The sequence below is a fragment of the Streptomyces sp. NPDC023838 genome (assembly GCF_040639555.1).
Lineage (GTDB): Bacteria > Actinomycetota > Actinomycetes > Streptomycetales > Streptomycetaceae > Streptomyces.
In genome coordinates this window covers 1-57,671 of sequence record NZ_JBFAAD010000025.1, presented here as the reverse complement: position 1 = coordinate 57,671, position 57,671 = coordinate 1, and the positions used below count along the sequence as shown (strand labels likewise).

Below are 57,671 nucleotides of genomic sequence, written 5' to 3'. Positions count from 1 at the left end.
GCCGAGACGGCGGCGTCGGCGGCCGCGTCCAGGTCGGCGTCCGGCAGCACCAGCATGTGGTTCTTGGCGCCGCCGAGCGCCTGGACGCGCTTGCCGTTGGCGGAGGCCGTGGTGTGGATGTAGCGGGCGATCGGGGTGGAGCCGACGAAGGAGACGGCGGCCACGTCCGGGTGCTCCAGAAGGCGGTCGACGGCCACCTTGTCGCCGTGCACCACGTTGAAGACGCCGTCGGGCAGCCCGGCCTCGCTCAGCAGCTCCGCGATCTTCATCGACGCCGACGGGTCCTTCTCCGACGGCTTGAGGACGAAGGTGTTGCCGCAGGCGATGGCGAGCGGGAACATCCACATCGGCACCATCGCCGGGAAGTTGAACGGCGTGATGCCCGCGACGACGCCGAGCGGCTGGCGGATCGAGGACACGTCCACCCGGCTGGCGACCTGCGTGGACAGCTCGCCCTTGAGCTGCACGCTGATGCCGCAGGCCAGGTCGACGATCTCCAGGCCGCGCGCGACCTCGCCGAGCGCGTCCGAGTGCACCTTGCCGTGCTCGGCGGTGATCAGCTCCGCGATGGCGTCGCGGTTGGCGTCGAGCAGCGCGCGGAACTTGAAGAGCACCGTCGTACGTTGAGCCAGCGAAGACTGGCCCCAGGTGGCGTACGCCTCACGGGCCGCGGCGACCGCCGCGTCCACCTCCTCCACATTGGCGAAGGCGACCTGCGTGGTCACGGCACCGGTGGCGGGATCGGTGACCGGGCCGTACGTACCGGACGCGCCCTCGACGGTCTTGCCACCGATCCAGTGGTTGACGGTCTTCGTCATGATCGAATTTCTCCTTCAGAGATGGCGGCGTCGGGCTGCGACTTGCCGGTCGTACTCCTCACGCGCCTCGACCGCCGACGAGCGGGTCGCGGTCTCGGCCACAGGAACATCCCACCACGCCTGTGCCGGGGGCGGGCCCGACACAGTGTCTGCCGTTTCGGTCTCGATGTAGACACATGTGGGACGGTCGGACGCGCGCGCGGTCGCGAGGGCTTCTCGCAGGTCACGAACGGTCTTGGGGCGCAGCACGGCCATCCCCAGCGAGGCCGCGTTGGCTGCCAGGTCCACCGGCAGCGGCTCCCCCGTACAGCTCCCGTCGGCCGCCTTGAAGCGGTACGCGGTGCCGTAGCGCTCGCCGCCCACCGAGGCGGAGAGGCCGCCGATCGAGGCGTACCCGTGGTTCTGCAGGATCACCACCTTGATCGGGACGTTCTCCTGCACCGCCGTGACGATCTCGGTGGGATTCATCAGATACGTGCCGTCGCCCACCAGCGCCCACACCGGGCGGCCGGGCGCGGCCAGCGCCACCCCGATCGCCGCCGGGATCTCGTATCCCATGCAGGAGTAGCCGTACTCGACGTGGTACTGGTCGCGGGAGCGGGTCCGCCAGAGCTTGTGCAGGTCGCCGGGGAGCGAGCCGGCCGCGTTGATCAGGATGTCGTCCCCGGTGACCAACGTGTCGAGCGCGCCCAGGACTTGGGCCTGGGTGGGCCGGGCGTCTTCGTCGTCAGGCATGTAGGCGGCGGTGACCCGGTCCTCCCAGGCGGCCTTCGCCTCGCCGTAGCCGGTCGCGTACGACGGTGTGACGCGGTACTCCCCCAGCGCCCGCGCGAGCGCTTCGAGTCCCGCGCGCGCGTCCGCGACGAGCTGGAGGGCGCCCAGCTTGTGGGCGTCGGCGCCGTTCACATTGAGCCCGATGAAGCGGACGGCGGGGTTCTGGAAGAGCGTCGAGGAGGCGGTGGTGAAGTCGGTCCAGCGGGTGCCGACGCCGAGGACGACGTCGGCCTCGCGGGCCAGCGCGTCGGCCGTGGCGGTGCCGGTGTGGCCGATGCCGCCCACGTCGCACGGGTGGTCGTACGGCAGCGAGCCCTTGCCCGCCTGGGTGGCGGCCACCGGGATGCCGGTCCGCTCGGCGAAGCGGCGCAGGGCGTCCTCGGCGCGCGCGTGGTGCACCCCGCCGCCCGCGACGACCAGCGGGCGCCGGGCGCCGCGCAGCAGGGCCGCCGCCTCGTCGAGCTCGGCCCGGTCCGGCTCCTGGGCGCGCACCCGCCACACCCGCCGCCGGAAGAACTCCTCGGGCCAGTCGTACGCCTGCGCCTGTACGTCCTGTGGCAGCGCCAGCGTCACCGCGCCGGTCCTGGCGGGGTCCGCGAGCACGCTCATCGCGGCGAGCGCGGCCGGGATCAGGGCCTCGGGCCGGGTGATCCGGTCGAAGTAGCGCGAGACCGGACGCAGACAGTCGTTGACCGACACATCGCCCGCGTACGGGACTTCGAGCTGCTGGAGGACCGGGTCGGCCGGGCGGGAGGCGAAGACGTCGCCGGGCAACAGCAGGACCGGCAGATGGTTGACCGTGGCCAGGGCCGCGCCCGTGACGAGGTTGGTGGCGCCCGGGCCGATCGAGGTGGTCACCGCGTGCGCCGAGAGCCGGCCCGACTGACGGGCGTAGCCGACGGCCGCGTGCACCATGGCCTGTTCGTTGCGGCCCTGGTGGTACGGCATGTCGCTGCCCGGCTCCAGGAGCGCCTGGCCGATCCCGGCGACGTTGCCGTGGCCGAAGATGCCCCAGGTGGCGGTGATCAGGCGCTGCTCGGCGCCGTCGCGGGCCGTGTACTGGCGGGAGAGGAAGGCGAGCAGCGCCTGCGCGGTGGTGAGGCGCCTGGTCGTACCGCTCATCGGTAGCCCTCCGTGTGGTCGGGGTGGAAGCGGATGGCCCACACACGTTCCTCACCGGGCCCCGCCATCACGTTCAGGTAGTACATGGGGTGCCCGGGCGCGGCGATGGAGGGGCCGTGCCAGCCGTCGGGGACGAGGACGGCGTCACCGGTGCGCACCTCGGCGAGCACGTCGGCGCCGCCGGGCCGCGAGGGCGAGACGCGCTGGTAGCCGAAGCCCTGCGGCCCGGCGAACTCGAAGTAGTAGATCTCTTCGAGCTCCGACTCCTGCCCGGGGACGTGCTCGTCGTGCTTGTGGGGCGGATAGGAGGACCAGTTGCCCCCCGGGGTGATCACCTCGACGGCGATCAGCCGGTCGCAGTCGAAGACGTCGGCGGCGGCGAAGTTGCGGACCTCGCGGGCGCTGACGCCCGAGCCGCGCTGTTCGACGGGCACCTCCGGCGCGGGGCCGTGACGAGCGGGGAGTCGGCGCTCGCATCTCGCTCCTGCCAGTGCGAACCGGCCTCCCGCGCCGGAGGCGATCTGTGCGTGGGCGTCGCGCGGGAGGTACGCGAAGTCGGTGACTCCGGCGAACACGCTCTCCCTGCCCCGCAGTTCCATGGTCCGGGCTTCCGTCCGGCCTTGGGCGCGGTCTTCGGTCCGGTCTTCGTTCCGGTCTTTTACGTGTACCGTGCAGCCACCATTGAGGGGCAGCAGGATCCACTCGCTGTCCCCGGTGGCGAAGGCGTGTTCCGCGCCCGGCGCCAGCTCCAGCACGCGCAGCCCCGAGTAGTCCCAGCCGGCCCGCTCGGGGCCGATGTCGAGGGCGTACGCCTCGCGGGAGGCGGTTCCGGCCCGTACGAACAGCTTGTCGTCGTGCCCGCCGCCGTGCTCGTCCTTGTGCTCGTCCATGCCTCCTCCCTACCCCCTCAGCAGCCCGGCGGCCGTGTCGACCGCGCCCGCCACGTCGCCGTCGGCCGGATAGAGCAGGGTGCGCCCGGCCACCAGCCCCTGCACGGTGGGCAGTCGCAGCGCGCCGCGCCACTTCTCGTACGCCGCCTCCTGCTCTCCCGGCGTCCTGCCGATGTCCCCGCCGAGCAGCACGGCGGGCAGGGTGGTGGTCGCCATCACCCGGGCCATGTCGTCCGGGTTCTCGGTGACGGGCACCTTCAGCCAGGTGTACGCGGAGGTCCCGGCCAGGCCGGAGGCGATGGCGAGCGAGCGCGTGACGGCGTCCGCGCTCAGATCGTTCCGCAGCCGTCCGTCGCGCCGGTGACAGATGAACGGCTCCACGAAGACAGGAAGCTGACGCTCCGCCATCTCGTCGACGGCTCGGGCGGCCGAGTGCAGCGTGTTGAGCGAGCCGGGGTCCTCGTAGTCGATCCGCAGCAGCAGTTTGCCCGCGTCGAAGCCGAGCCGGGCGAGGTCCTGGGCGCGGTGGCCGGTGAAGCGGTCGTCGAGCTCGAAGGAGGCCCCGGCGAGCCCGCCCCGGTTCATCGACCCGATGACGACCTTGTCCTCCAGGGCCCCCAGCAGCAGCAGGTCCTCCAGGATGTCCGCGCTGGCCAGCACCCCGTCGACACCGGGCCGGGACAGCGCCAGGCAGAGCCGTTCGAGCAGGACCGAGCGGTCGGCCATGGCGAAGGCGTCGTCGCCGACGCCCAGCGCGCCCCGGGCGGGGTGGTCGGCCGCGATGATCAGGAGCCGCCCGGCGCCCCGCACGAGCGGGCGCCGACCGCGCCGGGCGGCGGCTTCGGCGACGGCCTCGGGGTTCCGGGTGCGCACCCGGGCGAGGTCGCCGGGGCTGATGCGGATGCTCACGCCTGACCCCCCGCCAGTACGCGCTCGACCTCGGCGGGGTACGGCATGGCGGAGGAGCAGGCGAGCCGCGACGCGACGATCGCGCCGGCCGCGTTGGCGTACCGCATCAGCCGCTCGGTGTCCCAGCCGCCGAGCAGCCCGTGGCAGAGCGCCCCGCCGAACGCGTCCCCGGCGCCGAGCCCGTTGACCACCTCCACGGGGACGGGCGGCACCTCGGCGGTGCTCCCGTCCCGGTGGACGGCGAGCACCCCCTTGGGCCCCTGTTTGACGACGGCGAGCTCGACCCCGGCCGCGAGCAGTGCCCGGGCGGCGGCGTGCGGCTCGCGCTCCCCGGTGGCCACTTCGCACTCGTCGAGGTTGCCGACGGCGACGGTCGCGTGGCGCAGGGCCTCGCGGTAGTACGGCCGCGCCTGGTCGGGGTCCCCCCAGAACATGGGCCGCCAGTCGAGGTCGAAGACCGTGGTGCCGGTACGGGAGCGGGCGGCCAGCGCCGCCAGCGTGGTGGACCGGCTCGGCTCGACGCTCAGGCCCGTGCCGGTGACCCAGAAGATCCGCGCCGCGCGGATCGCGTCGAGGTCGAGGTCCGCCTCGTACAGCTCCAGGTCGGGGGCCTTGGGGGCGCGGTAGAAGTACAGCGGGAAGTCGTCCGGCGGGAAGATCTCGCAGAAGGTGATCGGCGTCGCCAGGCCCGGCACGCTCTTCACCCAGCGCGCGTCGACCCCGAACTCGCCCAGCTCCGCGCGCAGATACTCCCCGAAGGGGTCCTCGCCCGTGCCGGTGATCACGGCCGTGCGGCGCCCGAGCCGGGCCGCCGCGACCGCCACGTTGGAGGGCGAGCCGCCGAGGAACTTGCCGAACGACGTCACCTCGGAGAGCGGCACGCCGGTCTGGAGCGGGTAGAGGTCCACCCCGATCCGCCCCATGGTGATCACGTCGTACGGAACCGCCTCCATGCACGCCCCCTTCATCGGCGGCCACAAGGGCCTGGCCGTCCCAGGTCTAGCGGCCCTCCCCCGGCCCTGTCAATCTTTTGTCCTGACATTCGGACGTAGCCTTGACACCGTTCCGGCGCCGCCGGAAGGCTGGCTCCCATGACGACGGCCAAGACTCGCATCCGGATCGGCTCGGCCCCCGACTCCTGGGGCGTCTGGTTTCCCGACGACCCCCGTCAGATCCCCTGGTCCCGCTTCCTCGACGAGGTCGCCGGGGCCGGATACGGGTGGATCGAACTCGGACCGTACGGCTATCTCCCCACCGACCCGGCGCGCCTCGCCGACGAGACCGCGCGCAGGAACCTGCGGGTGTCGGCCGGGACGGTGTTCACCGGGCTGCACCACGGCCCGGCGGTGTGGGACACGACCTGGGAGCACGTGGCGGACGTGGCCGAGCTGACCCGGGCGACCGGCGCCGGGCACCTCGTCGTCATCCCGGCCTTCTGGCGCGACGACAAGACCGGCGAGGTCCTGGAGAGCCCGACGCTCAGCGCCGCGCAGTGGCGCGATCTCGCCGCGCAGACCGAGCGGCTGGCCCGCGAGGTGGGCGAGCGGTACGGCCTGCGGATCGTCGTGCACCCGCACGCCGACACCCACATCGACAGCGAGGAGAACGTCGCCCGCTTCCTCGACGCCACCGACCCCGGCCTGGTGAGCCTGTGCCTGGACACCGGGCACTACGCCTACTGCGGCGGCGACAGCGTCAAGCTGATCGAGACGTACGGGGAGCGGATCGGCTACCTCCACCTCAAGCAGGTGGACCCGGCCATCCTGGCCCAGGTGCACGCCGAGGAGCTGCCGTTCGGGCCCGCCGTCGCCCGGGGCGTGATGTGCGAGCCCCCCGCCGGGGTGCCCGCCCTGGAGCCGGTGCTCGACGCCGCCCAGGCGCTCGACGTCGACCTCTTCGCGATCGTGGAGCAGGACATGTATCCGTGCGATCCGGACCGCCCGCTGCCCATCGCCACGCGCACGCGCGCGTTCCTGCGCTCCTGCGGGGCGTGAGGCGATGACCTCCCTGACCTCCGCGCCGCTCGGGATCGCCGTCATCGGCACCGGGAAGATGGGCGCCGACCACGTCCGCCGCCTCACCACCGTGACCGGCGGGGCCCGGGTCGCCGCCGTCGCCGACATCGACGCGGAGCGCGCCAAGGCCGTCGCGGGCCCCCTCGACGGCTGCACCGCCCACACCGACCCGGCGGCCGCGATGGCCGCGCCGGGCGTCGACGCGGTCCTGATCGCCTCCTCGGGCCCGGCCCACGAGGAGGCGCTCCTGGAGGCGTTCCGGCGCGGGCTGCCCGTCCTGTGCGAGAAGCCGCTCACCCCGGACCCGGCCGGGGCGCTGCGGGTCCTGGAGGCCGAGACCCGGCTCGGGCGCCGCCTGGTGCAGGTGGGCTTCATGCGCCGGTACGACGCGGAATACGTACGCCTCAAGGCGCTGCTCGACGACGGCGGGCTCGGGCGCCCGCTGTTCCTGCACTGCCGCCACCGCAACGCCTCCTCCCCCTCGTTCTTCACCACCGAGATGCTGATCCGCGACTCCGTGGTCCACGAGGCCGACGCGGCCCGCTGGCTGCTCGGCCAGGAGCTCACCGCCGTCCAGGTGCTCCGCCCGCGCCCGTCCTCGTACGCCCCCGAGGGCCTGGGCGACCCGCAGCTCGTGCTGTTCGAGACGGCCGGCGGCGCGGTCGTCGACGTCGAGATCTTCGTCAACTGCGGCTTCGGTTACGAGGTGCGCTGCGAGGCGGTCTGCGAGCGCGGGGCCGCCTCGATTGGTGCCGGGACCGGCCCGGTCGTCCGCTCCGGCGGGCGGTGGGGCGGCGAGATCCCGCAGGACTTCACGGTCCGCTTCGCCGACGCGTACGACCGCGAGGTGCAGGCGTGGGTCGACGCCACCCGGCAGGGCCGCGTCGAGGGCCCGAGCAGCTGGGACGGCTATATGGCGGCCGTGGTCTGCGAGGCGGGCGTGCTGGCCCAGCACTCGGGCGAGCGGGTGAGCGTGGAAGCGGCGGTGGAACGGCCGGGGTTGTACGCGTAACGGGGGCGGGGCCGGGCCGGGTGGGGCCGGGGCGCGAGCGTCATCGGGCGGGGGCGGGGCGTGCGCGCAACCGGAGCGGGGCCGGGGCGTGCGCGCAACCGGGCGAGCGCCTGCGGCTTCGCGCGTCCCGCCCCTCACCCCTGCCTGCCCCTCGCCCCATTCATCACCCCTGTCACAACCATCCCTTTCCCGTCACACATGTCTCCATTCCATGGGTCTTGCGTCACAAGGAGTCGACAGCCGCACTCCTGCCTTCACTCGCCGTCGTTCAACGGGAACAGGCTGACTGATCGTCAAGTGCCCGCGCCCAGCTCCCCCGACGGCCGTCAGACCGCCGCTGCGGCGCACTCAGGGAGGTGCCCACCATGACCGACCGACGGCTCTGGTCGTACAAGGAGATCGCCGCGCACATCCGGGTCCAGCCGGACACGGTCCGCTCCTACCGCAAACACGGACTGCTGCCCGCCCCCGACCTGGTCGAGAACGGCAAGCCGTTCTGGTACGCCGACACCATCCGCACCTGGGTCGCGCGGCGCCCCGGGAACCGGGGCCGCCGGGCGAACGACTGACTGAGGAGGCGACGAGGAGGTACGCGGAGGGGGTACTGGATTAATACCCCCTAGGGGTATAACGTGGAACCTGTCAGCGGGCCTCGGCCTTCCCGTGTCCCTCTGGTGCACCATGGATCCGTACCGCCCCGAAGAGGAGAACTCCATGACCGCCGAGACCGAAGCCGCCGCCACGACCGGCTCCTGCTGCTCGCCCGCCGGCTCCTGCCACAGCGAGGGCCCGGCCGACGTCCAGGTCGGTTCCGTCACCACCGTCTACCAGGTCTCCGGAATGACCTGCGGGCACTGCGAGGGCGCCGTGTCGGGCGAGATCAGTGAGATCGCCGGGGTCGGCTCGGTGAAGGCCGTCGCCGCGACCGGTGAGGTGACCGTCGTCTCGGCCGCGCCGCTGGACGACGAAGCCGTCCGCGCGGCGGTCGACGAGGCCGGCTTCGAGCTGGTCGGCCGGGCCTGAGCCGGAACATCCTCTTCCGGGCCGTACGACGAGCGCAGCCGCGCCGTACGGCCCGGTCTCTTTTTCAGGAGCCCACGTGGAAACCAACCTGATCGAGCTGACCATCGGCGGCATGACGTGCGCCTCGTGCGCCGCCCGCATCGAGAAGAAGCTGAACCGGATGGACGGGGTCGAGGCGACGGTCAACTACGCCACCGAGAAGGCGAAGGTCGCCTTCGGCGACGGGGTCGAGGTGGCGGGCCTGGTCGCGACGGTGGTCAAGATGGGGTACACGGCGCAGTCACTGGCACCGCGCACCCCGGCACCCGCGTCACCCCCGGCGGCCGGGCCCCGGGCACCTTCGGCCGCCGCCCCGGTCGGCGGGGACGGAAGCGGGACGGACGCACCCCGGCCGGACGGGGACGGGGGCGGGACGGACGCACCCCGGCCGGACGAGCGGGCGCCCGCGCCGCCAGGCCCCGGCGGCCCGGCGGCCCCCGGTCCGCTGGAGGCGGCCGCACCCGGCACGGCGCCCGGGCTCAGCGCGCCCGATCCCTCCGCCGACCGGGCGGCGACCGCGCTCGCCGCGCTGCGGCAGCGGCTCCAGGTCTCCGCCCTGCTCGCCGCGCCCGTCGTGCTGCTCGCCATGGTCCCCTCGCTCCAGTTCGACAACTGGCAGTGGCTGAGCCTCACGCTCGCCGCGCCGGTCGTCGTCTGGGGCGCGCTGCCCTTCCACCGGGCCGCCTGGACCAATCTGCGCCACGGCGCGGCCACCATGGACACCCTCGTCTCGGTGGGCACCCTCGCGGCCTTCCTCTGGTCGCTGTGGGCACTGTTCTTCGGTGACGCGGGGATGCCCGCGATGCGCCACGGCTTCGACGCCACCGTCAGCCGCACGGACGGCGCCTCCACCATCTACCTGGAAGTCGCCGCCGGGGTCGTCACCTTCATCCTGCTCGGCCGCTATCTGGAGGCCCGCTCCAAGCGGAAGGCCGGCGCGGCTCTGCGGGCGCTGCTCGAACTCGGCGCCAAGGACGTGTCCGTACTGCGCGGCGGCACCGAAGTACGCGTACCCATCGGCGAGTTGAGGACCGGTGACCGGTTCGTGGTGCGGCCCGGTGAGACGGTCGCGACCGACGGGACGGTCGTGGAGGGCGCCTCCGCCGTGGACACGTCCATGCTGACCGGCGAGTCCGTCCCCGTGGACGTGAGCGCGGGCGACGGCGTCACCGGCGCCACCGTCAACGTCGGCGGCCGACTGGTCGTCGAGGCGACCCGGGTCGGCGCCGACACCCAGCTGGCCCGGATGGCCCGCCTGGTGGAGGACGCGCAGAACGGCAAGGCCGAGGTCCAGCGCCTCGCCGACCGCATCTCCGGCGTCTTCGTCCCCGTCGTCCTGCTCATCTCGCTCGGCACGCTGGTCGGCTGGCTGCTCGCCACCGACGACATCACCGCGTCCTTCACGGCCGCCGTCGCGGTCCTGATCATCGCCTGCCCGTGCGCCCTGGGCCTGGCCACCCCGACCGCGCTGATGGTCGGCACCGGGCGCGGCGCCCAGCTCGGCATCCTCATCAAGGGCCCCGAGGTCCTGGAGAGCACCCGCCGCGTCGACACCGTCGTCCTCGACAAGACCGGCACGGTCACCACGGGCCGGATGACCCTGTACGACGTGTACGCGGCGGACGGCACCGACGACAAGGAAGTCCTTCGCTACGCGGGCGCCCTGGAGCACTCCTCCGAGCACCCCATCGCCCGCGCCATCGCGGAGGGCGCCGCCGAACGGGCCGGGGAGCTGCCCGTGCCCGAGTCGTTCCTGAACCTGCCCGGACGCGGGGTGCGGGGCGTGGTGGAGGGCTGCGAGGTCTTCGTGGGCCGGGGCGTCGAGCTGCCCGCCGCGCTCGCGGCCGCCAAGGAGGCCGCCGAGGCCGACGGGCGTACGGCCGTCGTGGTGGCCTGGGACGGGGCCGCGCGGGGCGTACTGACGGTCGCCGACGCGGTGAAGGAGACCAGCGCCGAGGCGGTCTCCCTGCTGCGCGGCCTCGGGCTGCGGCCGGTGCTGCTGACCGGGGACAACCGGGCGGTGGCCGAGTCGGTGGCAGCCCGGGTCGGGATCGCGGCGGAGGACGTCCACGCCGAGGTGCTGCCCGAGGACAAGGTGGACGTGGTCAAGCGGCTGCAGGCCGAGGGGCGTTCGGTGGCGATGGTGGGCGACGGCGTCAACGACGCGGCCGCGCTGGCCACCGCCGATCTGGGTCTGGCGATGGGCACCGGGACTGACGCCGCGATAGAGGCCTCCGACCTGACCCTCGTACGGGGGGACTTGCGGGTCGCCGCCGACGCCATCCGGCTCTCCCGGCGGACCCTGTCGACCATCAAGGGCAACCTGTTCTGGGCCTTCGGCTACAACGTGGCCGCGGTTCCGCTCGCCGCGGCGGGCCTGCTGAACCCTATGATCGCGGGCGCGGCTATGGCGTTCTCCTCGGTCTTCGTGGTAACCAACAGCCTACGGTTGCGCTCCTTCACCTGATCTCCACAAAGAGAGCTAGATCACAGAGATTATGAGGTAACCATCGGGCCGGTTCGGGAGTCTAAGTGGTCGATGCCGAGGACGTCTTGGGGGACGTCCATGGAATGTCTTGGGGGACGTTCCAGGCAGCGCGTTGGCCGGGGCACGTACAACGGGGAGCTTTGAGCGGCCCACCCGTGACGTACGTACCCCGGCAGACCGCCGGACTCCCGGCCGGATCCCGTGGGGGGAATCCGCACCGGGTATAGGGGAAGCGCCCCGCCCGCCAACCCGTGGGGGGATTGGTGGGCGGGGCGCTTCTGTGTTTCTTTGGGGCTCGGTTCGCCTCCGGGGCGCTGGAGCCGATGTCGAGTCGGCGATCGTGCTCGACCCTCCTTCGTCGGGCCTCCGCGCTCCCCCAAGCTCTCGGCTTCGCTCGAGCAGGGGGGACCCCCATGCTCTCTCGACACAGGCGCGCCCCTTCGGCTCACTCGCCGGGGGTTGGGGTCATCCCGAACCCAGGGGGCTGCAAGCGATCGGGTCAGCGGGCCTCGACGGGGACGAAGTCGCGGAGGACCTCGCCCGTGTAGATCTGGCGCGGGCGTCCGATGCGGGAACCCGGCTCCTTGATCATCTCGTGCCACTGGGCGATCCAGCCCGGCAGGCGGCCGAGCGCGAACAGGACCGTGAACATCTCGGTCGGGAAGCCCATCGCGCGGTAGATCAGACCCGTGTAGAAGTCCACGTTCGGGTACAGGTTGCGCGAGACGAAGTAGTCGTCGGAGAGCGCGTGCTCTTCCAGCTTCAGCGCGATGTCGAGCAGCTCGTCGGACTTGCCGAGGGCCGACAGGACGTCGTGCGCGGCGGCCTTGATGATCTTCGCGCGCGGGTCGAAGCTCTTGTAGACCCGGTGGCCGAAGCCCATCAGACGGACGCCGTCCTCCTTGTTCTTCACCTTGCGGATGAAGGAGTCGACGTCGCCGCCGTTGGCCTGGATGCCTTCCAGCATCTCCAGGACCGACTGGTTGGCGCCACCGTGCAGGGGGCCCCACAGGGCGCTGATGCCGGCGGAGATCGAGGCGAACATGTTCGCCTGCGAGGAGCCGACCAGACGCACGGTGGAGGTCGAACAGTTCTGCTCGTGGTCCGCGTGCAGGATCAGGAGCTTGTCGAGCGCCGAGACGACGACCGGGTCCAGCTCGTACTCCTGCGCCGGGACCGAGAACGTCATCCGCAGGAAGTTCTCGACGTAGCCGAGGTCGTTGCGCGGGTAGACGAACGGGTGGCCGATCGACTTCTTGTACGCGTACGCCGCGATCGTCGGAAGCTTGGCGAGCAGCCGGATCGTCGAGAGGTGACGCTGCTTCTCGTCGAACGGGTTGTGGCTGTCCTGGTAGAACGTGGACAGCGCGGAGACGACCGAGGACAGCATCGCCATCGGGTGCGCGTCGCGCGGGAAGCCGTCGAAGAAGCGCTTGACGTCCTCGTGCAGCAGCGTGTGCTGGGTGATCTCGCTCTTGAACGTCGACTGCTGGTCGACCGTCGGCAGCTCACCGTTGATGAGCAGGTACGCGACCTCCAGGAAGGTCGAGCGCTCGGCGAGCTGCTCGATCGGGTAGCCGCGGTAACGCAGGATGCCCTGCTCGCCGTCGAGGTAGGTGATGGCGGATTTATAGGCGGCGGTATTGCCGTATCCGCTGTCCAGGGTCACGAGACCGGTCTGGGCCCGGAGCTTCCCGATGTCGAAGCCCTTGTCGCCGACGGTGCTGTCGATCACCGGGTAGGTGTACTCGCCATCGCCGAACCGCAGTACTACAGAGTTGTCGCTCACGTCATCCCTCACCGACGTAGTGCCTCTTCTTCGAGGTGCCCTGACTGTCTCTACCATCCCCCATTTGGCTCAGCAGAGTGCACTCGGGGTCGCCCATTGGGCTCATCAGCGGCACTCAGTGCCGTCAACCTGCTCATCCTGCCCCCTTCGCCCCGGTTGCGGAAGCCCCAGGTGATGTTTCACACCAAGACGCCCCCTGACAGCCGATGAGCGAGTGCGGTAAAGCGTCTGCCTGCGGAAACCGTACGCACTGCCTGGCCGATCGCCTTGCGGGACCCCACCAGTACGACGAGTTTTCTGGCGCGGGTCACCGCCGTATAGAGCAGGTTCCGCTGGAGCATCATCCACGCGCCGGTGGTGACCGGGATCACCACCGCCGGGTACTCACTGCCCTGCGAGCGGTGGATGGTCACCGCGTACGCATGGGCCAGCTCGTCCAGTTCGTCGAAGTCGTACGGCACCTCCTCGTCCTCGTCCGTCAGCACCGTCAGACGCTGTTCGTCCAGGTCGAGCGCGGTCACCACGCCGACGGTGCCGTTGAAGACACCGTTCTTGCCCTTCTCGTAATTGTTCCGGATCTGCGTGACCTTGTCGCCCACCCGGAACACCCTTCCGCCGGACCGCTTCTCCGGCAGGTCGGGGCGGGCCGGGGTGATGGCCTGCTGGAGGAGGCCGTTGAGGTTGCCCGCGCCCGCCGGGCCGCGGTGCATCGGGGCGAGCACCTGGACGTCGCGCCGGGGGTCGAGGCCGAACTTGGCGGGGATGCGCCGCGCCGCCACGTCCACCGTGAGCCGCCCGGCGTCCTCGGTCTCCTCCTCCACGAAGTGGAAGAAGTCGCTGAGGCCCTGGGTGAGGGGCGGGACACCGGAGTTGATGCGGTGGGCGTTGGTGACCACGCCGGACTGCTGGGCCTGGCGGAAGATGCGGGTCAGCCGGACCCTGGGCACCGGGCCGCCCTCGGCGAGCAGGTCCCGCAGCACCTCGCCCGCGCCGACCGAGGGCAGCTGGTCCACGTCCCCGACCATCAGCAGGTGCGCGCCCGGGGCGACCGCCTTCACCAGCTTGTTGGCGAGCAGCAGGTCGAGCATCGAGGCTTCGTCGACCACCACCAGATCGGCGTCGAGCGGGCGGTCCTTGTCGTACGCCGCGTCGCCGCCCGGTTTCAGCTCCAGCAGGCGGTGCACCGTGGACGCTTCGGCGCCGGTGAGCTCGGCGAGCCGCTTGGCGGCCCGGCCGGTCGGCGCGGCGAGCACCACCTTCGCCTTCTTGGCCCGGGCGAGCTCGACGACCGAGCGGACGGTGAAGGACTTGCCGCAGCCGGGGCCACCGGTGAGCACCGCGACCTTGCTGGTCAGGGCGAGCCGGACGGCCTGCTGCTGCTCGGGGGCGAGCTCGGCGCCGGTGCGCTGGGCGAGCCAGGACAGGGCCCGGTCCCAGTCCACGTCCTGGAAGCCCGGCATCCGGTCCTCGCCGGTCCGCAGCAACCGGACGACCTGGGCGGCGAGGGAGAGCTCGGCGCGGTGGAAGGGCACCAGATAGACCGCGTTGACCCGGTCCGCCGCGCCGCCCCGCGGGCCCGGCACCGCCTCCCGGACCACCCCCTCCTCGGCGACCAGCTCCCCCAGGCAGTCGATCACCAGGCCCGTGTCGACCTGGAGGAGCTTCACCGAGTCCGCGATGAGTTGCTCCTCGGGCAGGAAGCAGTGGCCCTGGTCGGTGGACTGGGACAGTGCGTACTGCAAGCCGGCCTTGACGCGCTCCGGGCTGTCGTGGGGGATGCCGACGGCCTGGGCGATGCGGTCGGCGGTGAGGAAGCCGATGCCCCAGACGTCGGTGGCCAGCCGGTAGGGCTGGTTCTTCACCACGGAGATCGAGGCGTCCTCGTACTTCTTGTAGATGCGCACGGCGATGGAGGTGGAGACGCCGACCCCCTGGAGGAAGACCATCACTTCCTTGATGGCCTTCTGCTCCTCCCAGGCGGCTCCGATCAGCTTGGTGCGCTTGGGGCCGAGGCCCGGCACCTCGACCAGGCGCCCCGGCTGCTGCTCGATGATGTCGAGCGTGTCCGTGCCGAAGTGCTCCACGATGCGGTCGGCGATGCGCGGGCCGATGCCCTTGATCAGGCCCGAGCCGAGGTAGCGCCGGATGCCCTGGATGGTGGCGGGCAGGACCGTCGTGTAGTTCTCGACGGTGAACTGCTTGCCGTACTGCGGATGCGAGCCCCAGCGGCCCTCCATCCGCAGCGACTCGCCCGGCTGCGCGCCGAGCAGCGAGCCGACCACCGTGAGGAGATCGCTACCGCCGCGCCCGGTGTCCACCCGGGCGACCGTGTAGCCGTTCTCCTCGTTGGCGTACGTGATCCGCTCCAGGACCCCTTCGACCACCGCGAGATTGGACATGATCCGACGCTACCGGTGAGCTCGGACAACGGTGGGTGCCTGTGGATAACTTTCCCCGCGGGCGGGGCCCTTCGGGCCGGGCCTCCCGGTCCGGGCGGCCGCGCGTTCAAAGGGATCCCGGAGTTCAAGGGGATCCGGGAGTTCCCAGGGATCCGGAAGTTCAAGGGGGCCCGGTCCGTATGACCGGGCCCCTCGATTCCCTCCCCATTCCCTCCCCAACCGGCGTCCCCTCGGATCCCCCCAGACCCTCCCCTGGAACGCCGACACCCACTTAGACACCCGTCACCCCACAAGGGTTGCACGACTGCGGGCAGTAATTTTTCCGGAATCCCGACGTGCCGATCCGTACGGGTTCACGCCACCCCCAGACGCCCCCATACCGGGTCACACCGCCTTCAAGTACCCCCCGTCCACCACGAAGTCCGCCCCCGTCGTGCTGCCCGACCTCGGGGAGACCAGCAGGGCCACCGCGTCCGCTATCTCCTGCGGGGTCACCAACCGGCCCGTGGAGACGTTCATCATCCGGGGGGCCAGGGTGTCCATCACCGTGTCGCGGTCCGAGCCCGCCATCGCCGCGATGATGTCCGCCGCGCCGCCCTCCTCGGTCCACCACGCCGTCCGTACCGCCCCGGGCGAGACCGTGTTGAAGCGGACGCCCTGCGGGGCGTACTCCTCCGAGAGGACCTTCGTGAAGTTGTTCAGGGCCGCCTTCGCCGCGCCGTACTCCGCGTTGCCGACCGCGGGCTGACGCGCCAGGCCCGTGGAGACGTTGACGACGGCGCCGCCGCCGTCGGCGAGCAGGTGCGGCAGGGCGGCGCGGACCGCCCGTACCGCCGAGAACAGGTTGAACTCGAAGATCGCGGCCCAGTCCGCGTCCGCCGCGTCCAGGAACGAGGTGCGCGGCAGGCTCACGCCCGGCGGCGGGCCGCCCGCGTTGTTGACCAGGATGTCCAGACCGCCGAACTCCTCGACGGTCCGGGCCACCACGCGCGCGGGGGCCTCGGGGTCCATGAGGTCGGCCAGTACGTGGACGAGCTCGGGGCGGGCCAGCTTCTCCAGCTCCGGGCTGGTGCGGCGGGAGACCGCGACCACCCGCGCGCCCTCGTCGAGCAGCGTGCGCACCACCGCCAGGCCGATGCCCTTCGAGGCACCGGTGACGAGCGCGGAACGGCCGGAAAGGTGCAGGTCCATGGGGTTGTCTCCTCGGGGTGCGGCCCTCGCCCGGACGGGCGAACCGGAGGCCGTGCACCCGATCCTGTTCCGCCGCGCCCCCGCTCGCTGGCGGGAATCCGGCACCGCGTTCCGCCCCCGCCCCTCACGCCCCCTCGGCCGGCCCCTGCGCGCGCGTGGGCTCCGTGCCATGGCTCCCGCCCGCGCCCAAGCCCAAGCCGTAGCCCTACGCGCGCGCAGGCCCCGTCGAACCCCGGACCATCAACTCCCCGTGCACCGTGGCGATCCCGCCCGGCGGCACCGGCTCCTTGCCCATCGCGAGCCGGCCCGCCCGCGCCCCGGCCTCGTACAGCGGCAGCCGTACCGTCGTCAGGGCGGGGACCGCGTCCGTGCTGAACGGGAGGTCGTCGAAGCCCGCCACCGAGACGTCGCCGGGGACGGACAGGCCGCGGTCGCGCAGGGCCGCGCAGGCGCCGAGCGCGACCGTGTCGTTGGCGGTGACCACGGCGGTCAACGACGGGTCCAGGCGCAGGAGTTCGAGGGTCGCGTCATAGCCGGAGCGGCGGTCGTACGAGCCGTGGACGAGCGGGCCGGGCGCCACGCGCGCGTCCGCGAGCGCGGCCAGGTGGCCCTCGACGCGGTGCCGGGTCGTGGTGCGCTCCTCGGGGCCCGCCACATAGCCGATGCGGCGGTGGCCGAGCCCGAGCAGGTGCTCCGTCAGCCGGCGGCTGCCGCCCCGGTTGTCGAAGGTGAGCGTCGCGGCGACGGGTCCGGCCTCGGTGCCGGTCCCGGAGTGCGTCAGCGGCGGCCGCCCGCACAGCACGATCCGCGAACCCGCCTCCGCCAGCCGCCCCAGCTTCGCCGCGACCGCCGCCGCGTGGCCGGGGTCCTCCAGGGCGCCGCCGGTGAGGATGACGGCCGCCGCGCGCTGGCGCTGGAGCAGGGTGAGGTAGGTGAGTTCGCGCTCCGGCGAGCCGCCCGTGTTGCAGACCACGGCCAGCTTCTCGCGGGCCCCGGGGCCGCCGCCGATCTCCGACTGGGCCGCCCCCGCCATGATGCCGAAGAAGGGGTCGGCGATGTCGTTGACGAGTATCCCGACCAGGTCGGACGTGGCGGCGGCGAGCGAACTCGCGGGCCCGTTCAGGACGTAATCCAGCTCGTCGACGGCCCGCAGAACGCGCTCACGGGTGGCCGCGGCGACCGGGTAGTTGCCGTTGAGCACCCGCGAGACGGTCGCCGGGGACACCCGGGCGCGCGCCGCCACATCCGCCAGGGTCGCTGTCATCTCTGCCTCCGGGCAACTCTTGTGGGCACATGGGGTGGTCCGCCGCGCGCCTCTTGTCGGCAGCGCTGTGCGCAGGCTAGCGTCCCCCTCGATAGAAAGCGCTTGCTACCGCGTCCACCGGGTACGGAACCGGATACAGAAAACCGGTCGGGCATCCGGTACCGAAGGGACCTCGCATGACACCGACGCGCCGGACCGTGCGGATCGCCATGAACGGCGTCACCGGCCGCATGGGCTACCGCCAGCACCTCGTACGCTCCCTGCTCGCCCTGCGCGACCAGGGCGGTCTGGACCTCGGCGACGGCACGGTCCTGTGGCCCGAACCCGTCCTGGTGGGCCGCCGCGAGCCCGCGCTGCGGGCCATCGCCGAGCGGCACGGCCTCGCCCACTGGTCCACGGACCTGGACGCGGTGCTCGCCGACGACACCGTCGAGATCTACTTCGACGCCCAGGTCACCTCCGCCCGCGAGGAGTCCCTCGCCAAGGCGATCGCCGCGGGCAAGCACGTGTACACCGAGAAGCCCACGTCGACGGGGCTGGCCGGCGCCCTTGAGCTCGCCCGGCTCGCCCGGGCCGCCGGCATCAGGCACGGCGTCGTCCAGGACAAGCTCTTCCTGCCGGGCCTGCTGAAGCTGAAGCGGCTGATCGACGGCGGCTTCTTCGGGCGGATCCTGTCGGTGCGGGGCGAGTTCGGCTACTGGGTCTTCGAGGGCGACTGGCAGAGCGCCCAGCGCCCGTCGTGGAACTACCGCGCCCAGGACGGTGGCGGCATCGTCGTGGACATGTTCCCGCACTGGGAGTACGTGCTACACGAGCTCTTCGGCCGCGTCACCTCCGTACAGGCGCTGGCGACCACGCACGTGCCGCAGCGCTGGGACGAGGCGGGCAAGCCGTACGACGCGACCGCCGACGACGCCGCGTACGGGATCTTCCAGCTGGTGGGCGGCGCGGTCGCCCAGATCAACTCCTCCTGGGCCGTGCGCGTGCACCGGGACGAGCTGGTCGAGTTCCAGGTGGACGGCACCGAGGGCTCGGCGGTGGCGGGCTTGCGCACCTGCCGCGCCCAGCACCGCGCCGCGACCCCCAAGCCGGTGTGGAACCCAGACCTCCCGGCCACCGAACCGTTCCGCGAGCAGTGGCAGGAGGTGCCGGACAACACGGAGTTCGACAACGGCTTCAAGGCCCAGTGGGAGCTCTTCCTGCGCCATGTGGCCCTCGGCACCCCGTACCACTGGGATCTGCTGGCGGGCGCGCGCGGAGTGCAGCTGGCCGAGCTGGGGCTGCGGTCCTCGGCCGAGGGCCGCCGCGTCGAGGTGCCGGAGATCGCGCTGTGAGCCTGCTGCTGCCGCGCGCGGACGGGTCGCTCGTCCGGTACGAGCCGCGCCCGGACCCGGTCGTCGTCGCCCCGGGCGGCCCGCTCGTCTCCCGTACGGTCTTCTCGGCGGCGCACGTCGTCGCCGACCCGTATGCCGATGCCGCGCCCGACGGCCCGGCGGCCGTCGACTGGGAGACCACGCTCGCCTTCCGCCGCCATCTGTGGGCGCACGGGCTCGGCGTGGCGGAGGCGATGGACACCGCGCAGCGCGGCATGGGCCTGGACTGGGCCGGGGCCGCCGAGCTGATCCGCCGCTCGGCCGCCGAGGCGCGCGCGACCGGCGGGCGGATCGCGTGCGGGGCGGGCACCGACCAGCTCTCCCCGGGCGCCTCGCTTCCCGAGGTGACAGCCGCGTACGAGGAGCAGCTCGCGGTGGTCGAGGGCGCGGGCGCGCAGGCGGTCCTGATGGCGTCGCGGGCGCTGGCAGCGGTGGCGCGCGGCCCGGAGGACTATCTGGCGGTGTACGGGCGGCTGCTGGAGCAGACCGCCCGGCCGGTGATCCTGCACTGGCTCGGCCCGATGTTCGACCCGGCGCTGGCCGGGTACTGGGGCTCGCCCGACCTCGACGCGGCCACCGAGGCGTTCCTGGGGATCGTCGCCGCCCACGCGGAGAGGATCGACGGCGTCAAGGTGTCGCTGCTCGACGCGGGGCGGGAGGTGGAGCTGCGGCGGCGCCTTCCGGACGGCGTGAAGTGCTACACCGGCGACGACTTCCACTACCCCGAGCTGATCGAGGGCGACGAACAGGGCTTCAGCCACGCCCTGCTGGGGATCTTCGACCCGCTGGGGCCCGTGGCGGCGGACGCGGTACGGGCGCTGGACGCGGGCGATCCCGCGGGCTTCCGCAAGCGTCTGGACCCGACCGTCGAGCTGGCCCGCCACCTCTTCTGGGCGCCGACCCGCTTCTACAAGACGGGTGTGGTGCTGCTCGCCTGGCTGGCGGGCCACCAGGACCACTTCACGATGGTCGGCGGCCTCCAGTCGGCCCGCTCGCTGCCCCATCTGGTGCGGGCCTACGAACTGGCCGACGCTCTGGGTCTGTTCCCCGACCCGGAGGCGGCCGAGTCCCGTATGCGCGCCCTGCTGAAGGTGTACGGAGTCACCTCATGAGCCCTCGCGATCCCCTGGACCTCTCCCGTCTCAGCATCAACCAGATGACCGTGAAGCAGCTCTCGCTGCCCGAACTGGTCGACGCCTGCGTGGAGTCCGGCGTGCCGGGCGTCGGGCTGTGGCGCGAGCCGGTGCGCGCGTACGGCGTCGAGGCGGCCGCGCGGCTCGTGCGGGACGCCGGACTGAGCGTCACCACGCTGTGCCGGGGCGGCTTCTTCACCATGAGCGAGCCCCACGCGCGCGTGAGGGCGCTCGACGACAACCGGGCGGCCATCGACGAGGCGGCGGCGCTGGGCACCGACACCCTGGTGCTGGTCTCGGGCGGACTGCCCGAGGGCAGCCGGGACCTGGCCGGGGCGCGGGAGCGGGTCGCCGACGCCCTGGCCGAGCTCGGGCCGTACGCGCGCGCCCGGGGCGTACGCCTGGCGATCGAGCCGCTGCACCCGATGTACGCCTCGGACCGCTGTGTCGTGTCCACCCTCGGCCAGGCCGTGGACCTCGCCGAGCGGTTCCCGGCGGAGGAGGTGGGGGTCGTCGTCGACACGTACCACGTCTGGTGGGACGACCTGGCCCCGGCCGCCCTGGCCCGCGCGGGGGCGGGCGGCCGCATCCACTCCTTCCAACTGGCCGACTGGATCACGCCGTTGCCCGCCGGTGCCCTGACCGGGCGCGGCCAGCTCGGGGGCGGTGTGATCGACCTGTGGGGCTGGTACGAGCGGGTGGCCGCGGCGGGTTACCCGGGCCCCGTGGAGGTCGAGCTGTTCAACGAGGAGCTGTGGGGGCGGGAGGGGGCGCAGGTGGTGCGGGAGACGGTGGAGCGGTTCGGGGCGGTGATGCGGGCCGGGACGGCCGGGGGCGCCCTGGCCGGCCAGGACCCGGCGGGCCGGTGAGGGGCGGCGTGCGGTACGCGTTCTCCACCCTCGGGGTGCCGGGGCTGCCAGTCCCCGACGTCGTCCGCCTCGCCGTCGCGCACGGCTATGACGGCGTCGAGCTCCGCGCCCACCCCGAGGAGCCGGTGCACCCGGGCATCGGCGCCCGCCAACGGGCGTCCGTGGCGGCGGAGTTCGCGGAGCACGGCGTCCGCGTGCTCACCGTCGCCGGGTACGCGCGCGTGGCCGACCCCGACGACGCCGAGCCGCTCGACGCGCTCGTGGAGCTCGCGCACGACCTCGGCGCCTCGTACGTACGCGTCTTCCCCGGCGGCCGGGGCGGCCCGGACGACGACGGCATCGCCGTGCGGCGGCTGCGGTCGGTGGCCGCGCTCGCCGCCGACCGGGGGGTGCGGGTCCTGCTCGAAACGCATGACTCGCACCGCACGGGCGCGGCCGTCGCCCGCGTCCTGGACCGGGCCGGTGCGCCCGGTCTTGGCGCGCTGTGGGACGTGATGCACACCTGGCTCGGCGGCGAGAGCCCGGCCGAGTCGTACGCGGCGCTCGCCCCGCACCTGGGATACGTCCAGGTCAAGGACATCGCCTCGGCCCAGGACACCACCCCGCTGCCGCTCGGGGCCGGGGTGCTGCCACTCGCGGACTGCCTGGCGCCGCTCGGCCCCGACGGCTGGCTGTGCTGGGAGTACGAGAAGCGCTGGTACCCGGACGCGGCGGAGCTGCCGGGGCTGCTGAGCGCGGGGCGGGAGCGGCTGGCCACGCTGCTCGCCGGGGCGGCGCCGTCGGCGCATCCGCCTCCCCTCGACTCCTGAGCCACTCCCGCCCCGCCCGGAACGCTCGGGCCCCGGCGCCCCGTTCCGGGCGGGTGACGCGCGCCCCCTTGACCGGCAATAACTTTCCGGTTATCGGTTCGGTTTGGAAGTTTCTTCCAGACCTAGGGATGGAGTGCCCGTGTCGCACCGCACCTCCAGCACCTCCAGACGCACCCTCCTCGCCACCGCCGCCGCGACGGCCGCCGCGGCCGCCGTCGGGCCCGCGCTCCCCGCGCACGCCCAGGCCCGGCGCGCCCCCGACGACCGCCTGCGCCGGATCGTCTCCCGGATGTCCCTGGCGGAGAAGGTCGGCCAGCTCTTCGTGATGCGGGTGTACGGACACTCCGCGACCGCACCCGACCAGGCCGACATCGACGCCAACATGAGCGAGATGGGCGTGCGCACCGCCGCCGAGCTCATCGCCAAGTACCACGTCGGCGGCATCATCTACTTCACCTGGGCGCACAACACCCGCGACCCGCACCAGATCGCCGGTCTCTCCAACGGCATCCAGCGGGCCGGCCTCGCCCAGCCCACGCCCGTGCCGCTGCTCATCGCCACCGACCAGGAGCACGGCATCGTCTGCCGGGTCGGCTACCCGGCCACCCTCTTCCCGGGCGCGATGGCGCTCGGCGCCGGGGGGTCGGCGCGCGACGCCCGTACGGTCGGACGCGTCGCCGGGGCCGAGCTGCGTGCGCTGGGGATCCGGCAGAACTACTCCCCCGACGCCGATGTGAACGTCAACCCGGCCAACCCCGTCATCGGCGTCCGCTCCTTCGGCGCCGACCCGGCCGCGGTCGCCCGCATGGTGGCGGCCGAGGTGCGCGGCTACCAGGAGGCGGGGATCGCGGCGACCGCCAAGCACTTCCCCGGGCACGGCGACACCACGGTCGACAGCCACACCGGCATCCCGGTGATCACCCACACCCGCGAGGAGTGGGAGCGGCTGGACGCGCCGCCGTTCCGGGCCGCGGTCGCCGCCGGGATCGACTCGGTCATGACGGCGCACATCCAGTTCCCGGCGCTGGACGCGACCAACGACCCGGCGACGCTGTCGCACCCGATCCTCACCGGCATCCTGCGCGAGGAGCTCGGCTACCGCGGGGTGATCGTCACCGATTCGCTCGGCATGCAGGGCGTACGGGACAAGTACGGAGACGACCGGGTGCCGGTGCTCGCCCTGAAGGCCGGAGCCGACCAGCTGCTCAACCCGCCGGACCTGGCGGTGGCCTGGAACGGTGTGATGGCGGCGGTCACCAGCGGCGAGATCAGCGAGGCCCGGCTCGACGAATCGATCCTGCGGATCCTGGCACTCAAGGAGCGGCGGGGCCTGTTCAGCCACCCGTACGTCTCGCGGTCCGGCGTGGACCGGGTGGTGGGCACCCGGCCGCACCTGGCCGCCGCCGACGCGGTGGCCGAGCGGACGACGACGCTGCTCGCCAACGCGGGCGGGCTGTTGCCGCTGTCGCGGCGGCGCCACCGGAACGTGCTGGTCGTGGGCGCCGACCCGGCGTCGCCGTCCGGGACGACCGGCCCCCCGACGGCCGTTCTGGCGAAGGCCCTGAACGAACTGGGCTTCACCGCGACCGCGCTGCCGACCGGGACCCTGCCCTCGCAGGCGCAGATCGACGCGGCGGTGGCGGCGGCGCGCGGCAGGGACGCGGTGGTCGTCGGCACGTACAACGCGGGGGCGGGAGGGGCGCAGGCCCGGCTGGTGGCGGCGCTCGGCGCGACCGGCGTGCCGGTGGTGCACCTCGCGATCCGCAACCCGTACGACATCGCGCACCTCAGCGGGTACGCGGCCTCGCTCGCCACCTACTCCTGGACGGACGTCGAACTGCGGGCGGCGGTACGGGTCCTGGCGGGACGGGCCGAGCCCGCCGGGCGGCTGCCGGTGGCGGTGCCGCGCGGGGACCATCCGACCCGGGTTCTGTACCCGATCGGGTACGGGCTGTCGTACCAGAGATAACCCCCGGGCCCTCTGGCGTGTTCTCCGCGTGAGCGGTCACGCTGGTGCGGGGGGTCGGACATGTACGAGTACGGTGCCACAAGGCTGGTTCGGGCCGTTTTGGCCGCTGGGTGGGGCGGGGTGCTGCTCCTGACGGGCTGCCAGCGGGCCCCGGCCACCCCGGCTCCCCCGGCCTCGTCCGCCGCGCCGTCCTACGGCGCCACGTTCCTGGGGAGCGGGGACTGTGCGGCGCGGGGGCAGGCGTTCCGTGAGGTGCCGTGCACCAGTGAGCGGGCGGTGGCGCGGGTGCTGGTGCGGCGGGAGGGTGCGCGGGCGGGCGGGGCGGTGGAGTGCCCGCTGTCCACGGACTTCGTGCTGTACATCGGGGGCGAGGGGGCCTCCGGTTACGCCTGTATGCGCAACCTGGAGGCGCCGCATCCCGGTGACCCAGGGATGGGTGGCGGCCCCTTCACCGTGGTGGGTGATTGCGTGTACCGGGCGGGGGTGGGGCAGGTGAAGGAGACGCCGTGCGACGGCTCGGGCGCCAACGCCCCTGAGTTCAGGGTGACTTCGGCGGTGCCGCGCCGCCCGGACTGCCCGGCGTCGACGGCCCTGTATGTGGAGCTGCCGGGGGCTGGGGAGGGGGTGGGGTGCGCGCGGCGCCTGTGATCCCCACCCCACCCCTTCCTGGCCGGCCCGCGGACGAACCCCTGGCCCCTACGGGCGCAGGGTCGGCTCGCGCTCGATGGACTGGCGGTCCAGGGCCGCGTCGTAGCGCGCCAGGGGCCTGGCCTGGGTCGCGGTCGTCGCGGGCACGCCCGCCCAGCGCAGGATCGCCGACGTCGCCGCCGCCTTCTCCGCCGCCGCCAGACCCGCCACCTTCGAGCCGTGGTTGCCGCCCGCGACCGTGTACACGTACGAGTCACGCGCCCCGGAGCCGAGGCGGAAGCGCTCCGCGCCCCACGGGTCGTTCTGGCCGTACACGTACAGCATGTGGTCGGCGTGGTGCCGGACCCAGGCGTCGACCTGCGGCATCGCCGACGGGTGGAAGCGCATCGGGATGGAGCGCGGCACGAAGTGGCGCGGCGGCTGGTAGCCGTAGCGGCTCAGGCCGCCGAGCCAGGGCTGCTTGATGGTCGGCGAGCCGAGCTGCGTGCCCGCCTGGTAGTAGTACGGCGTGTACGGCTCCAGGCCCTGGTCCGTGTAGAAGGAGAAGCCGGAGATCGTGTCGACCGTGTCCCAGATCGCCTGGTCGGTGGCGTGCCGGGCGTCCGCCGGGATGGTGCCGCAGTCCGACAACAGGCTGTACTGCCAGAACGCCCACACGTAGTCGAGCACGACCGCCTCGTACGACTTGTCGAGGGAGCCGGTCGTGGTGAAGGTGTAGCCGTTGGCCTTCGCGTACTCCGCGTACTTGGCCTCCAGCGGCTTGCGGCGCACCAGCGCCTCGCGCTGCACCGCCTCCAGCTTGTCGCGGCACTCCTTGGTGCCGACGTTCCGGAAGAAGCGGTCGTACGCCGAGTCCTCGTTGTTGACGACGTCGTTGGGGGCGACGTAGGCCACCACGCCGTCCATGTCCTTGGGATAGAAGCGCTTGTAGTACGTCGCCGTCATCCCGCCCTTCGAGCCGCCGGTGGTCAGCCAGTTCTTGGCGTACACCGGCTTGAGGGCCTCGAAGATGCTGTGCTGGTCGCTGGCCGCCTGCCAGATGTCCAGCTTGCTCCAGTCCGCCGGGGCGGGCCGGGACGGGGTGAAGTAGCGGTACTCGACCGAGACCTGGTTGCCGTCCACGATCTGGGTGGGCTCGCTGCGGCTCGGGTTGGTCGACACGCTGTAGCCGCTGGTGTACATGACCGTCGGGCGGCTGGTGTCCTTGTGCAGCAGGGTGATCCGCTGCTGGAAGGTGCCGGCGGCCGGGTTGTGGTGGTCCACCCGCTGGGTGAAGTTGAGGACGAAGTACCGGTAGCCGGGGTACGGCTTCTCCTCGATGAGACTCACCCCGGGTATCGCCAGGATGCGGTCTTTGATGTCCGGTGCGGTGAGGTCCGGCTCGGCGGCGGTGGCCGCCCCTGCCGTGGCTCCCACCACGCTCACCGTGCCTATGAGCACGACGAGTGAAAGAAGCCATCTGAGCGTCTTGCGCATGCACTCTCCCCTGGGGTCACGACGTGACGCGATCATCGTGAACCTAGCGGGGTCAACACCCGCGCCACCAGACCCAATTGACCCGGCGCCGCGTTATGGCAGCGTTGTCATCCTCTGTTCAGGCCCGGCTCAGCACAGGATCCAGCCCGTCGAGCCGCCGCTGCCCGCCACCGAGCCGGACGCCCGTACACAGCGGTTGATCGCGTGCACCGAGACCGGGCCCGCCTGCCGGGTGAAGCGGCCGCTGTCGGAGACCGGGCCGCCGCCGCGCGCCTGGATGGTCACGGACATCTGCCGTCTGGCGCCGGGCGACTTGGCCATCGCGACCGCGCACGCGTACCCGTGCGTCTTGTAGACCCGCAGCACGCCGGTGGCGAACGAGACCGTCTTGACCTGTCGTCCACTGCATGGAGCCACCGCGTCGGCGCTCCCCGCGCCCGGACCGAGCACCGTCAGGGCAGCCGTCGCCACCAGCACCGTCAGACCCGGGCCGGCCCGTCCGCCCAGCCCTCGGTTTCCCCCACCGAACACACTTGCCCCCTTCCGTCACATGAGCGTATGTGAGTACGGACGCACGGGGGCTACCGGCGGTTGCGCCGACCCGGGGCCGGGTGGTCAGGCGGCGCTGAGGATCATCCCGAGGAACGTCAGCTCGGCGCCGAGCTGCACGGCCAGGCCGCTCATGCGCAGCTCCTTGGCGCGCCGGGCGCGGTCGGGCACGGCCAGGACCAACAAGAAGGCGAGACCGGCGACGGCGAGTGCCCAGCCCAGCTGGGTGTCGGTCACCCCGTGGGAGCGGCAGTCCGGGTAGAAGTCGCCGTAGGTCAGACACCGGGAGAACCGGTCCGAGCTGGCCACCGCGATCACCGCCAGGACCGTCGCCGGGATCAGTGCGAACGCCGAGAGCACGGCCGCCGTGCGCAGCCGGGGCAGCGAGAGGGTCTGGGTGAGGGCGGGCTCGGGCGCGGTCTTCGTGGTCATGCCCCGATCCAACCGGGGACGGCCCGCCGTGCGGACCGTCCCCGGTACTCATTCGCGTACGTACGCGTACTCAGCCGCTCACACCGCCGCGGGCTCGTCCTCGCCGATGAAGGTGCGCCACAGGCTCGCGTACCGGCCGTCCTGGGCGAGCAGTTCGTCGTGGGTGCCGTCCTCGACGACCCGGCCATGGTCCATCACCACCACCCGGTCCGCGCGGGCGGCCGTGGTGAGGCGATGGGCGACGACCAGCGTGGTGCGGCGGCCGGTGAGCCGCTCGGTGGCCTGGTTGACCTGCGCCTCGGTGGCCAGGTCCAGGGCCGCGGTGGCCTCGTCGAGGAGCAGCACGTCCGGGTCGACGAGCTCGGCGCGGGCCAGCGCGATCAGCTGGCGCTGACCGGCCGAGAGGTTGCGGCCGCGCTCGGCCACCTCGTGGAGGTAGCCGCCGTCCAGGGTGGCGATCATGTCGTGCGCGCCGACCGCGCGGGCCGCCGCCTCGACCTGGGCGTCCGTGGCGTCGGGCCGCCCGTAGGCGATGGCGTCCCGGACGGTCCCGGCGAAGAGGTACGCCTCCTGCGGGACGACGCCCAGGCGGTGGCGGTAGGCGGTGATGTCGAGCGAGCGCAGGTCGGTGCCGTCGACGGTGACCCGGCCGCCGGTCGGGTCGTAGAACCGGGCGACCAGCTTGACCAGCGTCGACTTGCCGGCTCCCGTCTCGCCGACGAAGGCGACGGTCTGCCCGGCCGGGATCCGCAGGGTGACGCCCGACAGGGCCTCCTCCTCGTCGCCGTACGAGAAGTCGACGTCCTCGAAGGCGATGTCGCCCTTGAGCGAGCGGACGTCCAGCGGCTCCTCGGCCGCCGCCGTGGAGGTCGGCTCGCGCAGCAGCTCCTGGATGCGCTTGAGGGAGACGGCCGCCTGCTGGTAGCCGTCGAAGACCTGCGAGAGCTGCTGTACGGGGGCGAAGAACAGGTCGATGTAGAGCAGGTACGCGACGAGCGCGCCGGTCGTCAGGGTGCCCGCGTCGACCCGGTGGGCACCCATGATCAGCACCGCGGCCGCCGCGACCGACGACAGGAGCTGGACGAACGGGAAGTACACCGAGATCAGCCACTGGCCGCGGATGCGGGCCTTGCGGTAGTCGGCGCTGCGGGCGGTGAACCGCTCGGCGCCGTCGCGCTCGCGGCCGAAGGCCTGCACGATCCGCAGTCCGCTCACCGACTCCTGGAGGTCGGCGTTGACCCCCGCGACCCGCTCGCGGGCCAGCTCGTACGCCTTCACGCTCTGCTTGCGGAAGAAGTACGTGCCGATGATCAGCGGCGGCAGGGTGGCGAACACGACGAGGGCGAGCTGGAGGTCGATGACCAGGAGCGCCAGCATGATGCCGAAGAAGGTGACGACGGAGACGAACGCGGTGACCAGGCCGGTCTGCAGGAAGGTGGCCAGCGCGTCGACGTCGGTGGTCATCCGGGTCATGATCCGGCCGGTGAGCTCGCGCTCGTAGTAGTCCAGGCCGAGCCGCTGGAGCTGGGCGAAGATCTTCAGCCGCAGGCTGTAGAGGACGCGCTCGCCGGTGCGCCCGGTCATCCGGGTCTCGCCGAACTGCGCGGCCCACTGGATCGCCACGGTCAGCAGGGCCAGGCCCGCGGCCGCCCACACGGCGCCGAGCGCCAGTTTGGAGACGCCCTGGTCGATGCCGTGCCGGATCAGGACCGGAAGGAGCAGGGACATGCCCGCGTCGACCGCGACCAGCGCGAGGCTGACGGCCAGCGGCCGGCCGAAGCCGCGCAGCAGCCTGCGCAGCCCGTAGGACTCCTCGGGCTGGACGGCCCGGGCCTCGTCGATGCGCGGGGTGTCGTCGGCCGGGGGCAGCGCCTCGACCTGGGCGAGCAGTTCCGGGGTGGCCGGCATGCCGCCGGGGGCGGAGGAGACGGGCTTGTCCTCGCGGATCCACAGCGGGGGCGTGATGCCCCGCTCGGCGTCGAACTCGGCGTCCAGCTCGTCCCGTACGGTGCGGTCCTCCACCGCCTCGACGGGCACGACGTGACCGGGCGAGACCGCGCCCAGCTCGTCGGGGTCGGTCAGCAGCCTGCGGTAGAGCGCCGAGTCGCGCTGGAGCTCCTCGTGGGTGCCGAGGGCGGCCAGGCGGCCCTCGTCGAGGACGGCGATGCGGTCGGCGAGGTTGAGGGTGGAGCGGCGGTGGGCGATGAGCAGCGTGGTGCGCCCGGCCATCACCGACTTGAGGGCCTCGTGGATCTCGTGCTCCACGCGCGCGTCCACGGCCGAGGTGGCGTCGTCCAGGACCAGCAGGCGCGGGTCGGTGAGGATGGCGCGGGCCAGGGCGACGCGCTGGCGCTGGCCGCCGGAGAGGGTGAGGCCGTGCTCGCCGACCGTGGTGTCGTAGCCCTCGGGCAGCTGGGAGATGAAACGGTCCGCCTGCGCGGCGCGCGCGGCGGCCTCGATCTCCTCCTGGGTGGCGTCCGGCTTCCCGTACGCGATGTTGGCGCGCACGGTGTCGGAGAAGAGGAAGCTGTCCTCCGGCACCAGGCCGATGGCGGCGCGCAGCGAGGCCAGGGTCAGCTCGCGCACGTCGTGGCCGCCGACCAGGACGGCTCCGTGGGTGACGTCGTAGAAGCGCGGCAGCAGCAGGGAGACGGTGGACTTGCCGGAGCCGGAGGCGCCGACGACGGCGACGGTCTCGCCGGGGCGGATCTCCAGCGAGAAGCCGTCCAGGACCGGACGCCCGTCCTCGTACCCGAAGCGCACGTCGTCGAACTCGACGGTGGCCGGGGCGTCGGCCGGCAGCTCCTTGGTGCCGTCGGCGATGGACGGCTCGGTGTCGATCAGCTCCAGGACGCGCTCGACGCCGGCCCGGGCCTGCTGGCCCACGGTGAGCACCATGGCCAGCATCCGCACCGGCCCGACGAGCTGCGCCAGATAGGTGGAGAACGCCACGAAGGTGCCCAGCGTGATCTCGCCCCGGGTGGCGAGCCAGCCGCCGAGCGCCAGCATGGCGACCTGGCCGAGCGCGGGGACGGCCTGGAGGGCCGGGGTGTAGCGGGAGTTCAGCTTGATCGTGCGCAGCCGGCCGGCGAAGAGCCTGCGGCCCACCTCGCGGAGCTTGCCGGTCTCCTGGTCCTCCTGGCCGAAGCCCTTGACCACGCGGACGCCCGAGACGGCGCCGTCCACGACGCCCGCGACGGCCGCCGCCTGGCCCTGGGCGTACCAGGTGGCGGGGAAGAGGCGGGTGCGGCTGAGCCGGGCGATGAACCACAGCGCGGGCGCCACGGCCAGCGCGACCACGGTCAGCAGCGGGGAGAGCCAGGCCATCACGGCCAGCGAGATCAGGAAGAGCAGGATGTTGCCGATGGTCATCGGCAACATGAAGAGCAGGCCCTGGATGAGCTGGAGGTCGCTGGTGGCACGGCCGACGACCTGGCCGGTGGAGAGCTCGTCCTGGCGCCGCCCGTCGAGCCGGGTGATCGTCGCGTACATCTCGGTGCGCAGGTCGTGCTGGACGTCGAGGGCGAGGCGGCCACCGTAGTAGCGGCGGATGTACGTCAGTACGTACACGACGAGCGCCGCGGCTATCAGCAGGCCCGTCCAGACCGCCAGGGACCGGGTGTGGGCCCCGATCACATCGTCGATGATCACCTTGGTGACCAGCGGGACCAGAGCCATCACCGCCATGCCGCCGAGCGACGACCCGAGCGCCAGCACGACATCGCGCCGGTACCTCCAGGCGTACCCGGTGAGCCGCCGTGCCCACCCCTGCTCTGCCGCCGTCACTGGTGCCTCCCGTTGGTCCGCTCCGCCGGAAGGCTGCAACGCCGTCACCGGCGGATTTCATCCCGCGGCAACATTTCCGGGGCCCCGGAAAGCGGAAGACCCGCCTCTGGTCGTAGGACCGGGCGGGCCTTCCTGGGGGCGTACGGGGGCTAGCGGCCCGGCAGCGCCGTGACGAGATCGCGGCCCGCGGGTGCCTCGGGCACCGGCGGGACGGCCTCCTGCGGCAGGACCGGCTTCTGCCACTTCGGCGGGTTCCAGGGCCTGCCGCCCTCGGCCGGACGGCCGAGGTCCGCGTGGACCGCGCGGGCGACGGCCTCGATGGTGTCGATGCCCTGGTTCATCGTGGCGTTGTCCTCGGTGAGGACGGCCATGCCGTAGTCGTGGCCGCCGTCGGTGAAGGCGCCGATGCTGTGCACCCGCCAGCCGTGCGTGGCGCGCGACAGCCAGCCGTTCTTGAGCTGGACGGTCGTGCCGCCCGGGGCGCCCGCGGGCGTGCCCCAGCGCTGGCCGGAGACGACGCGGCTCATCAGGCCGAGCTCGTACTCCCGGGCGTCGTCGCTGAGCACCGAGTTGCGGGAGGTCAGCAGCGCGAGCAGCTTGGCCTGGTCGCGGGCGGTGATCCGGGTCAAGCCCCAGTAGCCGTCGGAGCCCGGGGTCGTCTGGGTCATCCCGGCGGCCTTGAGGAACGCGGACACCTTGCCGGTGCCGAGCTGCTTCCACAGGGCCGTCGTCGAGTCGTTGTCCGACTGCGTGATCATGGCGGTGGCCAGGCCGCGCTCGCGCGAGGTGAGCGAGCGGTGCTGCTTGGTCGCGTCCCACAGCAGCGTCGCCAGCACGGTGGCCTTGACCACGCTCGCGGAGTCGAAGGTGTCGGTCGCCCGCAGCTCGCACCTGGTGCCGGTCGAGCGGTCGTACACCGCCAGGGCCGTCAGCGACGAGCGGCCCTTGAGCGCCGAGGTGATGTCGTTGGACAGCTTGGCCGCGAGACCGGCCTTGGCGGAGGTGCAGGTCACCGTTGACGCGGCGGCAGCCGGCGTGGCCGCGATCGCCACCGGCGCGAGCACGCCCGCCGCGACGGCCACGGAGAGCGCGCCGTGCCGGGCGCGGCGGGATATGCGGAGTGTTCTGGGCAAAGCGTCCCCGTCCCCTGAAAGTCATGAGGCGAGCGCATCTCGCTGATGCGCTCGCCTGAGTTGACCAACCGGGGACGGGACAGGTTGTACATCGAAGTCGCCGGACTCCGTCACAGAACTGTCACTGGCGATCAATACCGAAACCGCTCTACAGATGCGTCTCCACAGATGCCTCTCCGCAGATACGTCTCTACAGATGCGTCTCTACAGATGCGTCGGCGCGAACATCTTCAGTACGGCGGGCAGGACGACCACCGACGGGCCGGGGGCCGCCAGTGCCTTGCCCAGGTCCTCCTGGAGCGACTCCGCGCTCGTACGGACCGCGGGGACGCCGAAGGACTCGGCGAGCGCGACGAAGTCCGGGCGGGCCAGCTCGGTCGCGGTGGCCTCGCCGAACGCGTCCGTCATGTACTCGCGCAGGATGCCGTAGCCGCCATCGTCGACGATCAGCCAGGTCACCGGCGCGCCGTACTGCTTCGCGGTGGCGAGCTCGGCGATCGAGTACATCGCGCCGCCGTCGCCGGAGACCGCGAGCACCGGCCGCGTCGGGTCGGCGGCCGCGGCCCCGATCGCCGCCGGGAAGGCGTAGCCGAGGCCGCCCGCGCCCTGGGCCGAGTGCAGCGCGCCCGGCCAGGCGGACCAGGCCCAGTACGCCAGGATCGTCATGTCCCAGAAGCTGGGCGCGTCGGCGGGCAGGGCCGCGCGCACCTGCGCCAGGATCCGCTGCTCGGCCTCCAGGTCCTGGCCCGCGAGGCGCTCGCGCACCTTGGCGAGGACGGTCCGCACGGACTCGGCCGCCGCCGGGTCGGTGCGCTCGCCCACGGTCTCCAGGAGCGCCGAGAGCGCGGTGCGGGCGTCGGCGTGGATGCCGAGCGCCGGGTGGTTGGACTCCAGCTTGCCGAGGTCCGCCTCGATCTGGACGACCCGGCCGCGCGGCTTGAACGTGTGGTAGTTCGAGGAGAGTTCACCCAGGCCCGAGCCGACCACGAGCAGGACGTCGGCATCCTCCAGGAAGTCCGTGGTGTGCCGGTCCTCCATCCACGACTGGAGCGAGAGCGGGTGCTCCCAGGGGAACGCGCCCTTGCCGCCGAACGTGGTGACCACCGGCGCGTCCAGCTTCTCGGCGAGCGCGCGGAGCTTGCCGGAGGCGTCGGAGCGTACGACACCGCCGCCCGCGATGATCACCGGGCGGGCCGCGTTCGTCAGCAAGTCGCCCGCAACGGCGGTCAGTTCGGGGCGCGGCACCAGGTCGTGCGGGGTGGCGTCCACGGCCGTGACGACCGGCAGAGAGGCCTCGGCGAGCAGGACGTCCTGCGGGATCTCCACCCAGACCGGGCCGTGCGGGGCGGTCAGCGCCGACTCCCAGGCCGCCGCGATCGCGGACGGGATCTGGGACTGGGCGCGGACGGTGTGCACGGACTTCACAACGTCCCGGAACGAGCCCTGCTGGTCGCGGAGTTCGTGCAGATAGCCGTGGCGGCCGCCGCCGAGTCCGGCCGTCGGCACCTGGCTGGCGATGGCCAGCACGGGCGCGCTCGCCGCGGCCGCCTCCTGGAGGGCGGCCAGCGACATCAGGGCGCCGGGGCCGGTGGACAGTAGCAGCGGGGCCGCCTCGCCGGTGACCCGGCCGTACGCGTCGGCGGCGAAGGCCGCGTTGTTCTCCGCGCGCAGCCCGACGTACGTCATCGACGAGCGGCGCAGCGCGTCGAACATCCCGAGGGCGTGCTGGCCGGGCAGCCCGAAGACGGTGGTCGCGCCGAGCCCCCGCAGGGTCTCCACGACGAGGTCGCCGCCGATGCGGCCGGGCGGGGGGTTGAGGGCCGCCTCCACTTGACGCGGCGTGGGCCGCAGGACCAGGTCGTGGTGGTCGTGGGTCACTGCACGTCCTCTCGGTGGAGCCGGGGGCCGAGGCCGGGCGGCCGGCGTACGGCCTCCCGTCCTCGGCCGGGGTCGCTACGCGCCGGTGGCGCGGGCCGCCGCGATCTGCCGGGACATGATCGTCGTGAGCTCGTACGCGGTGTGGGAGGCGGCCACCGAGGTGATCTCGGCGTGGTCGTACGCGGGGGCGACCTCGACGACGTCGGCCGAGACCAGGTTGCACGAGGCCAGCCCGCGCAGGATCTCCAGGAGCTCGCGGGAGGTCATGCCGCCCGCCTCCGGGGTGCCGGTGCCGGGGGCGTGCGCCGGGTCGAGGCAGTCGATGTCGATCGAGATGTAGAGCGGGCGGTCGCCGATGCGCTGGCGCAGCTGGTCGGCGATCTCGTCGGCGCCGCGGCGGTAGACGTCCGCCGAGGTGACGATGCCGAAGCCCATCTTCTCGTCGTCGGTCAGGTCCTGCTTGCCGTAGAGCGGGCCGCGGGTGCCGACGTGGGAGAGCGCCTCGGTGTCGAGGATGCCCTCCTCGACCGCGCGGCGGAACGGGGTGCCGTGGGTGTACTCGGCGCCGAAGTAGGTGTCCCAGGTGTCCAGGTGCGCGTCGAAGTGGAGCAGCGCGACCGGGCCGTGCTTCTTGGCGACCGAGCGCAGCAGCGGCAGCGCGATGGTGTGGTCGCCGCCGAGCGTCATGAGGCGGGCGCCGGTGCCGAGCAGATCGTCGGCGGCGGCCTCGATCGTGTCGACGGCCTCGTTGATGTTGAACGGGTTCACGGCGATGTCGCCGCCGTCCGCGACCTGCGCGAGCGCGAAGGGCGAGGCGTCCTGCGCCGGGTTGTACGGGCGCAGCAGGCGCGAGGCCTCGCGGATGGCGTTGCCGCCGAAGCGGGCGCCGGGCCGGTAGGAGACACCGCTGTCGAAGGGCACGCCGACGACGGCGACGTCGGCGGTGCCGACCTCGTCGAGGCGGGGCAGCCGGGCGAAGGTCGCGGGCCCGGCGTACCGCGGGACGCGGGACGAGTCGATCGGACCGCGCGGCGTTTCGTTGCTGCTCATGTCGGGGTGCCCTTCGTGATCGGCCTGCGTACGGACCCGACGGCCCGTGGTTCCTCCGGGCCGGTGCAGCCCGCGCTCGCCACCCTAGGCGGCGGTCCAGCGATACTGAAGTGTACGTTTCCTCCACTTACGGCCCCCCTGATGTACGGAGTAGCCATGCCTGCCGAGCCCGCGGCGGCCCCGCCCACCGCTCCCGTCCCGCTCTCCGCGCTGCTGGCCCGCGCGGACCTGGGGCTGCGGCACATCGCCGGGCCGCAGACGGCCGATGTGCACGGGGTGCACGCCTCGGAGATGGCCGACCCGTATCCGTACCTCCTGGGCGGGGAGCTGCTGCTCACGGCGGGCGTGCAGCTCACGGACCCGGAGCGCTACGCGGCGCGGGTCGCGGAGGCGGGCGCGGCGGCGCTCGGCTTCGGGCTCGCGCCGGTGTACGACACGGTTCCGGCGGCCCTGGTGGCGGCCTGCGAGCGGCACGGGCTGCCGCTGGTGGAGGTGCCGCCGCCGACCACGTTCACGGCGATCGCCCGGGCCGTGTGGGGGCTGCTGACCGAGGCCCGCCACCATGAGCTCCACCGCGTCTCGCAGGCCCAGCAGGGCCTCGCCGCGGCGGCCGCCCGCCCGGACCCGGTCCCGGCGGTCCTGCACCAGCTCGCGGCGCGGCTCGGGGGCTGGGCGGGGGTCCTTGACGCGGACGGCGGGGTGCTGGCCGCTTCGGGGCCCGAGCGGCCGGGCGCGGTGCGGGACGCGGTGCGGCGGCTGGCGGCGGTGGTGAGCGGTCCGGCCTCCGGCGGCCCCAAGGCGCTGACCGCCACCGACGCCGTCGCCGGGGAGCAGCTCGCCGCCTACGCGCTCGCCGGGGCGCGGCGGCTCGCCCTCGGGGTCGCGGCGCCGGGGCGCGAGCCCGGGGACCACACCATCGCCGGGGTCGCGGCCGTCCTGCTCTCGCTGCTCACCGCCGAGCGGCAGGGCGCGGACGAGGCCGCCCGCTCCGCCGCGCTGGTGCGGCTGCTGCTGGGAGCGGCCCCGGCCGAGGTGGCGCCGCTGCTGGGCGAGGCGCCCTGGACCGTCGTCCACGCGCGCGGTGAGGGCGCCCCGCCCGACCTCGGCAGCCCGCTGGTGGAGGCGGGCGACGGCCACGCGCGCGTGCTCGTCCCCGGCGGGCAGGCCGTCGGCCCGCACCCCGGCTGGACCCTGGGGGCGAGTGCGCCCGTCGGGGCCGGGGAGCTGGCCGCGGCTGACGCGCAGGCCGCCCGGGCGCTGCGCCGGGCCGAGGCCGCCCGCTCGCCCCTCGTCCGCCACCACACCGGCGGGTACGCCTCGCTGGTGGACCCGGAGGAGGCCGCCGCGTACGCCCGCCGGCTGCTCGCCCCGCTCACCGAACCGCTGCTCACGACCCTGCGCACCTGGCTCTCGCTGCACGGCAGCTGGGACCGCACGGCGGCGGCCCTCGGCGTGCACCGCAACACCGTCCGCCAGCGCCTGGCCCGCTGCGCCGCGCTGCTCGACGCGGACCTGGACGACATGGATGTCCGTACCGAGCTGTGGCTGGCGCTGCGGGGTGCGGCGGGACGTGCGCAGGCTCACTCTGGACAGTGCGAGTGACCGCCGGGTAACTTCGTATTTCAAGCTCTGAGCAAGCGCTTAGCCAAAGCCGCCGCCACCGTCGAAGGAGAGGCTCCGTGCGCCGTACGGTATTCAACGAGGACCACGAGGCGTTCCGGGAGACCATCCGGGCCTTCATCGAGGCCGAGGTCGTCCCGGTCTACGACGAGTGGTTCGCCGCCGGCCAGGCGCCGCGCGACTTCTACTACAAGCTCGCCGAGCTGGGCGTCTTCGGCATCCGCGTCGACGAGGAGTTCGGCGGCGCCGGCATCGAGTCGTACAAGTTCGAAGCCGTGATGTACGAGGAGACCGCCCGCGCGGGCGTCCAGTTCGGCGGCTCCGGCGTGCACGTACTGCTCGGCCTGCCGTACATCAAGATGCTCGCCAGCGACGAGCAGAAGAAGCGCTTCCTGCCGAAGTTCGTCTCCGGCGAGGAGATGTGGGCCCTGGCGATGACCGAGCCGGGCACCGGCTCCGACCTCGCGGGCATGAAGACCACCGCCAAGCTCTCCGAGGACGGCACGCACTACGTCCTCAACGGCGCCAAGACCTTCATCACCGGCGGCGTCCACGCGGACCGCGTCATCGTCTGCGCCCGCACCGCGGCCCCCACCGCCGAGGACCGCCGCCACGGCATCTCGCTGTTCGCCGTCGACACCAAGTCCGAGGGCTACTCCATCGGCCGCAAGCTCGACAAGCTCGGCCTGAAGACCTCCGACACCGCCGAGCTGGCGTTCGTCGACGTGAAGGTCCCGGTCGAGGACCTCCTCGGCGAGGAGAACAAGGGCTTCTACTACCTCGGCCACAACCTCGCCTCCGAGCGCTGGGGCATCGCCTTCGGCGCCTACGCGCAGGCCAAGGCCGCCGTCCGGTTCGCCAAGGAGTACGTCCAGGAGCGCACCGTCTTCGGCAAGCCGGTCGCGCACTTCCAGAACACCAAGTTCGAACTGGCCGCCTGCCAGGCCGAGGTGGACGCCGCCGAGGCGGTCGCCGACCGCGCCCTGGAGGCCCTGGACGCGGGCGAGCTGACCCCGGCCGAGGCCGCCTCCGCCAAGCTGTTCTGCACCGAGGTCGCCCACCGCGTCATCGACAAGTGCCTCCAGCTGCACGGCGGTTACGGCTTCATGAACGAGTACCCGATCGCCCGTCTGTACGCCGACAACCGCGTCAACCGGATCTACGGCGGCACCAGCGAGATCATGAAGACGATCATCGCCAAGGACATGGGTCTGTGACCGAGGCTCTGGATGCCCTGCTCGATCTGCTCGACCTGGAGCAGATCGAGCGGGACTACTTCCGGGGCCGCTCACGCTCGGCGCTCGTACCCCGCGTCTTCGGGGGGCAGGTGGCGGCGCAGGCACTGGTCGCCGCCGGCCGCACCGTCCCCGGGGACCGCCTCGCGCACTCCCTGCACGCGTACTTCCTGCGCGCCGGGGACCCGGGCGCGCCGATCGTCTACATGGTCGACCGCATCCGCGACGGCCGCTCCTTCACCACCCGAAGGGTGGTGGCGGTCCAGCACGGGCAGCCGATCTTCCACCTCTCCGCGTCCTTCCAGACGTACGAGGAGGGGCTTGAGCACCAGGCGGACATGCCGCCCGCGCCGGACCCCGAGTCGCTGCCGACGGCCGCCGAGATGCTGCCGCGCCATCTGCCCGCGGACGTCGCCGCGCGCCTGGTCGAGGCCCGCGCGGCCGTCGACCTGCGCTACGCCGACGCCCCGCCGTGGGCCAGCGTCGGCACCCCGCGCGAGCCGCGCTCGCAGGTCTGGTTCCGTACGAACGGCAAGCTGGCGGACGACCCGCTGCTGCACATCGTGCTCGCCACCTACGTCTCCGACATGACGCTGCTCGACTCGGTGCTGCTCGCGCACGGCCGGGGCGGCTGGGCGGTCGGGGACGTGGTGGGCGCGTCCCTGGACCACGCGATGTGGTTCCACCGGCCGTTCCGGGCCGACGAATGGCTCCTGTACGACCAGGAGTCCCCGTCGGCCTCGGCGGGCCGGGGCCTGGGCCAGGCCCGCATCTACACCCAGGACGGCCGCCTGGCGGTCACGGTGATCCAGGAGGGCGTGGTCCGGGTACCGCGCGCCTGAAGGCGGCCTGCCTTTACGTACGCGATGAGCTCGTCCGCCTGTCTTTAGGGGCGCGGGGCACTGCGCGACCAGCCACCCACGGTCCGCGGACGAGAACCCACCCCCGCCCCAACGGCGCGACCTCAGACCAACTCCGCCGCGCCCAGCAGATACTCCGTCATCGGCTCGTAGTAGCGCGGGTCCACGACGTGGTCATCAAGCGGCACGGCGACCTGAAGCGTCCCCTCCGCCTCCGCGAGGAACAACGCGGGATCGTTGCAGTCCGCGTAACCGATCGCGTCGATCCCGCGCTGCGCCGCGCAGCCGGCCCAGCCGTGGTCCGCGACGACCAGGTCCGGCAGGGCCCGCCCCTCACGCTCCAGCGCGTCCAGGATCGCGGCCATCGGCGCGGGCGAGTGCGTGTGCCACAGGGACGCGCCGCGCTCGTACAGCGAGACGTCCGCGAACTGCACCACACAGCCCTCGTCGGCGGCGACCCCGTCCGGGATGCGCACGATCTCGCAGCCCGCGGCCCGCAGGGCGGCCGCCGTCCGGCTGTGCACGTCGATGAGCGCCCCGGGGTGACCGGTCGCGAACAGCACCCGCTGCTTGCCCGCCACGGCCTTGCGCAGCCGCGCCGCCATCCGCTCCAGGGCGTCGACGGTCAGCTCGGGGTCGATGGTGTCCTGGCCCGTGCGGTGGCCGGGGTCGTCGACGACGCCGCAGCGCTCGGCCATCACGGCGAGCACGTCCTGCTCGTCGGTCCAGCGGTCGCCCAGCTCCAGGCCCAGCCAGTAGTGGCGGTCGCCGTTGGCGAGCTTGCGGTAGTGGGAGAGGTTGTTGTCGCGGGGAGTGGCGACGTCTCCGGCGATACGGGTGCGGACGAGGTGGTCGACGAGAGCGGCACGGCTGGGTATCGGCATGCGCCCCATTCTGCCCGGTGCCGCTAAGGCGAGGGCGCCTGTCTCACTCCCGTTGTGGGCAGGCGTTCCGCGGGGCGGAGCGGGTGGGCACAACGGACCACCGGCCCGCGGACGAACAGGGGTCCGGGGCGGAGCCCCGGCTATCCGCCGAGCGCCGTGAACGCCCCGTGCGCGAGCCGCCGCAGCAGCGCCTCCGTGGCGGCGCGCCCCGGCAGCCCCGCCCCGTACGACCCCAGGTGCGGCGTCGAGTTGAGCAGCCCGAAGACCGCGTGGACGGCGGCCCGGACCTCGGCCTCGGAGCCGTGCGGATACAGCTCGCGGACGACCGCGACCCACAGCTCCACGTACTGCCGCTGGAGCTGGCGCACCAGCTTGCGGTCGCTGTCGCGCAGCCGGTCGAGCTCGCGGTCGTGGAGGGTGATCAGCGCCCGGTCGTCGAGGGCGAAGTCGATGTGGCCGTCGATGAGCGAGCCGAGGACCGCCTCGGGGCCCCCGTCCGCCTCGGCGACGCGCTTGCGGCCGCCGTCGTACAGCCGCCCGCTGATCCCCACCAGCAGCTCCGCCAGCATCGCGTCCTTGCCCGCGAAGTGCCGGTAGAGGCCGGGGCCGCTGATGCCCACCGCCGCGCCTATCTCGTCGACGCCCACGCCGTGGAAGCCGCGCTCGGCGAAGAGGCGCGCGGCCTCGCGCAGGATCTGCTCGCGTCGGGTGGGGGCATCGGTCCGGGTGCTCATGAGAATTCATTCTAGACAACGCGGTTAGCGCTCGTTAACCTGGAGGAAATGAGTTAACGGTCATTAACATGCGGCCGGATCTCACCGAAGACTTCGTACGGGCAAGGGGGCTCGACACGATGCAGCAGGCACCGGTCCTGGGGAGCGCGGCTGATCCCGCGTCCGAGGCGTGGCGGGCCAACGAGGAGGCGCACCGCGCCCTCGGCGAGGAGCTGCGCGCCAGACTGGCCGCGGCCCGGCTCGGCGGCGGCGAGCGGGCCCGCGAGCGCCATGTCGCGCGCGGCAAGCTGCTGCCGCGCGACCGGGTCGACACCCTGCTCGACCCCGGCTCGCCCTTCCTGGAGCTCGCGCCGCTCGCGGCCGACGGGATGTACGGGGACCAGGCGCCCGCCGCCGGAGTCATCGCCGGGATCGGGCGGGTCAGCGGCCGCGAGTGCGTGATCGTGGCCAACGACGCCACGGTCAAGGGCGGTACGTACTACCCGATGACGGTGAAGAAGCACCTGCGCGCCCAGGAGGTGGCGCTGGAGAACCGGCTGCCCTGCCTGTACCTGGTGGACTCGGGCGGCGCCTTCCTGCCGATGCAGGACGAGGTCTTCCCCGACCGGGACCACTTCGGCCGGATCTTCTACAACCAGGCCCGGATGTCGGGCGCCGGGATCCCGCAGATCGCGGCGGTCCTCGGCTCCTGCACGGCCGGCGGGGCGTACGTCCCGGCGATGAGCGACGAGGCCGTGATCGTCCGCAACCAGGGCACGATCTTCCTGGGCGGCCCGCCGCTGGTGAAGGCCGCCACCGGCGAGGTCGTCACCGCCGAGGAGCTCGGCGGCGGCGAGGTCCACTCGCGCACCTCCGGCGTCACCGACCACCTCGCCGAGGACGACGCGCACGCGCTGCGCATCGTGCGCAACATCGTGGCCACCCTCCCCGCGCGTGGTGAGCTCCCGTGGAGCGTGGAGCCCGTGGAGGAGCCCAAGGCCGACCCACACGGGCTGTACGGGGCGGTGCCGGTCGACTCGCGCACGCCGTACGACGTCCGCGAGGTCATCGCGCGCGTGGTCGACGGCTCGCGCTTCCAGGAGTTCAAGGCCGAGTTCGGCCAGACGCTGGTCACCGGCTTCGCCCGGATCCACGGCCACCCGGTCGGCATCGTCGCCAACAACGGCATCCTGTTCTCCGAATCCGCCCAGAAGGGCGCCCACTTCATCGAGCTGTGCGACCAGCGCGGCATCCCGCTGGTGTTCCTCCAGAACATCTCGGGCTTCATGGTCGGGCGGGACTACGAGGCGGGCGGCATCGCCAAGCACGGCGCCAAGATGGTCACCGCCGTGGCCTGCACCCGCGTCCCCAAGCTGACGGTCGTGGTCGGCGGGTCGTACGGGGCGGGGAACTACTCGATGTGCGGCCGCGCCTATTCGCCGCGCTTCCTGTGGATGTGGCCCAACGCCAAGATCTCGGTGATGGGCGGCGAGCAGGCCGCCTCGGTGCTCGCCACGGTCAAGCGCGACCAGCTGGAGGCGCGCGGCGAGACCTGGCCGGCCGAGGACGAGGAGTCCTTCAAGGACCCCATCCGCGCCCAGTACGAACAGCAGGGCAACGCCTACTACGCGACGGCCCGGCTGTGGGACGACGGGGTGATCGACCCGATCGAGACCCGCCAGGTCCTCGGGCTCGCCCTGACGGCCTGTGCCAACGCCCCCCTCCCCCAGCGGGACTACTCGGCGCCCGGCTTCGGCGTCTTCCGGATGTGAGGCGGACCATGACGATGTTCGACACAGTCCTCGTCGCCAACCGGGGCGAGATCGCGGTCCGCGTCATCCGCACCCTGCGCGCCCTCGGGGTGCGCTCGGTCGCGGTGTTCAGCGACGCGGACGCGGACGCCCGGCACGTGCGCGAGGCCGACACGGCCGTGCGGATCGGCCCGGCGGCCGCGTCCGAGAGCTACCTCTCCATCGACCGGCTCCTGGAGGCCGCCGCCAAGAGCGGCGCGCAGGCCGTCCACCCGGGCTACGGCTTCCTCGCCGAGAACGCGGCGTTCGCGCGCGCGTGCGCCGAGGCGGGCCTGGTCTTCATCGGCCCTCCGGCGGACGCGATCTCCCTGATGGGCGACAAGATCCGGGCCAAGGAGACCGTGAAGGCGGCGGGCGTCCCGGTGGTGCCCGGCTCCTCGGGCAGCGGCCTCACCGACGGCCAACTGGCCGACGCCGCCCGGGAGATCGGCATGCCGGTGCTCCTGAAGCCCAGTGCGGGCGGCGGCGGCAAGGGCATGCGGCTGGTCCGCGACGAGGCGGCGCTCGCCGACGAGATCGCGGCCGCCCGCCGCGAAGCCCGCGCCTCCTTCGGCGACGACACGCTCCTGGTGGAGCGGTGGATCGACCGCCCCCGCCACATCGAGATCCAGGTCCTCGCCGACGGCCACGGGAACGTGGTGCACCTGGGCGAGCGCGAGTGCTCCCTCCAGCGCCGCCACCAGAAGATCATCGAGGAGGCCCCCTCGGTCCTGCTCGACGAGAGGACCCGGGCCGCGATGGGCGAGGCGGCGGTCCAGGCGGCCCGCTCCTGCGGGTACGCGGGCGCGGGCACGGTGGAGTTCATCGTCCCCGGCAACGACCCGTCCTCGTACTACTTCATGGAGATGAACACCCGCCTCCAGGTCGAGCACCCGGTCACCGAGCTCATCACGGGCCTGGACCTGGTGGAGTGGCAGGTGCGCGTCGCCGCCGGCGAGGAACTGCCGTACGGGCAGGAGGACATCACCCTCACCGGCCACGCCATAGAGGCCCGCATCTGCGCCGAGGACCCCTCCCGCGGCTTCCTCCCCTCGGGCGGCACGGTCCTGGCACTGCGCGAGCCGCAGGGCGACGGGGTGCGCACCGACTCGGGGCTGAGCGAGGGCACGGAGGTGGGCAGCCTCTACGACCCGATGCTCTCCAAGGTCATCGCGTACGGGCCGGACCGCGCGACCGCGCTGCGCAAGCTGCGGGCCGCCCTGGCCGACACGGTCACCCTGGGCGTGCCCACCAACGCCGGTTTCCTGCGGCGGCTGCTCGCCCATCCGGACGTGGTCGCGGGCGACCTCGACACGGGCCTGGTCGAGCGCGAGGCCGACGGCCTGGTGCCGGACGGGGTGCCGCAGGAGGTGTACGCGGCGGCGGCGCTGGTGCGCCAGGAGGGGCTGCGGCCCGCGCCCACGGGTGCGTGGCTGGACCCGTTCGCGGTGCCGAGCGGCTGGCGTCTGGGCGGCGAACCGGCGCCGCTGGCCTTCCCGTTCCGAGTACCGGGACTCGAACCCGTCACTCACGTAGTACGGGGCGAGGCCCTCGGGCGGGTCTCCCCCGGCCACGTCTCGGTCGAACTCGACGGCCTCACCCACACCTTCACCACCGTCCCCTCCCCGGAGGGGACCTGGCTCGGGCGGGACGGCGACAGCTGGCACGTGCTGGACCACGACCCCGTCGCGGCGAGCCTCACCGGCGCCGCGCGCGGCGGCGTGGACACGCTGGCCGCGCCGATGCCCGGCACCGTCACCGTCGTCAAGGTGGCCGTCGGGGACGAGGTCGAGGCGGGCCAGAGCCTGCTGGTCGTCGAGGCGATGAAGATGGAGCACGTCATCTCCGCCCCGCACGCCGGCACCGTCACCGAGCTGGACGTCTCCCCCGGCTCGACCGTGGCCATGGACCAGGTCCTGGCCGTGGTGACCCCGAAGGAGACCGCGGCGCCCGCGAAGGAGGAGGACCAGTGACGCTGCCCATGGTCGTACCGGCGCGGGACCTGCCCGCCTCCGTACGGATCCACGAGGTCGGGGCCCGCGACGGCCTCCAGAACGAGAAGGCCGTCGTCCCCACCGAGATCAAAGCCGAGTTCATCCACCGTATGGCGGCCGCGGGCCTGACCACCATCGAGGCGACCAGCTTCGTGCACCCCAAGTGGGTGCCCCAACTGGCCGACGCCGAGCGGCTGTTCCCGATGGTCAGTGGCATCGAGGGCGTGGCGCTGCCGGTCCTGGTGCCCAACGAGCGCGGCCTGGACCGGGCGCTCGCGCTCGGCGCGAGCCGCATCGCGGTCTTCGCCAGCGCCACGGAGTCGTTCGCCAAGGCCAATCTGAACCGTACGGTGGACGAGTCGCTCCAGATGTTCGCGCCCGTCGTGGCCCGCGCCAAGGAGCAGCGGGTCCACGTCCGGGGCTATCTGTCGATGTGCTTCGGCGACCCGTGGGAGGGAGCCGTCCCCGTCCACCAGGTCGTCCGGGTCGCCAAGGCCCTGATGGACCAGGGCTGCGACGAGCTGAGCCTCGGGGACACGATCGGGGTCGCGACCCCGGCGCACGTCCGGAGCCTGCTCGCGGCGCTGAACGAGGAGGGCGTGCCCACCTCCGCGATCGGGGTGCACTTCCACGACACCTACGGCCAGGCGCTCGCCAACACCCTCGCCGCGCTCCAGCACGGCGTGGCCACGGTCGACGCCTCGGCGGGCGGCCTCGGCGGCTGTCCGTACGCCAAGTCCGCCACCGGAAACCTCGCCACCGAAGACCTCGTGTGGATGCTCCAGGGCCTCGGTATCGACACCGGGGTCGACCTCGGCCGGCTCACCGCCACCAGCGTCTGGCTCGCCGAGCAGCTGGGACGGCCGAGCCCGTCCCGCACCGTCCGCGCCCTCTCCCCCGACTCCCACAAGGAGTGACCCCCCATGTCCCTTGACCACCGGCTCTCAGACGAGCACGAAGAACTCCGCCGTACGGTCGAGGAGTTCGCGCACGACGTCGTCGCCCCGAAGATCGGCGACTACTACGAGCGCCACGAGTTCCCGTACGAGATCGTCCGCGAGATGGGCCGCATGGGCCTGTTCGGACTGCCCTTCCCCGAGGAGTACGGGGGCATGGGCGGCGACTACCTCGCCCTGGGCATCGCGCTGGAGGAGCTGGCGCGGGTCGACTCGTCGGTGGCCATCACCCTGGAGGCCGGGGTCTCGCTCGGCGCGATGCCGGTGTTCCGGTTCGGTACGGAGGAGCAGAAGCGGGAGTGGCTGCCCCGGCTCTGCTCCGGCGAACTGCTCGGCGCGTTCGGCCTGACCGAGCCGGACTGCGGCTCGGACGCGGGCGGCACGCGTACGACGGCGGTGCGCGACGGCGACGAGTGGGTCATCAACGGCACCAAGTGCTTCATCACCAACTCCGGTACGGACATCACGGGCCTGGTGACAGTGACGGCCGTGACCGGCCGCAAGCCTGACGGCCGCCCGCTGATCTCCTCGATCATCGTCCCGTCCGGCACGCCGGGCTTCACGGTGGCCGCGCCGTACTCGAAGGTGGGGTGGAACGCGTCGGACACCCGCGAGCTGTCCTTCGCGGACGTCCGCGTCCCGGTCGCGAACCTGCTTGGCGAGGAGGGCCGGGGCTACGCGCAGTTCCTGCGCATCCTCGACGAGGGCCGTGTCGCCATCTCGGCGCTGGCCACGGGCCTGGCGCAGGGCTGCGTCGACGAGTCGGTGAAGTACGCGCACGAGCGCCACGCCTTCGGCCGCCCGATCGGTGACAACCAGGCGATCCAGTTCAAGATCGCCGACATGGAGATGCGGGCGCACATGGCCCGGGTGGGCTGGCGCGACGCCGCCTCCCGGCTTGTCCGGGGCGAGTCCTTCAAGAAGGAGGCGGCCCTGGCGAAGCTGTACTCGTCGACGGTAGCGGTCGACAACGCGCGCGACGCCACCCAGATCCACGGCGGCTACGGCTTCATGAACGAGTACCCGGTGGCCCGTATGTGGCGCGACTCCAAGATCCTGGAGATCGGCGAGGGCACGAGCGAGGTGCAGCGCATGCTGATCGCCCGAGAGCTGGGCCTGCCGGCCTGAGCGGGGCGCGCCCCCGGACGCGGGCTGACGGCCGGGTGAGCGGGCTGACGGCCGCGAGGGTCTGGGGCCGCTCGCGCAGTTCCCCGCGCCCCTGCTGAGCCCGGGGCTCGTCTGCGGGCCGTGTTCGACTGAGCGCGCAGTTCCCCGCGCCCCTGACCACCTAGGGACGCGGGGAACTGCGCGAGCAACCCAGCACGGTCCGCAGGGCTGTTCGCACCCATCGCGGGGCGCAGGGGCCGCAGGCCCCGCACGGGGGCCCAGGGGCGTAGCCCCCGGGAAATCGTCTCAACCCACCCCCACCCCCGGAGGGTTCAGGGAAGGGGCGGGGAGGGGGACTTCGCTCGAAGGGGTGGACCCGTGGCGTACGGCCGCCGCACGCCACCCCCGCCCGCCACCCTGGACAGGGTGATCCCACCCGTCTGCCCCGCCTGCCCGACGCGCCCGCCGCTGTGGAAGGACACCTCCACCACCGTGCCCGGCGCCGCCGACCACTGGCACTGGCACTGCGCCGCGTGCCGCACGCTCTACGAGCCCACCGCGTCGCACAAAGTCCGCTTCACGTACGCCCCGCTGCGCAGGTGACGGGGGCGCTTGCCGTACCCCGGTGACGCCTCTACAGATCCTTGTGAGGTTAGGCTAACCTACCCAGGAACTGCCAGAGGCCGACCCCGGCACGTACGAAAGCGGATCGTCATGCCCATTGCCCGAGCGTCCCACCTCTCCCGTCGCGGTCTGCTGGCCGCCGGCGGCGCCATCGGCCTCGGGGCCGCGCTGGCCGCGTGCGGGGACGGCGACGACAAGAACAAGGGCGACTCGCAGAAGGCCGCCGAGAAGTCGGGCCCCTGGTCTTTCAAGGACGACCGCGGCAAGGCCGTCGAGACGAAGTCCACCCCCAAGACGATCGTGGCCTTCACCGGCACCGCCGCCGCCCTCCACGACTACGGCATCGAGGTCAAGGCCGTGTTCGGCCCGACCAAGACCAAGGACGGCAAGCCCGACGTCCAGGCGGGCGACCTCGACATCAACAAGGTCGAGATCCTCGGCAACGTCTGGGGCGAGTTCAGCGTCGAGAAGTACGCGGCCCTCGCGCCCGACCTGCTCGTCACGGACATGTGGGAGAAGGACGCCCTCTGGTACGTGCCGGACAACAGCAAGGACAAGATCCTCAAGCTCGCCCCCAGCGTCGCGCTGTGGGCCGCGCAGCTCAGCATGCCGGCCGCGCTCCAGCGCCGCGCCGACCTCGCCGCCGCCCTCGGCGCCGATCTCAAGGCCGCCAAGGTCACCGAGGCCAAGACCCGCTTCGAGAAGGCCGCCGCCCGGCTGCGCGCCGCCACCAAGGCCAACCCCGGCGTCACGGTGATGATCGGCTCCGCCAGCGCCGACCTGTTCTACGTCTCCGCGGCCAAGACGTCCGCGGACACCGCGTACTTCCAGGAACTGGGCGTCAAGTTCGTCGAGCCGAAGGTCAACGCGCAGGGCTTCTTCGAGGAGCTCAGCTGGGAGAACGTCGGCAAGTACAAGGCCGACGTGATCATGATGGACAACCGCTCCACGGCCCTCCAGCCGGACGCCCTGAAGTCCAAGCCGACCTGGACCGGCCTGCCCGCCGTCAAGGCCGGCCAGGTCACCCCGCGCACCACCGAGCCGATCTACTCGTACGCCAAGTGCGCCCCGATCCTCGACTCCCTCGCCCAGGCGATCGAGAACGCGAAGAACGTCGCCTGACCACGATGCCCGGCCATGGCGTCCGACCACCACGCCTGACCACCACGCCCGACCAGGACGCCCGACCGCCACGTCCGACCACGACGCCTGGCCATGTCGCCTGACCCTGACGAGAAGGTTGCCTGACATGACACTGACGGCCGAGACCGCCACCGTCCCCTTCCGGCTCTTCGATCTGAGCGTGATACGGACCCGGCGGCTCGGCCCGTCGCTGGTCCGGATCACCTTCGGCGGCGAGCAGTTGGCGTACTTCGAGGGCGGCGGCCGGGACCAGAGCCTGTCGCTCTTCCTGCCGCACCCCGGCCAGGACGCGCCCGTGCTGCCGCCCGCCGAGAACCCCGAGACGTGGTTCGCGGAGTACCGCGCGCTGCCCGACGGCGTACGGGCCGTGATGCGCTCGTACACCCTGCGCGAGCAGCGCCGCGACCCCGACGAGGTCGACATCGACTTCGCGCTCCACGAGGACGGCGGCCCGGCGTGCCGCTGGGCCGGCCGCGCCGCGCCCGGGGACCGTGTGGCGGTCCTCGGTCCGGCGGTCGCCGACAACACGGCAGTGCGGTTCCGGCCGCCGGCCGGTACGGACGGGGTCGTCCTGTGGGGCGACGAGACGGCGCTGCCCGCGCTCTCCGCGATTCTGGAGTGGCTGCCCCACGGCACGCCGACGCGAGTGTGGATCGAAGTGCCGTTCAGCGGGGACCGGATGCCGCTTCTCACGGCCGCCGACGCCCGCATCACCTGGCTGGTGCGGGAAGAGGGCGCGCCCTCGGTGCTGGACGCGGTGCGTGCGGAGGCCGAGCTGCCCGGGCTCGATCCGTACGTGTGGATCGCCGGGGAGGCGTCCACCATGCGTGAGCTGCGTCGTCACTTCGTGAATGAGCGTCAGGTCGACCGCAGGAACGTCACGTTCGTGGGCTACTGGCGGCGGGGGCGCAGCGAGGACCAGCTTCGGGAGGAAGAAGCCGCGTAGGCCGGTCTCAGGGCTGCGAGCCGGTGGGGGCCGGTTGCTCCCCCAAGTTCTCGGCTTCGCTCGAACAGGGAAGACCCCCATCGCGGCGGAGCCGCACATGTCACAGCCCCGCGCCCCTCAGGGGGCCCGCAGCCCCCAAGTGCACCGCTTCCCCAGGGGGCGAGGGCCTGTTGAGATCAAAGTTAGGTTAGGCTAACCTTACTTCTCGATCGCGGTCCTCGCCCCCCTTCTCTGTCTCTGTCCGGAGGGCCCGACGAAGTCCCCGATCCGGGAGGACAGTTCATGCGTTCGCACCTGCTCAATGACACGACGGCGGAGAGCTACCGGCGCTCCGTGACCGAAGGAGTCGAGCGGGTGGCGTCGAAACTCGCCGCGACACGCCGCCCGTTCACCGGAGCGGGCGTCGAGGACATCGCCCCGCTCATCGACCGCGTCGACCTCGACCGGCCGCTGGGCGACACCTCCGCCGTCCTGGACGAGCTGGAGGACGTGTACCTGCGCGACGCCGTCTACTTCCACCACCCCCGCTACCTGGGCCACCTCAACTGCCCGGTGGTCATCCCCGCCGTCCTCGGCGAAGCGGTCCTCTCGGCGGTCAACTCCTCGCTCGACACCTGGGACCAGAGCGCCGGCGGCACCCTCATCGAGCGCCGCCTGATCGACTGGACTGCCGGGCGCGTCGGCTACGGCCCGGCCGCCGACGGCGTGTTCACCAGCGGCGGCAGCCAGTCCAACCTCCAGGCCCTGCTGCTCGCCCGCGAGGAGGCCAAGACCGACGACCTGGCGAAGCTGCGGATCTTCTCCTCCGAGTGCAGCCACTTCAGCGTCCAGAAGTCCGCCCAGCTCCTGGGCCTGGGCCGCGGCGCCGTCGTGTCGATCCCCTGCGACCACGACAAGCGGATGCAGACCGTGGCCCTCGCCCGCGCCCTGGAGCGCTGCGCCGCCGAGGGCAACGTCCCGATGGCCGTCGTCGCCACCGCGGGCACCACCGACTTCGGCTCCCTCGACCCGCTGCCGGAGATCGCCGAGCTCTGCGCCCAGTACGGCGCGTGGATGCACGTGGACGCCGCGTACGGCTGCGGGCTGCTCGTCTCGCCGACCCGGCGCCACCTCCTGAACGGCATCGAGCACGCCGACTCGGTCACCGTGGACTACCACAAGTCCTTCTTCCAGCCGGTGAGTTCGAGCGCGATCCTGGTCAAGGACGGCGCCACCCTGCGGCACGCCACGTACCACGCGGACTACCTCAACCCGCGCCGGGCCGCCGAGGAGCGCATCCCCAACCAGGTCGACAAGTCCCTCCAGACCACCCGCCGCTTCGACGCCCTGAAGCTGTGGATGACGCTGCGCACCATGGGCGCCGAAGGCGTCGGCACGCTCTTCGACGAGGTGTGCGACCTGGCCGTCGAGGGCTGGCGGCTGCTCGCCGCCGACCCGCGCTACGACGTGGTCGTCGAGCCCACCCTGTCGACTCTCGTCTTCCGCTACATCCCGGACGCCGTCACCTCGCCCGCCGAGATCGACCGCGCCAACCTCTACGCCCGCAAGGCGCTGTTCGCCTCCGGCGAGGCGGTCGTCGCCGGCACCAAGACCGGCGGCCGTCAGTACCTGAAATTCACCCTGCTCAACCCCGAGACGACGGTCCACGACATCGCCGCCGTCCTCGATCTGATAGCCGGCCACGCCGAGCAGTACCTGGGAGAGAACCTTGTCCACGCAGCCTCGTGAGCCGTACGACTTCATCGGGATCGGCCTCGGGCCCTTCAACCTGGGCCTGGCCTGCCTGACCGAGCCGGTCGACGAGCTCAGCGGCCTCTTCCTGGAGACCAAGCCGGACTTCGAGTGGCACTCGGGCATGTTCCTGGAGGGCGCCCACCTCCAGACCCCGTTCATGTCGGACCTGGTCACCCTGGCCGACCCGACCTCGCCGTACTCCTTCCTCAACTACCTGAAGGAGTCGGGCCGCCTCTACTCATTCTACATCCGCGAGAACTTCTATCCCCTGCGCACCGAGTACAACGACTACTGCCGCTGGGCGGCCGGCAAGCTCTCCTCGATCCGCTTCAACCAGACGGTGAAGACGGTGACGTACGAGGACGAGGTGTACGTCGTACGCACCGAGGACGGCTCCGAGTTCCGCGCCCGGCGGATCGTCCTGGGCACCGGCACCCCGCCCTTCGTCCCGGAGCCGTGCCAGGGCCTGGGCGGCGACTATCTGCACAACTCCCGCTATCTGGACCACAAGGAGGCGCTCCAGAAGAAGGAGTCGATCACCCTGGTCGGCAGCGGGCAGTCCGCCGCGGAGATCTACTACGACCTGCTGAGCGAGATCGACGTCCACGGCTACCGGCTCACCTGGGTGACCCGCTCGGCGCGCTTCTTCCCGCTCGAATACACCAAGCTGACGCTGGAGATGACCTCGCCGGAGTACGTGGACTACTTCCACGCGCTGCCCGAGGCCACCCGCTACCGGCTGGAGACGCAGCAGAAGGGCCTGTTCAAGGGCATCGACTCGGAGCTCATCGACGCGATCTTCGACCTGCTCTACCAGAAGAACCTCAAGGGCCCGGTCCCGACCCGGCTGCTGACCAACTCCTCGCTGAACGCGGCGAGTTACGACACGACGACCGGCACGTACACCCTGGGCCTGCGCCAGGAGGAGCAGGAGAGGGACTACACCCTCACCACCGAGGGCCTGGTCCTGGCCACCGGCTACAAGTACGCCGAGCCGGAGTTCCTCGCGCCGGTGGCGGACCGGCTCAAGCGGGACGGCCGCGGCCGCTTCGACGTGGCCCGCAACTACGCCATCGACACCAACGGCAGCGAGATCTTCCTCCAGAACGCCGCCGTGCACACCCACTCGATCACCTCGCCCGACCTGGGCATGGGCGCCTACCGCAACGCGTACATCATCGGCGAGCTGCTCGGCCGCGAGTACTACCCGGTCGAGAAGTCCATCGCCTTCCAGGAGTTCGCCGTATGAGCACCACCCCCATATCCCCCGGCATCGGCACCTTCACGGTCCGCGCCCTCGACCCCCTCAAGGACGCCGAGCTGCTGCACGGCTGGGTCACCGACCCCAAGGCCGCTTTCTGGATGATGCAGGACGTGAAGCTGGAGGACGTCGAGCGGGCGTACATGGAGATCGCGGCCGACGAGCACCACCACGCGCTGCTCGGGCTGCACGACGGCGCGCCCGCCTTCCTGATGGAGAAGTACGACCCGGCCCACCGCGAGCTGGTCGGGCTCTACGAGCCCGAGCCGGGCGACGTCGGCATGCACTTCCTGGTCGCGCCGACCGGCACGCCGATCCACGGCTTCACCCGGGCGGTGATCACCGCCGTGATGGAGCACCTGTTCGCGGACCCGACGACCCGGCGGGTCGTCGTGGAGCCCGACGTGGGCAACAAGGCCGTCCACGCGCTGAACGCGGCCGTCGGCTTCGAGGTCGTCGGGGAGATCACCAAGCCGGAGAAGACGGCGCTGCTGAGCGTGTGCACGCGGGCGGCGTTCGAGGAGGCCACCCGATGACGACGACCACGGACATCGCCGTCCCCCACCTCACACCCGGGCTGTGGGCGCGCGCCAACCGGCTGCTGATCCGCAAGGCGCTCGCCGAGTTCGCGCACGAGCGGCTGATCGACCCCCGGCCGCTGGGCGAGGACCGGTACGGCGTGCGCAGCGACGACGGGACGGTGGAGTACCGCTTCACCGCCGCCCGGTACGCGCTGGACCACTGGCAGGTCGACCCGGAGTCGGTCACGCGGCACGGCGCCGAGGGCCGGCTCCCGCTCGACGCCCTCGACTTCTTCATCGAGCTGCGCGAGACGCTGGGCCTGAGCGACGAGATCCTGCCGGTGTACCTGGAGGAGATCTCCTCCACGCTCTCCGGTACGGCGTACAAGCTCACCAAGGAGCAGACCCCGGCGGCCGAGCTGGCTCGGGCGGGCTTCCAGGCGATCGAGACGGGCATGACCGAGGGCCACCCGTGCTTCGTGGCGAACAACGGGCGGCTCGGGTTCGGTGTGCACGAGTACGCGGCGTACGCGCCGGAGGCCGCCACCCCGGTCCGGCTGGTCTGGCTGGCGGCGCGGCGGGACCGGGCGACGTTCACCTCGGGCGCGGGGCTGGGCTACGAGACGCTGATCGGGGAGGAGCTGGGCGCGGCGACGCTGGAACGCTTCGCCGCGACGATGGCGGCGCGCGGCCTGGACCTCGCGGACTACCAGTTGCTGCCCGTCCACCCCTGGCAGTGGTGGAACAAGCTGTCGGTGACGTTCGCGGCGGAGGTGGCGCAGGACAGGCTGGTGCCGCTCGGGGTGGGCGACGACGCCTACCTCGCCCAGCAGTCGATCCGCACCTTCTTCAACACGACGGATCCGGCCAAGCACTATGTGAAGACGGCCCTGTCGGTCCTGAACATGGGCTTCATGCGGGGCCTGTCGGCGGCGTACATGGAGGCGACGCCGGCGATCAACGACTGGCTGGCGGGGGTCGTCGAGCGGGACTCCGTCCTCCAGGCGGCCCGCTTCTCGATCATCCGCGAGCGGGCGGCCATCGGCTACCACCACCGCCAGTACGAGCGGGCCACCGACCGCCACTCGCCGTACCGCAAGATGCTGGCGGCGCTGTGGCGGGAGAGCCCGGTGCCGTCGCTGGCGCCGGGCGAGCGGCTGGCCACGATGGCGTCGCTGCTGCACGTCGACGGGGCCGGGGCGTCCTTCGCGGGCGCGCTGATCGCGGAGTCGGGGGTGGGGGCGCGGGAGTGGCTGCGGCGCTATCTGGACGCGTACCTGCTCCCGGTCCTGCACTCCTTCTACGCGTACGACCTGGCCTACATGCCGCACGGCGAGAACGTGATCCTCGTGCTGGCCGAGGACGGGACGGTGGTGCGGGCGATCTTCAAGGACATCGCCGAGGAGATCGTGGTGATGGATCCGGACGCGGTGCTGCCGCCCGCGGTGGAGCGGATCCGGGCGGACGTGCCGGAGGACATGAAGCTGCTGTCCGTCTTCACGGACGTCTTCGACTGCTTCTTCCGTTTCCTGAACGCGACGCTGGTGAGTGAGGGGGTGCTGGAGGAGTCGGAGTTCTGGGCGGCGGTGGCGGAGTGTGTCGCGTCGTACCAGGCGTCCGTGCCGGAGCTGTCGGACAAGTTCAAGCAGTACGACATGTTCGCGCCGGAGTTCGCTCTGTCGTGCCTGAACCGGCTGCAGCTCCGCGACAACCGTCAGATGGTGGATCTGGCGGATCCGGCGGGGGCACTGCAACTGGTGGGGACGCTGCGCAACCCGATAGCGGGCTGATTCCCCCCACCCCGCCCGCGGCCCCTGCACCCCGCCCGTCCGTCTGCGGGCCGTGCCGGGTTGCCCGCGCGGTTCCCCGCGCCCCTCAAGGGCTCGGCTTCGCCGTCGCCCGTACCTCCTGGGGGCGCGGGGAACCGCGCGAGAGCGAGCTGAAACCGACGTCCGTGCCGGTATTGGCCACTGCGGACCCGGGCCGCCCAACTGCCCAGCGCTCCAAGGCCGGATGGAAGAATCACCCTCATGGCGGAAATCATCCAGAAGGACGGGACCTGGAGCTTCGACGGGGACGGCATACGCATCGTGCCCGGCAGCGACAAGGGCGTCAGCCTGCTGCGCCGCACCCTCGGCGAGATCACCGTGCCGCTCCTGGCACTGGCGGGAGTGGCGTACGAGCCGGGGCGCAAGACCGGGCGGCTGCGGTTGAAGCTGCGTGACGGCGCCGACCCGCTGCTCCAGGTCACCGGCGGCAAGCTGGACGACGCCTCGGACCCGTACGCCCTGACCGTCGAGACGAAGGCGGCGGCGATAGCCGAGTACTTCGTGGACGAGGTCCGCAACGCCCTGCTGCTCGACTCCGTGCCCACCGGACCGGTCGACCGCTATCTGCTGTCGGGCCCCTCGCTGCCGATGACCGTGGGCGCGGGCGACGGCACGGCCAGCTTCGACGGGCGCACGGTCCGCCTGGAGTGGACCTGGCACACCGACGAGGTGAAGACCAGCAGCGGCCCGGCCGCCCTCGCCCTGGAGGACCTGCACGCGGTGGAGTGGCTGCCCGCGCGCGGCCTGGCCGACGGCCATCTGCGCTTCGTGAGCTCGCCGAACGCGCCGAGACTGCCCGCCGGGCGCGATCCGCACGCCGTGGAGCTCAACGGGTTCAAGAAGGACCCGCTGATGGCGCTGCTCGCCTCGGCCGTGGTGGCGCGGATGCCGCACCCGCACGCGTCGGCGCCCGCGCCCGCGATCGCGCCGGGACCCAAGGCGCTCGGCCCGGCGCCCGCCGTCGACGCCGACGACCCCGACGTCCTGCTGCGGCGGCTGCGCGAGCTCGGCGCTCTGCACTCGTCCGGGATCCTCACCGACGAGGAGTTCAGCCTCGCCAAGCAAGCTGTACTGAAGCGGCTGTGAGCACGAGTGTGAGACCCCCCGGAGCGGGCTGGTCTATACCAGGCCGAGTGTGATCATGAGAATCCTGCCCGATATCGGGCAGGATTCTTGCGTGAGGGCGGGATTCCCCGCAGTATCGACGGGTGCTCGAACGCCGCAGCCCGTCGTCCCACGACGACCTCATCGACCATCTGGTGCGCAGCACCGCGCTCCAGCGCGGTGAGGCGGCCCGGGTCGTGCTCGACGTGCTGGCGTACTTCGACGAGACGTACGAGGAATTCGTCCGCCGCCGCCACCGTGAGCTCCAGTCCGGCGGCCTGGTGAACGCGGAGATCTTCGAGCGGATCGCGGCCGAGCTGCCGCACCGCGCCGTGGCGCCGCCGGAGCTCTCACTCCGGCAGCTGCGCCGCATCGTCTACGGCTGAGCCTTCGGGCCGAGCACACCGAAACGTTGTTGTCGATGGAGGGGTAGAGACTCTTTATGTGCGGAATCGTCGGTTATATCGGTAAGCGCGATGTCGCTCCCCTGCTGCTGGAGGGCCTGCAGCGGCTGGAGTACCGGGGTTACGACTCCGCGGGCGTGGTCATCAACAGCCCCAAGTCGGGCGCGCTGAAGATGGTCAAGGCCAAGGGCCGCGTCCGCGACCTGGAGGCCCGCGTCCCGAAGCGCTTCACCGGCACCACCGGCATCGCGCACACCCGCTGGGCCACCCACGGCGCCCCGAGCGACATCAACTCGCACCCGCACCTGGACCCCGAGAACAAGGTCGCCGTCGTCCACAACGGCATCGTCGACAACGCCGCCGAGCTGCGCGTCAAGCTTGAGGCCGAGGGCGTCGTCTTCGTCTCGGAGACCGACACCGAGGTCATCACCCACCTGATCGCCCGCTCCCCGGCCGACTCCCTGGAGGAGAAGGTCCGCGAGGCGCTCAAGGTCATCGAGGGCACCTACGGCATCGCCGTCATGCACGCCGACTTCGCCGACCGCATCGTCGTGGCCCGCAACGGCTCCCCCGTCGTCCTCGGCATCGGCGAGAAGGAGATGTTCGTCGCCTCGGACGTCGCCGCGCTGATCGCCCACACCCGCCAGGTCGTCACCCTCGAAGACGGCGAGATGGCCACCCTGAAGGCCGACGACTTCCGTACGTACACGACCTCGGGCACCCTGACCAACCCCACCCCCGAGACCGTCGAGTGGGAGGCCGCCTCCTACGACATGGGCGGCCACGACACGTACATGCACAAGGAGATGTCGGAGCAGGCCGACGCCGTCGACCGCGTGCTGCGCGGCCGCATCGACGACCGGTTCTCCACCGTCCACCTCGGCGGCCTCAACCTGGACGCCCGCGAGGCCCGCGGGGTGCGCCGGATCAAGATCCTCGGCTGCGGCACCTCGTACCACGCCGGCCTCATCGGCGCGGGCCTCATCGAGGAGCTCGCCCGCATCCCCGCGGACGCCGAGCCGGCCTCCGAGTTCCGCTACCGCAACCCGGTCGTGGACCCCGACACGCTGTACATCGCGGTCTCGCAGTCCGGTGAGACCTACGACGTGCTCGCCGCCGTCCAGGAGCTCAAGCGCAAGGGCGCCCGCGTCCTCGGCGTCGTGAACGTCGTCGGCTCGGCGATCGCCCGCGAGGCGGACGGCGGCACCTACGTGCACGCCGGCCCCGAGGTCTGCGTCGTCTCCACCAAGTGCTTCACCAACACCGTGGTCGCCTTCGCGCTGCTCGCGCTGCACCTGGGCCGCATCCGCGACCTGTCGGTGGCCGACGGCAAGCGGATCATCGAGGGCCTGCGCAAGCTGCCCGCGCAGATCTCCGAGATCCTGGCGATGGAGCCGGAGATCGAGAAGCTGGCCAAGGAGTACGCGGGCGCCCAGTCGATGATGTTCATCGGCCGTGTCCGGGGCTACCCGGTCGCGCTGGAGGCCTCCCTGAAGCTCAAGGAGATCTCCTACATCCACGCCGAGGCCTACCCGGCCTCCGAGCTCAAGCACGGCCCGCTGGCCCTCATCGAGCCCGCGCTGCCGACGGTCGCGATCGTCCCCGACGACGACCTGCTGGAGAAGAACCGCGCGGCCCTCGAGGAGATCAAGGCCCGCAGCGGCCGGATCCTGGCGGTCGCCCACCGCGAGCAGGAGAAGGCCGACCACACCATCGTCGTCCCGAAGAACGAGGACGAGCTGGACCCGATCCTCATGGGCATCCCGCTCCAGCTCTTCGCGTACCACACGGCGCTCGCCATGGGCCGCGACATCGACAAGCCGCGCAACCTGGCGAAGTCCGTCACGGTCGAGTAGTAGGTCGTAGGCCGACCGGTACGTCGTAGGTCGAGCAGTACGTCGTAGGTCGAGCAGTACGTCGTAGCAGGACACAGAAGCGGCCCCGCACGCGCCACCAGGCGTGCGGGGCCGCTCCCTTGCGCGCCGGTGCCGCCCAACGCACCGGCTGCGGCTGCCTAGTGACCTGGTTTTGAGGTCGTGGGTCGCCACGTGAGGCGTCTCCTGTTTCAGGTTGCGGTGTTCGCCTGCGGCAGGTCACGCGTTCACGCT

At 72.2% G+C, this 57,671-nt stretch carries 46 protein-coding genes (1 of these 46 running past the window's edge); 28 read left to right on the top strand and 18 right to left on the bottom strand.

The features are described from left to right. The 5 genes in view from mmsA to iolC are tightly spaced (at most 15 nt apart) and all read right to left on the bottom strand, a layout consistent with a single transcriptional unit that may run on beyond the window. A protein-coding gene (mmsA, locus tag AB0G17_RS26415) for a CoA-acylating methylmalonate-semialdehyde dehydrogenase (protein WP_361387715.1) crosses the window boundary here: on the bottom strand, window positions 1-818 show its 5' portion. Its footprint begins 685 nt before the window's first position; 818 of the gene's 1,503 nt are visible here — the first part of the coding sequence; it begins with the start codon at window positions 816-818; its stop codon lies beyond the left edge, outside the window. Window positions 819-833: 15 nt separating this feature from the next. After that, window positions 834-2,714: a 3D-(3,5/4)-trihydroxycyclohexane-1,2-dione acylhydrolase (decyclizing) gene (iolD, locus tag AB0G17_RS26410; protein WP_361387712.1), complete on the bottom strand. Its 1,881-nt coding sequence runs from the start codon at window positions 2,712-2,714 to the stop codon at window positions 834-836. After that, on the bottom strand, window positions 2,711-3,604 hold the full coding sequence (gene iolB / locus AB0G17_RS26405) for a 5-deoxy-glucuronate isomerase (RefSeq protein ID WP_361387709.1): 894 nt from the start codon (window positions 3,602-3,604) through the stop codon (window positions 2,711-2,713). Before iolB ends, iolD begins: the two co-directional genes overlap by 4 nt. 9 nt (window positions 3,605-3,613) lie before the next feature. Then, a complete protein-coding gene (locus AB0G17_RS26400; protein ID WP_361387706.1) occupies window positions 3,614-4,513 on the bottom strand; it encodes a deoxyribose-phosphate aldolase in 900 nt (299 codons plus the stop codon). Continuing rightward, the gene (gene iolC, locus AB0G17_RS26395) at window positions 4,510-5,466 is read right to left on the bottom strand and encodes a 5-dehydro-2-deoxygluconokinase (protein WP_361387703.1); all 957 of its coding nucleotides are present in this window, start codon (window positions 5,464-5,466) and stop codon (window positions 4,510-4,512) included. The genes AB0G17_RS26400 and iolC overlap by 4 nt, the downstream gene beginning before the upstream one ends. 138 nt (window positions 5,467-5,604) lie before the next feature. Between iolC and AB0G17_RS26390 the strand changes: the two genes are divergently transcribed. The 5 genes from AB0G17_RS26390 (at window position 5,605) to AB0G17_RS26370 (ending at window position 11,069) form a co-directional block, all read left to right on the top strand. Beyond that, window positions 5,605-6,507 (top strand): sugar phosphate isomerase/epimerase, encoded by a 903-nt coding sequence (locus tag AB0G17_RS26390; RefSeq protein WP_361387700.1) that lies wholly within the window; start codon window positions 5,605-5,607, stop codon window positions 6,505-6,507. A 4-nt stretch (window positions 6,508-6,511) separates the two neighbouring features. Continuing rightward, the gene (locus tag AB0G17_RS26385; RefSeq protein WP_361387697.1) at window positions 6,512-7,540 is read left to right on the top strand and encodes a Gfo/Idh/MocA family oxidoreductase; all 1,029 of its coding nucleotides are present in this window, start codon (window positions 6,512-6,514) and stop codon (window positions 7,538-7,540) included. Window positions 7,541-7,905: 365 nt separating this feature from the next. After that, window positions 7,906-8,109 carry a MarR family transcriptional regulator gene (locus AB0G17_RS26380; RefSeq protein WP_361387694.1) on the top strand — a complete coding sequence of 68 codons (204 nt, stop codon included), beginning with the start codon at window positions 7,906-7,908 and terminating at the stop codon, window positions 8,107-8,109. Between the two features lie 145 nt (window positions 8,110-8,254). Continuing rightward, on the top strand, window positions 8,255-8,563 hold the full coding sequence (locus AB0G17_RS26375) for a heavy-metal-associated domain-containing protein (protein ID WP_361387691.1): 309 nt from the start codon (window positions 8,255-8,257) through the stop codon (window positions 8,561-8,563). A gap of 76 nt (window positions 8,564-8,639) precedes the next feature. Continuing rightward, window positions 8,640-11,069, top strand: a complete 2,430-nt coding sequence (locus AB0G17_RS26370; protein WP_361387688.1) for a heavy metal translocating P-type ATPase — start codon at window positions 8,640-8,642, stop codon at window positions 11,067-11,069. A gap of 520 nt (window positions 11,070-11,589) precedes the next feature. Here the strand turns inward: AB0G17_RS26370 and AB0G17_RS26365 are convergent. From AB0G17_RS26365 to AB0G17_RS26350, 4 genes are all read right to left on the bottom strand, one after another. Next, window positions 11,590-12,879, bottom strand: coding sequence for a citrate synthase (locus tag AB0G17_RS26365; protein WP_361387685.1), 1,290 nt, complete (start codon window positions 12,877-12,879; stop codon window positions 11,590-11,592). 179 nt (window positions 12,880-13,058) lie between these two features. Continuing rightward, window positions 13,059-15,278, bottom strand: coding sequence for an ATP-dependent RecD-like DNA helicase (locus AB0G17_RS26360; protein ID WP_361387682.1), 2,220 nt, complete (start codon window positions 15,276-15,278; stop codon window positions 13,059-13,061). 384 nt (window positions 15,279-15,662) lie between these two features. Then, window positions 15,663-16,469: an SDR family oxidoreductase gene (locus AB0G17_RS26355; protein ID WP_361387679.1), complete on the bottom strand. Its 807-nt coding sequence runs from the start codon at window positions 16,467-16,469 to the stop codon at window positions 15,663-15,665. Between the two features lie 205 nt (window positions 16,470-16,674). After that, entirely contained in the window at window positions 16,675-17,733 is a 1,059-nt protein-coding gene (locus AB0G17_RS26350) for a LacI family DNA-binding transcriptional regulator (RefSeq protein WP_361387676.1), read from the bottom strand. A gap of 176 nt (window positions 17,734-17,909) precedes the next feature. Between AB0G17_RS26350 and AB0G17_RS26345 the strand changes: the two genes are divergently transcribed. From AB0G17_RS26345 to AB0G17_RS26320, 6 genes are all read left to right on the top strand, one after another. Next, a complete protein-coding gene (locus tag AB0G17_RS26345) occupies window positions 17,910-19,067 on the top strand; it encodes a Gfo/Idh/MocA family oxidoreductase (RefSeq protein WP_361387672.1) in 1,158 nt (385 codons plus the stop codon). Continuing rightward, on the top strand, window positions 19,064-20,218 hold the full coding sequence (locus tag AB0G17_RS26340; protein WP_361387669.1) for a dihydrodipicolinate synthase family protein: 1,155 nt from the start codon (window positions 19,064-19,066) through the stop codon (window positions 20,216-20,218). Before AB0G17_RS26345 ends, AB0G17_RS26340 begins: the two co-directional genes overlap by 4 nt. Further along, window positions 20,215-21,108: a sugar phosphate isomerase/epimerase family protein gene (locus tag AB0G17_RS26335; protein ID WP_361387666.1), complete on the top strand. Its 894-nt coding sequence runs from the start codon at window positions 20,215-20,217 to the stop codon at window positions 21,106-21,108. Before AB0G17_RS26340 ends, AB0G17_RS26335 begins: the two co-directional genes overlap by 4 nt. 8 nt (window positions 21,109-21,116) lie before the next feature. Next, entirely contained in the window at window positions 21,117-21,917 is an 801-nt protein-coding gene (locus AB0G17_RS26330; protein ID WP_361387845.1) for a sugar phosphate isomerase/epimerase family protein, read from the top strand. A gap of 139 nt (window positions 21,918-22,056) precedes the next feature. Beyond that, the gene (locus AB0G17_RS26325) at window positions 22,057-23,886 is read left to right on the top strand and encodes a glycoside hydrolase family 3 protein (RefSeq protein ID WP_361387663.1); all 1,830 of its coding nucleotides are present in this window, start codon (window positions 22,057-22,059) and stop codon (window positions 23,884-23,886) included. A gap of 120 nt (window positions 23,887-24,006) precedes the next feature. After that, a complete protein-coding gene (locus AB0G17_RS26320; RefSeq protein WP_361387660.1) occupies window positions 24,007-24,534 on the top strand; it encodes a hypothetical protein in 528 nt (175 codons plus the stop codon). 48 nt (window positions 24,535-24,582) lie between these two features. Here AB0G17_RS26320 and AB0G17_RS26315 read toward each other — a convergent pair whose 3' ends face one another. The 7 genes from AB0G17_RS26315 to speB form a co-directional block, all read right to left on the bottom strand. Next, window positions 24,583-26,010, bottom strand: a complete 1,428-nt coding sequence (locus tag AB0G17_RS26315) for a S28 family serine protease (RefSeq protein WP_361387657.1) — start codon at window positions 26,008-26,010, stop codon at window positions 24,583-24,585. Between the two features lie 129 nt (window positions 26,011-26,139). After that, window positions 26,140-26,517, bottom strand: coding sequence for a hypothetical protein (locus AB0G17_RS26310; protein WP_361387842.1), 378 nt, complete (start codon window positions 26,515-26,517; stop codon window positions 26,140-26,142). Between the two features lie 108 nt (window positions 26,518-26,625). Continuing rightward, the gene (locus AB0G17_RS26305; RefSeq protein ID WP_361387654.1) at window positions 26,626-26,991 is read right to left on the bottom strand and encodes a hypothetical protein; all 366 of its coding nucleotides are present in this window, start codon (window positions 26,989-26,991) and stop codon (window positions 26,626-26,628) included. A 78-nt stretch (window positions 26,992-27,069) separates the two neighbouring features. Beyond that, window positions 27,070-30,777, bottom strand: a complete 3,708-nt coding sequence (locus AB0G17_RS26300; protein ID WP_361387651.1) for an ABC transporter ATP-binding protein — start codon at window positions 30,775-30,777, stop codon at window positions 27,070-27,072. Between the two features lie 149 nt (window positions 30,778-30,926). Further along, complete coding sequence (locus AB0G17_RS26295) at window positions 30,927-31,910, bottom strand: serine hydrolase (RefSeq protein WP_361387648.1); 984 nt, start codon at window positions 31,908-31,910, stop codon at window positions 30,927-30,929. 204 nt (window positions 31,911-32,114) lie between these two features. After that, the gene (locus AB0G17_RS26290; RefSeq protein ID WP_361387645.1) at window positions 32,115-33,788 is read right to left on the bottom strand and encodes a thiamine pyrophosphate-binding protein; all 1,674 of its coding nucleotides are present in this window, start codon (window positions 33,786-33,788) and stop codon (window positions 32,115-32,117) included. Window positions 33,789-33,863: 75 nt separating this feature from the next. Further along, a complete protein-coding gene (gene speB, locus AB0G17_RS26285) occupies window positions 33,864-34,838 on the bottom strand; it encodes an agmatinase (protein ID WP_361387642.1) in 975 nt (324 codons plus the stop codon). 156 nt (window positions 34,839-34,994) lie between these two features. Here speB and AB0G17_RS26280 point away from each other — a divergent pair, with 156 nt between their 5' ends. From AB0G17_RS26280 to AB0G17_RS26270, 3 genes are all read left to right on the top strand, one after another. Next, entirely contained in the window at window positions 34,995-36,440 is a 1,446-nt protein-coding gene (locus AB0G17_RS26280) for a helix-turn-helix domain-containing protein (RefSeq protein WP_361387639.1), read from the top strand. Window positions 36,441-36,517: 77 nt separating this feature from the next. Beyond that, window positions 36,518-37,675 (top strand): acyl-CoA dehydrogenase family protein, encoded by a 1,158-nt coding sequence (locus AB0G17_RS26275; RefSeq protein ID WP_361387636.1) that lies wholly within the window; start codon window positions 36,518-36,520, stop codon window positions 37,673-37,675. Then, a complete protein-coding gene (locus AB0G17_RS26270) occupies window positions 37,672-38,535 on the top strand; it encodes an acyl-CoA thioesterase II (RefSeq protein ID WP_361387633.1) in 864 nt (287 codons plus the stop codon). Before AB0G17_RS26275 ends, AB0G17_RS26270 begins: the two co-directional genes overlap by 4 nt. A gap of 122 nt (window positions 38,536-38,657) precedes the next feature. Here AB0G17_RS26270 and AB0G17_RS26265 read toward each other — a convergent pair whose 3' ends face one another. Next, a complete protein-coding gene (locus AB0G17_RS26265; protein ID WP_361387630.1) occupies window positions 38,658-39,437 on the bottom strand; it encodes a phosphatase in 780 nt (259 codons plus the stop codon). Between the two features lie 140 nt (window positions 39,438-39,577). Beyond that, window positions 39,578-40,171: a TetR/AcrR family transcriptional regulator gene (locus tag AB0G17_RS26260; RefSeq protein ID WP_361387627.1), complete on the bottom strand. Its 594-nt coding sequence runs from the start codon at window positions 40,169-40,171 to the stop codon at window positions 39,578-39,580. 119 nt (window positions 40,172-40,290) lie between these two features. Between AB0G17_RS26260 and AB0G17_RS26255 the strand changes: the two genes are divergently transcribed. The 14 genes from AB0G17_RS26255 to glmS all read left to right on the top strand — a co-directional run bounded on the left by AB0G17_RS26255 (window position 40,291) and on the right by glmS (window position 57,419). Beyond that, window positions 40,291-41,922: a carboxyl transferase domain-containing protein gene (locus AB0G17_RS26255; protein WP_361387839.1), complete on the top strand. Its 1,632-nt coding sequence runs from the start codon at window positions 40,291-40,293 to the stop codon at window positions 41,920-41,922. Window positions 41,923-41,936: 14 nt separating this feature from the next. Continuing rightward, window positions 41,937-43,913: an acetyl/propionyl/methylcrotonyl-CoA carboxylase subunit alpha gene (locus AB0G17_RS26250; RefSeq protein ID WP_361387836.1), complete on the top strand. Its 1,977-nt coding sequence runs from the start codon at window positions 41,937-41,939 to the stop codon at window positions 43,911-43,913. Between the two features lie 8 nt (window positions 43,914-43,921). Next, window positions 43,922-44,851 carry a hydroxymethylglutaryl-CoA lyase gene (locus AB0G17_RS26245; RefSeq protein WP_361387833.1) on the top strand — a complete coding sequence of 310 codons (930 nt, stop codon included), beginning with the start codon at window positions 43,922-43,924 and terminating at the stop codon, window positions 44,849-44,851. Window positions 44,852-44,857: 6 nt separating this feature from the next. Further along, on the top strand, window positions 44,858-46,018 hold the full coding sequence (locus AB0G17_RS26240; protein WP_361387624.1) for an acyl-CoA dehydrogenase family protein: 1,161 nt from the start codon (window positions 44,858-44,860) through the stop codon (window positions 46,016-46,018). Between the two features lie 357 nt (window positions 46,019-46,375). Then, window positions 46,376-46,600 (top strand): hypothetical protein, encoded by a 225-nt coding sequence (locus AB0G17_RS26235; RefSeq protein ID WP_361387621.1) that lies wholly within the window; start codon window positions 46,376-46,378, stop codon window positions 46,598-46,600. A 111-nt stretch (window positions 46,601-46,711) separates the two neighbouring features. Next, window positions 46,712-47,743 (top strand): ABC transporter substrate-binding protein, encoded by a 1,032-nt coding sequence (locus AB0G17_RS26230; protein WP_361387618.1) that lies wholly within the window; start codon window positions 46,712-46,714, stop codon window positions 47,741-47,743. A 127-nt stretch (window positions 47,744-47,870) separates the two neighbouring features. Continuing rightward, window positions 47,871-48,710 carry a siderophore-interacting protein gene (locus AB0G17_RS26225; protein ID WP_361387615.1) on the top strand — a complete coding sequence of 280 codons (840 nt, stop codon included), beginning with the start codon at window positions 47,871-47,873 and terminating at the stop codon, window positions 48,708-48,710. A 282-nt stretch (window positions 48,711-48,992) separates the two neighbouring features. After that, window positions 48,993-50,438 carry an aspartate aminotransferase family protein gene (locus AB0G17_RS26220; protein ID WP_361387612.1) on the top strand — a complete coding sequence of 482 codons (1,446 nt, stop codon included), beginning with the start codon at window positions 48,993-48,995 and terminating at the stop codon, window positions 50,436-50,438. Then, complete coding sequence (locus AB0G17_RS26215) at window positions 50,419-51,693, top strand: SidA/IucD/PvdA family monooxygenase (protein ID WP_361387609.1); 1,275 nt, start codon at window positions 50,419-50,421, stop codon at window positions 51,691-51,693. Before AB0G17_RS26220 ends, AB0G17_RS26215 begins: the two co-directional genes overlap by 20 nt. Beyond that, window positions 51,690-52,241: a GNAT family N-acetyltransferase gene (locus tag AB0G17_RS26210; RefSeq protein ID WP_361387606.1), complete on the top strand. Its 552-nt coding sequence runs from the start codon at window positions 51,690-51,692 to the stop codon at window positions 52,239-52,241. Before AB0G17_RS26215 ends, AB0G17_RS26210 begins: the two co-directional genes overlap by 4 nt. Next, window positions 52,238-54,016, top strand: a complete 1,779-nt coding sequence (locus AB0G17_RS26205) for an IucA/IucC family siderophore biosynthesis protein (RefSeq protein ID WP_361387603.1) — start codon at window positions 52,238-52,240, stop codon at window positions 54,014-54,016. The genes AB0G17_RS26210 and AB0G17_RS26205 overlap by 4 nt, the downstream gene beginning before the upstream one ends. A 240-nt stretch (window positions 54,017-54,256) precedes the next feature. Then, window positions 54,257-55,141 (top strand): DUF4429 domain-containing protein, encoded by an 885-nt coding sequence (locus tag AB0G17_RS26200; protein WP_361387600.1) that lies wholly within the window; start codon window positions 54,257-54,259, stop codon window positions 55,139-55,141. 122 nt (window positions 55,142-55,263) lie between these two features. Beyond that, window positions 55,264-55,545, top strand: a complete 282-nt coding sequence (locus tag AB0G17_RS26195; RefSeq protein WP_067159327.1) for a hypothetical protein — start codon at window positions 55,264-55,266, stop codon at window positions 55,543-55,545. A gap of 56 nt (window positions 55,546-55,601) precedes the next feature. Then, window positions 55,602-57,419, top strand: coding sequence for a glutamine--fructose-6-phosphate transaminase (isomerizing) (glmS, locus tag AB0G17_RS26190; RefSeq protein ID WP_361387597.1), 1,818 nt, complete (start codon window positions 55,602-55,604; stop codon window positions 57,417-57,419). Window positions 57,420-57,671: the final 252 nt, after the last annotated feature.

Excerpts from the sequence above, each read along its gene's own strand:
- AB0G17_RS26385 (WP_361387697.1), top strand. The coding sequence starts at position 6,512 with ATGACCTCCCTGACCTCCGCGCCGCTCGGGATCGCCGTCATCGGCACC.
- AB0G17_RS26350 (WP_361387676.1), bottom strand. The coding sequence starts at position 17,733 with ATGACAGCGACCCTGGCGGATGTGGCGGCGCGCGCCCGGGTGTCCCCG.
- iolD (WP_361387712.1), bottom strand. The coding sequence starts at position 2,714 with ATGAGCGGTACGACCAGGCGCCTCACCACCGCGCAGGCGCTGCTCGCC.
- glmS (WP_361387597.1), top strand. The coding sequence starts at position 55,602 with ATGTGCGGAATCGTCGGTTATATCGGTAAGCGCGATGTCGCTCCCCTG.
- AB0G17_RS26245 (WP_361387833.1), top strand. The coding sequence starts at position 43,922 with ATGGTCGTACCGGCGCGGGACCTGCCCGCCTCCGTACGGATCCACGAG.
- AB0G17_RS26305 (WP_361387654.1), bottom strand. The coding sequence starts at position 26,991 with ATGACCACGAAGACCGCGCCCGAGCCCGCCCTCACCCAGACCCTCTCG.
- AB0G17_RS26360 (WP_361387682.1), bottom strand. The coding sequence starts at position 15,278 with ATGTCCAATCTCGCGGTGGTCGAAGGGGTCCTGGAGCGGATCACGTAC.
- AB0G17_RS26225 (WP_361387615.1), top strand. The coding sequence starts at position 47,871 with ATGACACTGACGGCCGAGACCGCCACCGTCCCCTTCCGGCTCTTCGAT.
- AB0G17_RS26255 (WP_361387839.1), top strand. The coding sequence starts at position 40,291 with ATGCAGCAGGCACCGGTCCTGGGGAGCGCGGCTGATCCCGCGTCCGAG.
- AB0G17_RS26220 (WP_361387612.1), top strand. The coding sequence starts at position 48,993 with ATGCGTTCGCACCTGCTCAATGACACGACGGCGGAGAGCTACCGGCGC.
- speB (WP_361387642.1), bottom strand. The coding sequence starts at position 34,838 with ATGAGCAGCAACGAAACGCCGCGCGGTCCGATCGACTCGTCCCGCGTC.
- AB0G17_RS26260 (WP_361387627.1), bottom strand. The coding sequence starts at position 40,171 with ATGAGCACCCGGACCGATGCCCCCACCCGACGCGAGCAGATCCTGCGC.
- iolB (WP_361387709.1), bottom strand. The coding sequence starts at position 3,604 with ATGGACGAGCACAAGGACGAGCACGGCGGCGGGCACGACGACAAGCTG.
- AB0G17_RS26375 (WP_361387691.1), top strand. The coding sequence starts at position 8,255 with ATGACCGCCGAGACCGAAGCCGCCGCCACGACCGGCTCCTGCTGCTCG.
- AB0G17_RS26280 (WP_361387639.1), top strand. The coding sequence starts at position 34,995 with ATGCCTGCCGAGCCCGCGGCGGCCCCGCCCACCGCTCCCGTCCCGCTC.
- AB0G17_RS26250 (WP_361387836.1), top strand. The coding sequence starts at position 41,937 with ATGTTCGACACAGTCCTCGTCGCCAACCGGGGCGAGATCGCGGTCCGC.
- iolC (WP_361387703.1), bottom strand. The coding sequence starts at position 5,466 with ATGGAGGCGGTTCCGTACGACGTGATCACCATGGGGCGGATCGGGGTG.
- AB0G17_RS26345 (WP_361387672.1), top strand. The coding sequence starts at position 17,910 with ATGACACCGACGCGCCGGACCGTGCGGATCGCCATGAACGGCGTCACC.
- AB0G17_RS26380 (WP_361387694.1), top strand. The coding sequence starts at position 7,906 with ATGACCGACCGACGGCTCTGGTCGTACAAGGAGATCGCCGCGCACATC.
- AB0G17_RS26335 (WP_361387666.1), top strand. The coding sequence starts at position 20,215 with ATGAGCCCTCGCGATCCCCTGGACCTCTCCCGTCTCAGCATCAACCAG.
- AB0G17_RS26230 (WP_361387618.1), top strand. The coding sequence starts at position 46,712 with ATGCCCATTGCCCGAGCGTCCCACCTCTCCCGTCGCGGTCTGCTGGCC.
- AB0G17_RS26355 (WP_361387679.1), bottom strand. The coding sequence starts at position 16,469 with ATGGACCTGCACCTTTCCGGCCGTTCCGCGCTCGTCACCGGTGCCTCG.
- AB0G17_RS26200 (WP_361387600.1), top strand. The coding sequence starts at position 54,257 with ATGGCGGAAATCATCCAGAAGGACGGGACCTGGAGCTTCGACGGGGAC.
- AB0G17_RS26390 (WP_361387700.1), top strand. The coding sequence starts at position 5,605 with ATGACGACGGCCAAGACTCGCATCCGGATCGGCTCGGCCCCCGACTCC.
- AB0G17_RS26210 (WP_361387606.1), top strand. The coding sequence starts at position 51,690 with ATGAGCACCACCCCCATATCCCCCGGCATCGGCACCTTCACGGTCCGC.
- AB0G17_RS26240 (WP_361387624.1), top strand. The coding sequence starts at position 44,858 with ATGTCCCTTGACCACCGGCTCTCAGACGAGCACGAAGAACTCCGCCGT.
- AB0G17_RS26265 (WP_361387630.1), bottom strand. The coding sequence starts at position 39,437 with ATGCCGATACCCAGCCGTGCCGCTCTCGTCGACCACCTCGTCCGCACC.
- AB0G17_RS26315 (WP_361387657.1), bottom strand. The coding sequence starts at position 26,010 with ATGCGCAAGACGCTCAGATGGCTTCTTTCACTCGTCGTGCTCATAGGC.
- AB0G17_RS26205 (WP_361387603.1), top strand. The coding sequence starts at position 52,238 with ATGACGACGACCACGGACATCGCCGTCCCCCACCTCACACCCGGGCTG.